The following is a 49,596-nucleotide window of genomic DNA, read 5'->3' as shown; positions in this document are numbered from 1 at the left end:
GGCCGCCCCGCCGAATCCCGCACCAGAACCGCCGGCCCCGCCTGCGCCAGCATCGCCGCCGCCGGCCCCTGCAGCAGCGACGCCCGGACCGGCTTCGGCGGAACCCGGTGCCGGCGAGCCGTACAAAGGCGCCGACCCGCAATACCCGGCCGAGCAGCCGGCTCAATCCGAGCCCGCAGCGCCGCCGCCTGAACCGCTGCCACTGACGGCAGCGCCGGGCCCGACGGACTCGGCGCCAGGCGAACCCTACAAAGCAGCCGATCCGCAATATCCGGCCGAGCAGAAGTAGGCTGATGCTCGAAACCTCGCCGCCGAGGCTGGCGGCGGGGCGACAAAAGCGACACAATCACCGGTGATGAAAGCGGCGACGCCGCCACCCCCGGAGATCGAGACCTTTGACCGCAAAGCTTCCGCCGACGATCACCAGGCGCTCGTCCCTTGCTCTGGCCCTCGGCGGCTTTGTTTTTCCGACAATTCTGCGCGGTACGGCTTTGGCGCAGGCTGCAGTGCCCGACGGTGTCGAGGCGCACGGGCTCTCCGTCTTCGGCGATCTCGGGCTGCCGGCCGGGTTTCCGCACCTGCCTTATGCCGATCCGGTCGCGCCAAAGGGCGGGCAGATCGTGCTTCAGATCAGCAACACCGCCGGCAACCAGAACTTTACTACCTTCAACACGCTCAACGCCTTCATCCTCAAGGGCGACGGCGCAGCGGGCATGGCGCTCATCTTCGATTCGCTGATGACGGGCAATGCCGACGAGCCGGACGCGCTCTACGGCCTCGTCGCCAAATCGGTACGGGTGTCGCCGGACAAGACGCTCTATCGCTTCAGCCTGCGCAAGGAAGCGCGCTTCCACGACGGCTCGCCGCTGACGGCCAAGGACGTCGTGTTCTCGATCAACATCCTCAAGACCAAGGGCCACCCCTCGTTCCGCATGCCGCTGCGCGACGTCGAGTCGGCGGAGGCCGAGGGCGATGACGTCGTGACCGTGCGCTTCAAGCCGACGCGCAGCCGCGAGGCGCCACTTCTCGTCGCCGGCCTGCCTATCTTCAGCGCCGCCTATTACGCCAAGCAGCCGTTCGACCAGACCAGCCTCGAGCCGCCGCTCGGCTCGTCCGCCTACAAGGTCGGGCCCTTCGTCCAAGGCCGCTACATCAGCTTCACCCGCGTGCCGGACTACTGGGCGAAGGACCTGCCGATCAACATCGGCACCGCCAACTTCGACACGGTGCGCTACGAATATTTCGCCGACCGCAAGATTGCTTTCGAGGCGTTCAAGGCCGGCGTCTTCACCTTCCGCGAAGAGTTCACCTCAGCCACCTGGGCGACGGGCTACAATTTTCCCGCGGCGACGAGCGGCCGGGTCAAGCGCGAGACGCTGCCGGACGATACGCCGAACGGCACCCAGGGCTGGTTCTTCAACACCCGCCGCGACAAGTTTCGGGACCCGCGTATTCGCGAGGCGATCGGCTACGCCTTCGACTTCAAGTGGACCAATGCCAACCTGATGTATGGCGTCTACAAGCGCACGGTCTCCTACTTCCAGAACTCGCCGATGGAAGCGGCTGGCGCGCCCGGCCCCGACGAGCTGAAATACCTCGAGCCGTTCCGTGCCACGCTGCCGCCCGATGTCTTCGGGCCGGTCTACGTCCCCCCAGAGTCCGACGGCTCAGGCGCCGACCGCGCTTTGCTCAAAAAAGCGCTGGGGCTTCTCGAAGCCGCCGGCTGCAAGCGCCAGGGAAGCACCTTGCTGCTACCGGACGGCAAGCCGCTCGACATCGAGTTCCTCGATTTTGACGGTGGGCTCGAGCCGCATACCGGCGCCTTCATCCGCAACCTCCGCCTGCTCGGCATCGACGCGCGCTATCGCATCGTCGACGCGGCCCAGTACAAGCGGCGCACCGACGACTTCGACTTCGACGTCGTCACCCAGCGTTTCGGCTTTGGCTTCACGCCGGGCGAGAGCCTGCGCGACGTGTTCGGCTCCGAGGCGGCCAAGATTCCGGGATCGCGCAACCTGTGCGGCATCACGGATCCCGCCATCGACAATCTCATCGCCAAGGCCCTCGTCGCCGACACGCGAGAGACGCTGACCACCGTCTGCAAGGACATCGACAGGGTGCTACGCGCCGGGCACTATTGGGTGCCGATGTGGAACAAGGCGAACCATCTCGTCGCCTATTGGGACCTGTTCGGGCGGCCGGCGCAAAACCCGAAATATGGACTGAACGAGATCGCCACATGGTGGTACGACGAGGCCAAGGCCAAGAAGACCGACCTGTCGACTCACTGAGAGCGAAGCGATGCTCGCCTACATCCTCCGCCGGATCGCCCTGATGATCCCGACGATCGTCGGGATTCTCTTCATATCCTTCGTCATCGTGCAGTTCGCGCCGGGCGGTCCCGTCGAACGTATTCTCTCGCAACTCCAGGGCACCGACACTGGCGCCACCGCGAATTTCGGCGGTGGCGGCGGCAGCACCGCGGCGAGCGGCGGCGATTTTTCGTCCAAATACCGGGGCTCGCAGGGGCTCGACCCGGCGTTCATCAAGGAGCTGGAAAAGCAGTTCGGCTTCGACAAGCCGGCGCCCGAACGCTTCGCGATGATGCTGTGGAACTACGCCCGCTTCGACTTCGGACGGTCCTACTTTTCCGACCAGCCGGTTTTGCAGATGATCAAGGACAAGCTGCCGGTGTCGATCTCGCTCGGCCTGTGGATGACCCTGATCTCCTACCTGATCTCGATCCCGCTCGGCATCCGCAAGGCGGTGACCGACGGCTCCAGCTTCGACATCTGGACCTCGGCCGTGGTGATCGTCGGCTATGCCGTCCCGAGCTTTCTCTTTGCGGTGCTGCTCGTCACCCTGTTCTGCGGCTCGGTGTGGCAGATCTTCCCGTTGCGCGGCCTCACCTCGGACAATTTCGACCAGCTCACGCTGGTCGGTAAGGTCGGCGACTATCTCTGGCACATTTTTCTGCCGATCCTGTCGCTGACGCTGAGCGCCTTCGCCACGATCACCAACCTGACGAAAAATTCCTTCCTCGACGAGATCAAGAAATCCTACGTGCAGACGGCACGGATGAAGGGCCTGTCCGAGCGCCGGGTGCTCTACGGCCACGTCTTCCGCAACGCGATGATGATCGTCGTTGCCGGTTTTCCCGGCGCTTTCATCAGCGCCTTCTTTTCCGGCGCCCTTCTCATCGAGATGATCTTTTCGCTCGACGGGCTCGGCCTGCTGTCCTTCAATTCGGTGGTCAACCGCGACTATCCCGTAGTCTTCGCCAACCTCTACATCCTCGCGCTACTCGGCCTCGTCGTGAACCTGCTGTCGGACCTGACCTACACCTGGATCGATCCGCGCATCGATTTCGAAAAGCGCGAGGTCTAATGAGCGCGCCCGTGCTCCGCACCGACGTCGGCTTCGCCGCGCCCCGCCTGGCCCCCCCCGTCCCGGCGTCGCGCTTCCGGCTCACCCCGATCAACCAGCGCCGGCTGGCGATTTTCCGCCAGCACCGCCGCGGCTTCTGGTGCCTGTGGATCTTTCTCGCCATCTTCGGCGTGTCGCTCTGCGCCGAATTCGTCGCCAACGACCGGCCGCTGATGGTCTCCTACAAAGGCGAAATCCTGTTTCCCGTCTTTCAGGACTACCCGGAGGAAAAGTTCGGCGGCTTCGCGGCGCATACCGAGTACCGGGTGAAGGATATCGCCGACGAGATCAACGCGCATGGCTGGATGCTGTGGCCGCCGGTGCGCTTCTCCTTCCAGACGATCAACTACGCCCTCCCGAGGCCGGCCCCCTCGCCGCCGACGTGGCTGCTGAGCCAGCAGCAGTGCGAGGCGGCGGCCGTGCGCTTCACCAAGCCGGGCGAACCGAACCGCGGCTGCCGCGCGCTGGAATACGACTGGCTCGGCACCGACGACCAGGGCCGGGACGTGCTGGCGCGGATGATTTATGGCGCCCGCGTCTCGATCCTCTTCGGCCTGGCGCTGACGCTGCTGTCGTCGGTGATCGGCGTCGCCGCCGGCGCGGTGCAGGGCTATTTCGGCGGCTGGACGGATCTGCTGTTCCAGCGTTTCATCGAGGTCTGGTCGGCGCTGCCGCATCTTTATATTTTGATCATCATCTCGTCCGTCATCGCGCCGAGCGTGATGGTGCTGCTGTGGATCCTGCTGCTGTTCTCCTGGGTGCAGCTCGTCCACGTCGTCCGCGCCGAGTTCTTGCGCGCGCGCAACTTCGAGTATGTGAAGGCGGCTCGCGCCCTCGGTCTCAACAACCTCACCATCATGGTCAAGCACGTGCTGCCCAACGCGATGGTCGCGACCCTGACGCTGCTGCCCTTCGTGCTCAACGGCTCGATCACGTCGCTCACCGCCCTCGACTTTTTGGGCTTCGGGCAACCGCCGGGCTCGCCGTCGCTCGGCGAGCTGCTGCTGCAAGGCAAATCGCATACGGAAGCACCCTGGCTCGGTCTCACCGGCTTCCTCTGCATCGCGTCGATCCTGTCCCTGCTGATCTTCATTGGCGAGGGCGTCCGCGACGCCTTCGATCCGCGAAAGACGCTGGTTTGAGCCTGTGGTAGGATCGAGCGCGGAGAACAAGCGATGAACCGGATCGTACGCGAGCACTATCCCGTAGCGGCGCTGCCCGAGGATTTGCGCGAGGGGTTTGAGCCGACGGACGATGTTCGAATTACGGTCGAGCTGGCACCTGGAAAGTCAGAGCCCGCCGCTGGCAAGACGCCGTTTTCGTTGGACGCGTTATTTGCGAAAGCTCGCCCCTCATTCGCCACTGACGAAGAGGTCGCGGCCCACATCGATGCCATACGTGATGAATGGACGGATCGAAGGTAGGTGCCGCTCGTTTATCTTGATACCGGCGTTTTCATCCACGCATTCGAATTTGCCGGACCGCGGCCTGGGTTGTTCCGCGACTTCTTCGCGGATCTCGCGCGCTACCCGCTCGAAGCAGTGACAAGCGAACTGACACTTGCGGAACTTTTGGCACCTATCAAGGCGGCTGGCGCCATGACGATTGAGGAACGACAGGATCTTTACCTGCCTCTGTTCGACGAGGGTGCATTCATCGCGTTGAGACCGATATCTCGTACAGTTCTCTTGCGAACCGCGCCATTAAGGCAAAGCCACCCCCAGAGGCTGCCGGATGCAATCCACATCGCGACCGCTGTCGAGACAGGCTGTCATTTTTTCATGGCGCCCGATACGGACGCACGGCGCTTGCCTCCAGCCCTGACCTGGATCCGTCCCGACCCCGATGGCATCGCCACCGTCCTGAAAGCGCTCGATGCCTGACACCCCTTTGCTCTCGGTTCAGAACCTCACCATCGGCTTCGGCCAGGGCGGCGCCTTCAAGGCGGTCGACGACGTGTCCTTCTCGCTGGTGAAGGGCAAGACCCTGGCGCTGGTCGGCGAGTCCGGCTCGGGAAAATCGGTGACGGCGCTGTCGATCCCGCGTCTGCTGCCGCCCGGCACCCGGATCGGCGGTCAGGTGCTGTTCCGCGGCCAGAACTTGCTGACCTGTAGCGAGAAAGCGCTGCGCGGGCTGCGCGGTTCCGCGATCACCATGGTGTTCCAGGAGCCGATGACCTCGCTCAATCCGCTGCACACGATCGAGCGGCAGATCGGCGAGATCCTCTCGATTCACGGCACTAGCGGCGCCAAAACAATCCGCGCACGGACAATCGAGCTTCTGGAAGAAGTCGGCATCCGCGATCCCGGCGAGCGGCTCGGCAGCTATCCGCACCAGCTCTCCGGCGGGCAGCGGCAGCGCGTCATGATCGCCATGGCTCTCGCCAACCGGCCGGACCTATTCATCGCCGACGAGCCGACGACGGCCCTCGACGTCACGGTGCAGGCGCAGATCCTCACCCTGCTGAAGGGGCTGCAGGCGCGCTATGGGATGGCGATGCTTTTCATCACCCATGATCTCGGCATCGTCCGTCGCCTCGCCGACGACGTTGCTGTCATGCAGAAAGGCCGCATTGTCGAGTCCGGTCCAGCCCAGGATATCTTTGCAGCGCCGAAACATCCCTACACCTGCGCGCTGCTCGCGGCCGAGCCGAAGGGCGTTGCGCCCGCCGCCGATCGCAACGCCAAGACGATCGTCGCGGTCGACGATCTGAAAGTCTGGTTTCCGATCAAGAAGGGTCTGATGCGCAAGACCGTCGGGTCGGTGAAGGCGGTCGACGGCATCAGCATGGTGGTGCGCGAGGGGCAGACGGTCGGCGTCGTCGGCGAATCCGGCTCGGGCAAGACGACGCTCGGCCTCGCCATCCTGCGGCTGATCTCGTCGCAGGGCCGCATCGCCTATCTCGGCAAGCCGATCGAGGGCCTCGGCTTTACCGCGATGCGGCCGTTGCGCCGCGACATGCAGGTGGTTTTTCAAGACCCCTATGGCTCGCTGTCGCCGCGCCTGCCGATCGTGGACATCGTCGGTGAAGGGCTCGTGCTGCATAAAGCCAAGCTCAGCTATCTCGACCGGCGCGAGGCGGTCGCGCGGGCGCTGGCCGAGACCGGGCTCGATCCCGCCGTCATGGATCGCTACCCCCACGAATTTTCCGGCGGCCAGCGCCAGCGCATCGCCATCGCCCGCGCGATGGTGCTCGAGCCGAAGTTCGTGGTGCTGGACGAGCCGACCTCGGCGCTCGACATGTCGGTGCAGGCGCAGATCGTCGATCTGCTGCGCGACCTGCAGCAGAAGCGCGGCCTCGCTTACCTCTTCATCAGCCATGATTTGAAGGTGGTGCGGGCGCTGGCCAGCGACGTCATCGTCATGCGCAATGGCAAGGTGGTGGAGTCCGGGCCGGCGACGGAGGTTTTTGCTGACCCGAAAGACGCCTATACGCGGGCGCTGTTCGCTGCGGCGTTCCGCATCGACGCCGTGCCCGATGCGCCGGTGGCGCAGTAAGCCATCAGTCGGCGTCCGGGCCCGATCGCAGCTTCTTGACGCCCGACCGCTGTTTCTTTTCGTCGAGGCGCCTGACCTTCGACCCGAAGGTCGGTTTCGTTGCGACGCGATACGGCGTCCGCTTGGCCGCTTCCTGGATCAGCGCCACCAGACGCTCCAGTGCATCGGCGCGGTTGCGCTCCTGGGTGCGATGACGCTGCGCCGTGATGACGATCTCGCCGTTCTTGGTCGTGCGCCTGCCGGCCAGCGTCTGCAGCTTCGCACGCACATAGTCCGGCAGGTTCGGCGAGTTGCGCGCGTCGAACCGGAGTTGGACGGCGGTTTCGACCTTGTTGACGTTCTGGCCACCGGCTCCCGACGAGCGCATGAAGTCCTCATGCAGCTCCGTTTCACTGATGCTGATCTTGTCGGTGATTTTGATCATGCGAGGGCCAGCGGGTAAATCCGGGAGGATCCGGTCATTCGAAACGCCGTCTGCAAAGACACAGAAGCGTGTTCGCTGTCGACACGGTTCAGCAAGCGTTAACGCTGCTGCTTAGACTGGACTTAAAGAATTCGCGGCATTTTAGCGCTATGGCATGTCGCGTATCGCTTTTCGCCGCCGTCGCGGCTCTTCTCACCGTCGCAGGCTGCTCGAACTACGAGCGTCCGCAACGACCAGCATGGCGTGCGCAGGCGGAGAACGCCTGCATCGCCGAACATCGCGTTCACCTTTCCCGGTTCATTCAGCCGCGCACCCGCGACATCGACGGCCCGGGCATCTGCGGCCTGACCCACCCGTTCCTCGTCGGGGCGCTCAGCGGCGACCAGGTGCAACTCGATACCGTGGCAACCCTCGACTGCCCGATGATCGCAGCGCTCGACCATTGGGTCGCCGAAGTGGTGCAGCCCGACGCGCAGGCGCGCTTCGGCCAGGTCGTCACCCAAATCGACACGATGGGATCCTATTCCTGCCGCGGCATGAACGGCCAGGCCGGGGCCAAGATTTCGGAACATGCCTTCGGCAACGCGATCGACATCGCCGGCTTCAGGCTTGCCGACGGCCGCCGCATCACCGTCGTCCGCGACTGGACGCGCGGCGACGAGCAGACCCAGGCGTTTTTGCGCGATGTGCATGCCGGCGCCTGCTCGAGCTTCACCACGGTGCTGGGCCCGGGCGCCAACGTCTTCCATTACAACCACATCCACGTCGATCTCGCGATGCACGGCAACACGTCGTCGGGACCGCGCCGGATCTGCAAGCCGATCCCGCAGACCACCATCGCCGGTCCGCCGCGTCGCGACCTCCTGCCGGATCCGCCGATGGTCGAGGAAGAACAGGACATGGCCGACGGCAAGCCGCCGAGCGATCCGGAAAGCCTGCATCCCGGACCTGGCGGGTTGATCGCCGCTGCGCCGCCGGCATATCCCAGCCCAGGCTCAGCCTATGCCCGGGCACCTGAGCCGAGCCGTGGTGCGATCCGCGAGGACGGCGCTTTCGTCCCGGAAGGGTCGGCGCATGACTGGGACGCCACGTCGTCGATCCCGATGCGGCGCTAGCGCGAAGGCGCTATTCGTCTTCGCCGAAGCGGTTGGCGATGAGAGCAGCAATCGCGTCGAGCGCCTCTTCCGCATCGGCACCGTCCGCGGACACCAGGATCGTCGTCCCGATGCCGGCGCCGAGGGTCAGGATTCCCATGATCGAGGTGCCGCCGACCGTCTCGCCATTGCGCGTCACCGTCACGGCCGCGCTGAACTTTTCTGCGCACTGAACGAATTTCGCCGTCGCCCGGGCGTGAAGACCTTTGCGATTGATGATCGGCAGTTCGCGGCTGAGTTGTCCCGAGCCCGCCGCGGCGGCCTCCGCCTTCGGGTCCATCTCGGTCATTTGCCGCTGAGCACCCGGCTGGCGACGTAGATGTATTTGCGTCCGGCGTCCTGCGCCTGGATCACGGCCTGCTCCAGCGATGTGCCATCGCGTACCGACGCCAGCTTGATGAGCATCGGCAGATTGATGCCGGCAACCACTTCCACGTGCGCGCCGTTCATCACCGAGATCGCCAGGTTGGAGGGCGTGCCGCCGAACATATCGGTCAGTAGAACGACGCCCGATCCAGTATCGACCGCGGTGACCGCATCGACGATGTCGCCGCGCCGTCGTTCGATATCGTCTTCCGGCCCGATGGAGACGGTTGCAACCTGCTTTTGTGGACCGACGACATGCTCTAGCGCCGCCCGAAACTGCGTCGCGAGCTCGCCATGGGTCACAAGTACCATTCCGATCATCGGCAGGAACCAACCATTCGGAAACTCCGCGCGTCTGCGCCGTCGCTCATGATCCAATGCCTTTTTGAAGGCAAACGTGCCCCGTAAACAGCGCCAAGCGGCCGTTTGGGAGAGCTGATATATATGAGCGCGTTTTTGTTACCAATTCTAATCTTTTAAGCATTGAAGAGGTTCAGGCCGCACTTTAGAGCGGGGTGTGCCACCGATGTCGCGGCAAGCCATTCCAAAACACGCGCATAGCGCGCATCCCATCTCCCCTCCTTAACGAAGCAGAGCGACGGAAAGTTTTGGCCGACAAAGTCGCAGGTGGCGACGCACCCATCCGCGGCATCGGATCGTCCGTCGAGATCGACGATGGCGCGCACCGGGGCGTCGGCCCGAAAGGGCATCGCCAGAATGCCGTCACCCCGTTTTTCGATGCGACCGGCGATGCGAGGATGCGGCGCGACGACGATATCTGGTCCCCGGCGCGACACGATCAGCCGATCGTCACCGACCAGCATGATGGGCCGCTCGGGTTCGGACGCCGCGATCAGCCGCAGCGCCAAGGTGCTTTTCCCCGCCCTTGATGGTCCCCGGATCACCAGCCCCCAATCGCCGATCGCGACGGCGGTCGCGTGGATCGCGAAGGAAGCCAACTCATTCGGCATCGATCGACGCCGGCAGCCATACGGTGAACCGGGCACCCAGAATCGGCGGCGCCTCGTCGGGGTCCGGCGACGGTCCGACACGGTTCGCCGCGGTGATCCGGCCGCCGTGCGCCTCGATGATCTGGCGCGAGATCGAAAGGCCGAGGCCGGAATTCTGGCCGAAGCCATGGTTTGGGCGATCCGTGTAGAAGCGTTCAAAAATCCGCTCGAAGGCGTCGGCCGGAATGCCCGGGCCGTCGTCGTCGATGACGATCTCGTAGCCCTCGCGGCTAAGCTTGGTATCCCGTGCCAGACGCATCGCCACGCGAACGTTGCCACCCGGCTCCGAAAAAGAGCGCGCATTGTCGATAAGGTTGTTGAAGACCTGGCCGAGCCTTGAATCAAAGCCGAGGACGAGAAACGCGCAGGGCTCCTCGTCGTCATTGACGGCTTGGGCAACGTCGAGGCTGACTTCAATGTTGTCCTTGCCGGTTTCGTTGGCCATCGACGTCACAGCCTCCAGAACGGCCACCAGACTGACGTCGCGATTGTCGGCGCGGGCCAGTTCGGCATCGAGCCGCGAGGCGTCGGAAATATCGCTGATCAGGCGGTCGAGGCGGCGGACGTCGTGCTGGATCACTTCGAGAAGCCGTCCCTGCGACTCCGGCGTGCGGGCGATCGGCAGCGTTTCCACCGCGCTGCGCAAAGACGTCAGCGGGTTTTTGAGCTCGTGCGCCACGTCGGCGGCAAAGCTCTCGATCGCCTCGATGCGGTTGTAGAGCGCCTTGGTCATGTCGCGCAGCGACCCGGAGAGGTGCCCGATCTCGTCGGCGCGGCCGGTGAAGTCGGGGATTTCCTGGCGCGACTTGGTGCCCTTGCGCACGCGGTCGGCAGCCTCGGCGAGGCGGCGCATCGGCTCGGCGATGGTACCGGCGAGAAACAGCGACAGCATGAACATGATCGCCGCCGAGACCAGAAAGATACGCACGATCGTCCAGCGTTCCGACGCGATGATCGAATCGATGTCGCCGCCCTGCGTCGAGAGCAGCAGCGCCCCCTTGACCATCTGCAGGCGTTGGATCGGCACCGCAACCGAGATGATCGTATCGCCCTTGGCATTGACGCGAACGACGGACTGCACGCCACCGGCCAGAGCGCGGGCAACTTCCGCGTAGTTCTTGCCGTTGGGAGCGGCGAATTCGTCGTAATGCGGCGTATCGGTCTTGCCGAAGCGCCCCCTGACCGCGTTCCAGGTGCGCTCGATGAGCGTCATCGCGTCGTCCGCCGGCGCCGTCGCGGGCAAATCGTAGCGCGAGATCGTGGAGCGCCGGCTGAGCGACCGCGAATCGAGAAGGAGGTAGCCGTCCGGATCGAAAATGCGGGCGCGGGTCCGCGTCGGCAGAACCAGCCGGCGAAGCACCGGACCGATGCGTTCGGGATTGATCGAGAACTGCAGCGCGGGTTGGGTTTCGTCCAGCGCGCCACCGCTCTGGCCGGGCGTGAGCTGGAGCAGCTTTTCGGGATCGATGGTGATCGCGTCGGTCTCGACGCTCGCCGATGCCGAAATCGCCGCGGCTATGATCTCGCCCTGCGTCTGCAGGCTCTGCACGCGCGCGTCGATCAGCCCCTCGCGGAACTGGTTCACGTAGAGAAACCCGACGGCCAGGGCGACCAGGCCGCCGAGGTTCAGGAACACGATACGGCGAGTGAGCGACGAGGAAAACCGCGAGGAGATCGCACGCGACAGCGTCTTGCTGCGGCGGATCAGCTTGCGCCGGACCTTGCGGGTCCGTCGCATCGCATCACCGATCGGCGTCACGCCCCCTTGATGCAGGTCGACGCTCACGGCGTCAGACCGAAGCCGCAGGGCCCTGGCGAACCACTATTCCTTGAAACGATAGCCGACTCCATACAGCGTCTCGATCATTTCAAAATCGTCGTCGACCGATTTGAACTTCTTGCGAAGCCGCTTGATATGGCTGTCGATGGTGCGGTCGTCGACATAAACCTGATCGTCGTAGGCCGCATCCATCAAGGCGTTGCGGCTCTTCACGACGCCCGGACGCGTGGCCAAGGCCTGGAGAATGAGGAATTCAGTGACGGTCAAGGTCACCGGATCGTTCTTCCAAGTGCAGGTATGGCGCTCGGGGTCCATCTTGAGAAGACCGCGCTCGAGGATCTTGGCCTCGGATTCCTTCTGCTGCGCGGCCTCCTTTGGATTGGCGCGGCGCAGGATCGCCTTGACCCGCTCGACGAGCAGGCGCTGCGAAAACGGCTTCCGGATGAAATCGTCGGCGCCCATCTTGAGCCCGAAAAGTTCGTCGATCTCTTCGTCCTTGGACGTCAGGAAGATCACGGGAAGGTCGGATTTCTGGCGCAGGCGGCGCAGCAGCTCCATGCCGTCCATCCGCGGCATCTTGATATCGAAGATCGCGAGATCCGGCGGATTGGCCTTGAGGCCGTCCAGCGCCATCGACCCGTCTGTGTAGGTTTGGACGCGGTAGCCTTCGCCCTCGAGAGCGATCGAGACGGAGGTCAGGATGTTGCGGTCGTCGTCGACCAGGGCAATGTTTGGCATCGAGCACACTCACGCTTCATGTCAGGCCGCCGGGGGAGCAGGCGACGATTGGCTTGCTCGGCAGCTTGACCGCACCGCAGCGCCAAGACCCTTAGCGGAATTGGAGGCTGAAATGTGACGCCGGAGGGCTTTAGAATCGCTCAAGCAAGATGAGGCATGTCAAGGCAGACGTCAAATTATCGTGCAAAGCATGCACAGCGAAGTCGTCGGCCTGCTTTATTGCACGCATGCATCGAACAACCTGCCGGACATTAACCTTTGCTCTCGGCTCAATTGAAGGACACGGTTTCATCCCGCGTTCATGTTGTTGTCGGCGCCGACACTCCCGCACACGATGACTTGCGGGAGCGCCGACCAATCAATCTAGAAGTTGACGACCTTGTTATCGCCGACATGCTTTGGCGGCTCGCCGGTCAGCCGGGCCTTGGCGTAGCCGTACGCGTAGACCCACGCGGACGACGGCGCATCCCAGAATTCGGCCGTCTCGACCGTGACCTTGATGAGGGTGATCCCTGGATCGTCCGGGCCCTTCGGGAACCAGACGCGCATCGCCTCGCTCCACAGTTCCTTGACCTTGGCGGGGTCACGTACGGAATGCGCGGTGCCGGAAACGGAGATATAATTCTGATCCTTCGGCTCCGAATAGGCCAACAGCACCTGGGAATGATCGGCAATCTCGCCGAGCTTCGGCGCGCCTTCACGCGACGCGAACCAGAGTTCGCCCGCGAAATCCTTGTTCATGGCCGCCATCGGCCGCCCATGCAGCTTGCCGCCTTCACCAGTGGTCACCATAAGAGCGATCTTGATGTCTTTGATGAGTTCCCAGACCTTCTGACGGTCGTCGGTGGTGTTGGATTGCTCTACCATGTCGGTCTCCGTTCGAATTCATAGGCCGGAACAGACGCTTGGGAACGTTGGTTCCGTCACCACCGTGACGGTGACGCCCGGACGCATTGCGCGGCGCGTGCAACCTTGCCAATCCTGCGCTGCCGGAGGACGTCATGAACGAAGAAAATCTATCAGGCGAAGCGGGCGCGCCGGACGACGCGCAGGCGCGTCCTGGCGGGGACCCGGACTTCCAGCCTCTCGCTGAGTCGAGGCGCCTGCTCCGCAGCATCCGCGCCGGCACCCTCGCCACGTTGAACGGCTCGGGCGATCCTTTCGCGTCGCTGGTGAGCGTCGCCACCGAACCTGACGGCTCGCCGCTGATCCTCGTGTCGCAGCTCTCCTCGCACACCCGGCATCTCGACAAGGATCCCCGGGCATCCCTGCTGCTTGCCGAGACCGGCGAAGGAGACCCGCTGACCCATCCGCGGCTGACGATCACCGGCGTTGCGGAGAAGCTCGCCGAGCCGGCGGCACGTGCCGCCGCCCGGGACCGTTTTCTCGCGAAGCATCCGAAGGCCGCGCTTTACGCCGATTTTGGGGATTTCTCCTTCTGGCGCCTGGCGATGGACCAGATCCATCTCAACGGCGGCTTCGCCCGCGCCGCCCGCTTTCCCGCCAGGCGCATCCTGACCGAAACGGCCGATGCCGAAGCGCTGCTGGCGTCGGAAGCCGGCGCGATCGCGCATATGAACGCGGATCACGCCGATGCGCTGGCGGTGTACGCGCAGGTTTTGGCGGGCCAGCCGGCCGGCGCATGGCTGGCGACCGGTCTCGATCCCGATGGTATGGACCTCGCCTGTGGCGACCGCACGGCGCGGCTCGTGTTTCCGCACAGAGTGACGACACCGGGCGATCTGCGCATGGTGCTTGTGGCGCTCGCCAAGACGGCACGGTCGAGCTAATCCACCATCGGACATGATTAAAAGATAGGCAGAACACAGCGATACAGCCCATATGATGCCACCGCATATTGCGGTTGCATGGCTGCCATTCGGCATTCGCATCGCGGTACGACCGGCCATCACCAAGAAGGGCCTGAAACCGTGATCCGTCAACAATCTAGCACGGAACTTGCCTAACTCTTTTGCACAATTCCCTTGTGCAATGAGGCACCCATGCAAACGACCACGCTCGCTCCGCCCCCAGGCCGCCGATGGCTGCAACTCCTGCTCGGCCTGATCGTCATGATGTCGATCTCCAGCCCGCAATACGTCTGGACCTTCTTCACCAAGCCCTTGGCTGAAGCCACCGGCGCCACGCTGCCGGCGATCCAGGTCACGGCCTCCATCCTCGTCATTCTCCAGACTTGGCTGTCGCCCGGCCAAGGCTGGCTCATCGACCGCTTCGGTCCGCGCTTTCTCATCACGCTCGGTGCGGCGCTCAGCGGTCTTGGCTGGATCCTCGCCAGCCAGATCTCGTCGCTCTACGGCCTTTACGCCACCTACGGCCTGTTCTGCGGCGTCGGCACCGGCTTCGTCTATATCGGCGTCGTCGGCCTGATGGTGCGCTGGTTTCCCGAGCGCCGCGGCTTCGCCGTCGGCGTGGTTGCGGCGGGCTACGGCTTCGGCGCCCTGCTCACCACCTTCCCGATCGATTCGATGATGAAGGCCGAGGGCTTCCGCCCGACGCTGCTCACCTTCGGCATCATTTTGGGCGTGGTCGGCGTGCTCGCAGCGCTCTGCCTCCGCGTTCCGCACGCCGGCGATGTGGTCAACGCCGCCGAACTGCGGACCGGCGCGACCCCGAAAGAGATGCTGCGGTCGCCGATCTTCTGGCTGATGTTCCTGATGATGACGATGATGTCGACAGGCGGCCTGATGATCGTCTTCAACTTCGCCAGCTTCGCGCGCGATTTCGGCATTGCCGGCGCGGTGGTGTTCGGCACGGCGGCTTTGCCGCTGGCGCTGTCGATCGACCGCATCACCAACGGCCTCACCCGCCCGTTCTTCGGCTGGGTGTCCGATCGCATCGGCCGCGAAAACACGATGGCTTTGGCCTTCGGTCTCGAAGCCGTCGCCATCGCGGCGCTGCTTTACTTCCGGCATGACGCGACGATCTTCGTGCTGCTGTCGGGCGTGGTGTTCTTCGGCTGGGGCGAGATCTTCTCGCTGTTCCCCTCGACGCTCACCGATACGTTCGGCGAGCGCTACGCCACCACGAACTACGGCTTCCTCTATATGGCGCAGGGCATCGGTTCGATCCTCGGCGGTCCGCTTGCGGCCATGCTCAAGGGCTGGACCGGCAGCTGGGAGCCGGTGTTCTTCGTGATCATCGGCCTCGACCTCGTGACCGCACTCCTCGCCTTCTTCGTCCTCAAGGGGATGCGCGCGCGTCGGGGTAACTTTGCGCACGCCGAGCCGCTCGGAGCGCCAGCCTACAGCTGAGGCCAACGCCCTTCTTCCCCCGAGGAAGAAGGGCGCGAAAAATCAGGCGGCGGTCCAACCGCCGTCGATCGGCAGAATGGCGCCGGTGATGTTCTTCGCCATGTCGCCCGACAAAAAGATCGCGAAAGCCGCGACCTCGTCGACCGTGACGAACTGCTTGGTCGGCTGTGCGGCAAGGAGTACGTCGTTGATGACCTGCTCCCGGGTCAGCCCGCGCGCCCCCATCGTGTCCGGAATCTGCTTTTCCACCAGCGGCGTCCAGACATAGCCAGGGCAGATCGCATTGACGGTCACGCCGAAGGTCGCCGCCTCCAGCGCCACTGATTTGGTCAAGCCTGCGATGCCGTGCTTGGCCGCGACATAGGCGGACTTGTAGGGTGAGGCAACCAGCGCATGGGCCGAAGCCGTGTTGATGATGCGGCCCCACTTGCGCGCTTTCATCCCGGGCAGGGCTGCATGGATTGCGTAGAAGGCCGAGGAGAGATTGATCGCGATGATCGCCTCCCACTTGTCTGCGGGAAAGTCCTCGACGGGCGCGACATACTGAATGCCGGCGTTGTTGACCAAGATGTCGACCGAGCCGAAAGTCGCCTCGGCTTCGCGGATCATCGCGACGACGGCATCGCCCTTCGCCATATCGGCGCCGGAGTACCGCGCTTTGACGCCAAATTCCGCTTCGATGCCGGCGCGCGCCGCTTCGATCGCCGCGGGATCGCCGAACCCATTGATCACGACATTGGCTCCCTCCCTGGCATAGGCTCGCGCGATGGCGAGGCCGATGCCGCTGGTGGAGCCGGTGACGACGGCGGTCTTACCCTTGATCATGTCTGCCCCTCTGACGCTGGCCCCCGGCTCGTTTGGCGCGAGGGAGCGGATATTGGTATCGGTGCGATGAACCTTGCATGGCGACGAACATAGTGGCACCGCGTCATACGCACGTCACCAAAACAGAGCGACAGAGCAAGGTCACACCATGCTTGCGACCTGACCGCAGCGCTCATCGAGAGACGACAGGAGTTCGACCATGAATGCCGCCGCCGACCTGGCTCATCGTCTCCATGAGCAAGAGATCAAACTTCTCGCTCAACTCCGTGCCGCACGCCGGTCCCGCTCGGAAAAGGTCATCGAGGCCAATTGCGGCTTCGGCGAGCGGGTCGCCGACAAGGTCGCGGCGACGATGGGATCCTGGCCGTTCATCATCATCCAGACGGTGATCCTCGGCGTGTGGATCATCCTGAACGTCACCGCTTTCATCAGTCAATGGGATCCCTATCCGTTCATTCTGCTCAACCTCGCCTTGTCTTTTCAGGCCGCCTACGCGGCGCCGTTCATCATGATGAGCCAGAATCGGCAGGCCTCGATCGATCGGGCCGCTGCCCAGAGCGACTACGGAATCAATGCCAAGGCGGAGCTCGAGATCGAGTTGCTGCACCAAAAGCTCGATCTGCTTCGGGAGACGGAGGTTTCGGAGCTGATTCAGATCATCCGCCGTCTCGAGCTCCGGCTTCCGCAAGCCGTTGCAGAGGAGGCGGAGGCCGGACCGGCCTAGCGCCTTTCGCGCCGTAACACCGGTGGCTCCGCGACCACCGAAACGACACGCTTAAGGTGTGCACTCCGCAAAGTCGTTAAGCCTGTGTTAACTTTTATGCAGCGCGCAAGGGCGTGGCGATTGTAAAAGCGCCAAGATGCCGCCATATGGGCGGTAAAGCGAACTGGACTCCTTACTATGGCCGAATACACCTACCTCTATGCCGTTGGCGATGCCGTCATGTGCGAAATGATCCACGGCGCCAAGGGCTCGGCTTCCTGCAGCATCATGAAGCTGATGCCGCCGCTCGGCACCCAACTGCAATATCGCATCAAGTTCGACGACGAGAAGTTCGAGCGCGTGGTTGTCGAAGGCCAGCTGACGAAGCTCGAGGTCGCGGCTTAGGGTATCTGCAGGACTTACGACAGAGTATCGGTTTAAAGCATTTTGGTTCTCTTTTTGTTCTTGACGCTTTTCGGCGTTGGGGGCATTTTTGCGTCGGTCTGCACGATGGCAGACAAGCTGGCACATCCTGTTTGAGGGATTGTCGCCATGGGCTTGGACGTTTTTCTATTCAATCCGAGATTGCAGTCGGAAGAACCCAATGATTATTGGGACTGGGATGTCGTCACCGAAATCCTGGCTCGTGACGCAAAAGACCCCGATAATCTATACTTCTTTGAATATCCGGATGGTGGAGGCGCTGGCGAAGTCTTCGGTCTGGTCGAACGGCGTGATCAGAGCCTGACGTTCGCACACTTCGGTGGAAGAACGTTTATGGCGCGCATGTTTGAGATCACGCATCGTACGCGAAGTCTTATCTACTGGACGGATGGTGCTGCAAGCCCGCCCTATGGCGTCACGCATGAGGATCTTGTCGAAGCCGTGCCGGACGAATTCACCAAGGGTGAGCGGCCGCACTTGATCAGGGACCTCGACCACATGGCTGAGCTCATTGGGCGGCATAAACTGACACCAATGACCTACATCCACTGCATCTAGGCCAAGGCGCTCAATGCGCCTCGTCCCAGTTGTTCGCCGCCTTTGCGTCCACCTGGAGCGGCACGGAAAGCTGCACCGCGGGGTGCGGGGCATCCACCATCACCCGCCGGGCCACGGCGATCGTCGCTTCGACCTCGTCGTCGGGGACCTCGAACACCAGCTCGTCGTGCACCTGAAGCAGCATCCGCGCGCTCAACCGCTCGGCGGCGAGCGCCGCGTCCATCCGCACCATCGCCCGGCGGATGATGTCGGCGGCCGTACCCTGGATCGGCGCGTTGACGGCGGCGCGCTCGTTGAACGCGCGTTCCGACGGGTTCGACGCGCTGATCCGGGGATAATGGCAGCGCCGGCCGAACAGGGTTTCGACGTAGCCCTGCAGCCGGCAAACCGCCTTGGTCGAATCCATGAAGGCGCGGATGCCGGGAAAGCGCTCGAAATAGCGCTTGATGTAGGCGCCCGCCTCTTCACGCGGAATGCTCAGTTGGTTGGCCAGGCCGAAGGCCGAGATGCCGTAGACGATGCCGAAATTGATCGCCTTGGCGCGGCGGCGCACGTCCGACGTCATCGCCTCCATCGGCACGTTGAACATTTCCGACGCCGTCATCGCGTGGATGTCGTGGCCCTCGGCGAAGGCACTCTTCAGCTGCGGAATGTCAGCCATATGCGCCAGCAGACGCAACTCGATCTGCGAATAGTCAGCCGAAACCAGCTTGTGCCCCGGTGCGGCGATGAACGCCTTGCGGATTTTTCGGCCGGCCTCGTTGCGGACCGGAATGTTTTGGAGATTTGGCTCGGACGAGGACAAACGCCCGGTGGTCGTCGCCGCCAGGGCATAGGACGTGTGCACCCGGCCGGTATTGGGATTGACGAAGGTCGGCAGCGCGTCGCTGTAGGTCGATTTCAGTTTCGAGACCTGCCGCCATTCCAGCACCAGACCGGCGAACGGGTTGCCCTGCTCCGCGAGATCGTCGAGCACGCCGGCCGCCGTCGACCAGGCGCCGGTCGCCGTCTTCTTAGCGCCCGCCAGGCCCATCTTGCCGAACAGAATGTCGCCGAGCTGTTTGGGCGAGCCGAGATTGAAACTTTCGCCGGCGGCCTCGAAGATCTGGGCTTCGAGCCGCGCCATGTCCTGCGCGAACTCGCCGGAGAGGCGGGAGAGGATCTGCCTGTCGATGGCGATGCCGCGCTGCTCCATCTTCGCCAGGGTCGCGGTCATCGGGCGCTCGAGCGTCTCGAACACCGTGGTCATGCGTTCGGCCGGGAGGCGGGGCTTCAGCACGTCCCAGAGCCGCAGTGTGACGTCGGTATCCTCGGCCGAATATTCTGTGGCCTTGTCGATGGCGACACGGGCGAAGCCGATGAAGGTGCGGCCCGAACCGGCGACGGCGCCGAACTGGATCGGCTTGTGGCCAAAGTACTTTTGCGCCAGCACGTCCATGCCGTGGTCGGTGCGCCCGGCGTCGAGCACGTAGGACAGAAGCAACGTGTCCTCGACCGGCGCCACCTCGATGCCGTGCTGCTTCAGCACGTGCCAATCGAACTTCATATTATGCGCGATTTTCAGGACCGCGCAATCCTCGAACAGCGGTTTCAGCCGGGCGAGAACGGCGTCCAACGGCAGCTGTCCCGGCACGATTTCCGCGCCGCCGAACAAATCACCGCCGCCTTCGCCGATATGCTGGAGCGGGATGTAGCAGGCGGCGCCGGGCGCCGAGCACAGCGAAATGCCGACGAGCTTCGTCGTCAGCGGATCGAGCGACGAGGTCTCGGTATCGATCGCGAGGCGGCCGGCGTCTTTCGCCGCGGCGATCTCGGCGTCGAGCGCCTCCAGCGTCGTGATGGTCCGGTATTTCGCGTGATCGAAGGGCGCGCCCATCGCCGCCGCCGCCCTCTGAGCCGCGAGTTCACCAGGACCCGTGGTGATCGCCGCCTTGGGCGCCTGCTCGCCATAGCGGGCATTGCGCGCCGGGCCATCGAAGGGCTTGGCCTCCGCCGTGGTCGCCGCAAAGCCCGGCTCCGGCATAGGCATCGCTTCGCCGTTGCGCCCACGCCACCCGGCATGCCCGACGAAGGCAGGATCGGCCTCGATCTCCGCCGCTTCGACCCCAAAAATTTCGGCGGCGCGCTTCGCCAGCGTGGTGAATTCCATCGCCTTGAAGAATGCGACAAGCTGCTTGCCGTCCGGCTGGGCCAGACCGAGGTCGTCAATGGAGGTCAGCACCGCGACGTCGCGCACCAGCGTCACGAGTTGCTTCGACACCTTGATCAGCGCCACGCTGTCGGGGTCGGTCAAAATCTCGCGGCGCTTCGGCTGCTTGATCTCGCGGGCACATTGCAGAAGCGTGTCGAGATCGCCGTATTCGTTGATCAGCTGTGCCGCGGTTTTGAGCCCGATGCCGCGGGCGCCCGGCACGTTGTCGGTGGAATCGCCGGCCAACGCCTGCACGTCGACGACGAGATGCGCCGGGACACCGAAATAGTCCTGCACCTCGGCCTCGCCGATGCGGCGCTCGGCGCGCGAGCCCGCGGCCTTCTGGTCGCCGGAGGCCGGATCGTACATCGCGACACCGGGCTCGATCAGCTGCATCAGATCCTTGTCGGCGGAAATGATGAGCACGTCGGCGCCGCGCTCGCGCGCCTGCTTCGCGTAAGTGGCGATGAGATCGTCGGCCTCGTAGACGTCCTGCTCGACCGGGAGCAGGCCGAAGGCGCGGACGCTGTCGCGCATCAGCGGAAATTGCGGGATCAGGTCGTCGGGCGGCTCGGAGCGGTTGCCCTTGTAGGGGGGATACAATTCCTTACGGAACGAGTTCTCCGACTTGTCGAAGATGATCGCCAGATGCGTCGGCTTGATGCCGGCCGCGCCCTCGTTGATGAACTGGAACAGCTTGGTGCAGAACAGCCGCACCGCCCCGGTCGGCAGCCTATCGGAACGATAGTTGTACTTCGCGTCCTGGCGGATCGACTGGAAATAGGCGCGGAAGACGAAGGACGATCCATCAACGAGAAAGACATGATCGCCGGCCTGGAGTGGGCGCGGGGCTTGGGTCGGTTCTGGGGCAAGGGCTGACATGGCCGGGACCATAAAGACTCTCGCCGCCCCGATCTATGCCCTGTCGCGGTATCCGTCCTCAAAGGTCGTTGCGCGGACTGCCCATGAAGCCGAGATCGCCTTGCTCGATCGAGCGCGACCAGGACGTCGGCACCGAGGCGGCAGCTTATCCCGAAAGGTTGATGGTGCATGGTGCCTGCAAAGGCACCCAGACATTGAATTCAGACAATCTTTGTTCTTAGGTCGCCGCGGGGGACGCGCAGCGCTTGAGGCCATCGATGACGCGAGACGAAAGTCCCACGTTCGTGTTCCATATCGGCCTCGAACGGACGGGCAGCACGTCGTTCCAGCGGTTTTGCACCACCAACGCCGCGCAGCTTCAGCGCAGTGGCATCCTCTACCCGACCAAGTCGCCGGCGTTTCGCGTCGATAACCATGGGCCGCTCGTTGCCGGCTACCTCGCAGCCCACTGTGCCGATCCGGATTACGCGATTCACTCGACTTTGGCGGCGAAAGCCACCGTGCTGCAGTCCTTGTTCAAGAATGTGGCGAAGCAGTCACCAGACATCGTCCTGATCAGCAGCGAGCATTTTTCCTCCCGTTTCGAGCCGGCGGACATCGAAGCGCTGGCGCAGGACTTCGCCGGCCGCCGGTGCAAGATCCTCCTCGTCGTCCGCGACCACCGGCAGCGCTTTTTTTCAGCCTATGCCACGAGCGTCATGAGCGGCCGCCATCTCACTGTCGAAGAGTACGCCGAAGAGGTTCTGGCGCCGGAGAATCATTATCTTCGCTACCGGGCGATCATCGAGATGTGGGAGGGCGCGTTCGGCAAGGACGCGATCGTAGTCAAACCTTACCGGTCCGACGACGGCCTGATTCACTCTCTGCTCGAAAGCGTTTCGTCTCGGCCTGTGGCGGTCTCCTCGTCCAAGGCTTACGACGACAACCGGTCGCTGGGACCGAGTTGCACCGAAGCCTTGCGTCTTGCCAATCTAGCCCTCGCAAGCCGGTTCTGCGGCCCGTCGCGGTCGTACTGGTCCTGGCTGCAGAAGCGGTACTGCGAAGTCCGGATGAAGCGATGGCTGGTCGCCGCCGCGGGAACGCGCAATCGCGAACCGTGGCATCTCGGCGCGGCGCACCTTGCACGGCTCGACGCCATCGCGGCAGAGGACACGGCCTGGCTGGCGGAAAATTACGGCGTGACGCTCTCGGCGTCGCCTTCGGGGCCGCGCCAGCCGCAATCGGCGCAAAATCCCCTCGATGCGACGCAGATTCTGGCGCAAGCCCTGCAGGACCGTATTTTGGGGCAGTGGAATCTGGTCGACGCGGCCATGCCGGCCCTGATACCCGTAGCGCGTCTTTGGCACCGATGGCGCATGAAAGGGTTGTAGGCAGTGCAATCCGCTGCGCTTCAAGCCGGGGTCGGAATGCCATAGCATTCTGCCCTGTAACGACCGTGCCATGACCTTGATCGAAAACACCGTCCCGCAAGTTTCGGTCTCCGGCCGTCAGGAGGAGCGCTTTTTTGCGCCGGAACGTCCCGACGCGTTCTGGTCCCGGTCGCGGTTCATCGCCCTTGTCGCCCTTGTCCTCATCATCCATGCCTCGGTGATCGGCTACTTTCTGTATCGCGACGCCACGGCGCCGACGCCGGCGCCAGCGGCCGAAGAGACCCCCGTCGAGGTGGTGCAGGAGCCGCCGCCGCCGCCACCTCCGCCGCAGCAACAGAAGAAACAGCCGCCGCCGCCGGAGCCCAAGCAGCAGCCCAATCAGGACATGTCGGAAAAGCCGGCCTCGAGCGCCCCCCGCGCGCCGAGCGAGACCGCCGTCGACACCAAGATGACCGATGCCAAGACCGAGGCGGCGAAAACCGCGGCCCCGCCGCGCGATGGCCAGGCCGATCCGGCCAAGGCGGCCGCGACCGCGCGGGAGCAGCCGGCGGCGCCGCAACCCAAGACGGCGGCCGCACCGAAGCTCGAAGACGACAAGCGCGACGCCGAAGCCCTCGACAAGCTGAAGCCCGACCTGGAGGACAAGCCGGATGCCGAGGAGGCCAAGGCCGATCCGAAGACCCAGGCCACCGAGGCGGCCCGCCAGCGCTCGGGCCTGTCCGACGTCGAGGTCAACCGGTTCGCCGCGACCTCGAAGATGCAGGACTTTCCGCCCGGCACCGAAGACAATCGCTATTTCGCGATCGTCTACGGCAAGATCATGAGCAAAAACCGCTATCCGACGAGTGCCGCGGCGCGCCACGGCGAGCACGGCATCGTCAGCGTCACCTTCGTGGTCAACTACATGGGCAATATCGAACGGCAGGAGGTGACGGAGAGCAGCGGCCAGCCGCACCTCGATGCCATCGCGATGGCGACGGTCCGGGCCGCGGCGCCGTTTCCATTTCCGCCGGGATCGGGATCGCTCGTGTTGATTTGGCGGGCCGATTTCGAGCCGTGACGTGTCGTCGACATCTCGCTGCCGCATTCAACTGCGCTACAGCAGCCGGCTGATTTCGAACGAAGGGGAGTTGGACGTGACAGCGGACCACCTGGTACGAGCCGCCGGGCGAGCGGATCTGCCGCGGCTTGCGCCGATGCTTGCCGCCGCGTTCCAGGACGATCCGGTGATGGCCTATATCTTTCCCGATCCGGTGGTTCGTCGCGCGCGTCTGCCCGGTTTCCTGAGCGTGATCTTCAACTCCGATCTGCCGGCCGGGGCGTGTTTCATGACGGCCCAGGGCGAGGCGGCGACGACGTGGCGTGCGCCGGGCCGTGGTCATCTTTCCTTTCGCGAGATGCTGCAGCAGGCGTGGCCCTGGATTGCGACGTCGCGGACGGCCTTGGCCCGCGCCCTGATCGTCAGCGCCGCGAGCGACGCCAATCATCCGAAGGGACCGCACTGGTATCTTCACATTGCGGGATGCGCGCCGCAGGCCCAGGGCAAAGGTTTTGGGGGCGCCGCAATCCGTGCCGGCCTGGCGCGCAGCGATGCCGCGGGTATCGCGGCTTATTTGGAAACAGCAAACGAAGCTAATCTTCCGGTTTACAGTGCACTCGGTTTTCGGGTAACCCATGACTGGACTGTCGGGAGCGGCCTGCGATGCTGGTCGATGCTGCGAAACGCCCGTACGTCAAGCGCTTTAACCACTTAGCCGCCGCCGTCTTAGTGTTTCGCCGCTCCGAGTGGTAATCTCACAAGCGCAGTGCTTTGTCCGTCGTGATCTCCGCATCGCCGAATCACGGTCGCGTCATTTGGATGCATAGAAATCCGACGTTGGCGCGATATTCACAATAATTACGTGCTAATTCGATTTGGCAAGCGCTCATCTATTGCAATAAAACGCGTTAGGGCCCAAATCGGTGCCAGATCAATTCAGAATTGGAGAACGTGAATGAGTGAGATGGCTATGCAGGGCGAATATCTCGAAATGGCAGCGAATATTGTCTCGGCCTTCGTCAGCAACAATTCCGTGCCCGCGAGCGAGTTGGCCTCGCTGATCCAGTCGGTACATGCATCAATCCAGAATATCGCGGGCATCGGAACACCCGCTCCGGTTGTTGAGCCGCAAGAGCCTGCCGTTTCGATACGGAAGTCGATTACACCCGAGTTCATTATCTGTCTCGAGGACGGCAAGAAGTTCAAATCATTGAAGCGTCACCTGCGCACGGCGTACGATCTTTCGCCTGATCAGTATCGTGCGAAATGGGGTCTTCCGCGTGACTATCCAATGGTTGCACCGGCCTATGCCGCTGCGCGTTCGGCGCTTGCCAAGCAGTCCGGCCTCGGCCAGCCGCGCAGCGCCGCGCCCGAGAAGGCGAAAGCCAAGGCGATGGACGGCAAGGCATCGGCCGTCAAGCGCGGCCGTGGCCGCCCGCGTTCTATCGCAGCCTGATTCTGTACGGGCGGGGTGCAGGCCCCGCCCTCTTCAATGGACGTCCGACGATGACCGTTGAATTTCCGCTTTCAGCATCGCCATTTCGGCCTCCAACACCGCGATCCGCGCGTCGCGCGCGGCAAGGCTCGCTGCGACATCCATTGCCTCGAAGCGCTGCGGGATGTGCTGCGGACAATTGATGTCCCATGCCGTCACCGTGAACAGGATCACCTGCTCCGGTCGTGCCTCGTATGGGGCCGGCATCAGTTTCGCGGCCAGCGCCGGATCGTTCTCGACGACGCGCGCTTCACCCCAGATTTTGACCCGTCGCCTTGCCTGATAATCGATCAGAAACAGCACGGCTTTCGGATTCTCGGTGAGGTTGCCCTGGCTGATATATTGTCGGTTGCCGGCAAAATCCGTGAAACCGATAGTCGTCTCGTCCAAAACCTTGAGGAAGCCCGGCGGGCCGCCGCGATGCTGAATGTAGGGTTGCCCCTCGATGCTTGCGGTGCCGAAGAAGACGCTGATCTGGCTCTCGATAAAGGCCGCGAGATCAGGTGTGATCCGCGTCTGCCAACCGCCGCGCCGCTCCATGCTGGCATAGGCGTGCCGCGAACCCTTGCGTGTCTGGATTGCTTTCACGGCTGGCGTAAAAGCGACATCGCTGGAAAAGCGCAGGCTCGCGTCCATGGTTTGAATCCTTACAAGCCGAGATCGCTGAGCGACGGATGGTCGTCCGGCCGACGGCCCTGAGGCCAGTGAAATTTCCGGTCGGCTTCCGCGATCGGCAGGTCGTTGATGCTGGCGATACGAATCCGCATCAGGCCCTCGGCATCGAATTCCCAGTTCTCGTTGCCGTAGCTGCGAAACCACTGCCCCGCTGCGTCATGCCATTCGTAGGCGAAGCGCACCGCGATGCGGTTCTCGTGATAGGCCCAAACTTCCTTGATTAGGCGGTACTCGAGTTCGCGGTCCCATTTGTCCTTCAGGAACGCTTCGATCTCTGCGCGCCCCTTTAGAAAGACCGACCGGTTGCGCCAGACGCTGTCGGGCGTATAGGCCAGCGCCACCTTGGCGGGATCGCGGCTGTTCCAGCCATCCTCGGCGCCGCGCGCTTTCTGGGCGGCCGTTTCGGCTGTGTAAGGCGGGAACGGAGGACGGCTCATGATGATGATCCTTGCTGACGGTGGGACCGATCCAACCGCGCAAGGAACATAGTCCCTACCGGATCGGCGCGGTATCTGGCATGATCAGGAGGCATGCTCCCGAAAAATGGAAAGCCATGGACCGGCTCGACGCAATGTCTCTCCTGCTGACGGTGGTGGATGCCGGGAGCCTGTCCGCGGCCTCGCGACGGCTTGGCATGCCGCTGGCCACGGTCAGCCGGCGGATTGCCGACCTCGAGGGGCACCTGAAGACACGGCTGCTCAACCGCACGAGCCGGACGATCGCCTTGACCGAATCGGGCCAATCCTACGTCGAAGCCTGCAAGCGCATTCTCGAACAGGTCGACGAGGCCGAACGGACCGCGGCCGGCGAGTACAGCGTGCCGAAGGGCGATCTCACGCTGACCGCACCCGTGGTCTTCGGCCGGCTGCATGTGCTCCCTGTCGCCATCGCCTTCCTCGAAGCCTATCCCGATATCGACCTGCGGCTGGTGCTCGCGGATCGCCTGATCAATCTCGCCGAGGATCACGTCGATCTCGCCGTGCGGATCGCCGCCCTGCCCGACAGCGGGCTGATCGCCACCCGCGTCGGCTCGATCCGCCGCGTCGTCTGCGGCAGCCCGGCCTACCTTGCGCGGCGCGGCCGGCCGGACCGCCCCGACGATCTGCGCGACCATGACTGCGTCACCTACGGGGGTCTCACGGCGTCGCATGCCTGGCGGTTCACCAATGGCAAGGACGAGACGATCGTCCCGGTGCATTCCCGGCTGACGGTCAACACGGCCGAGGCCGCGATCGATGCCGCCGTGGCTGGCCTCGGCCTGACGCGTGTCCTGTCGTACCAGGTGGCGGACGCCCAGCGGAGCGGGGCACTCGAACGCGTGCTGCAGGCGTTCGAGCCGGTGCCTTGGCCGGTCAGCCTCGTCTACGTCGGGCAGGGGTTGTTGCCGCTAAAACTGCGAGCGTTCCTGGATTTCGCCATTCCGCGGCTGAAGGCGCGGCTGGCCCAGCAGGCCGACTGACTCAGGCCTCGTCGTCGACCGCCCATTGCGCCCGCGCGCGCAGCTTTTCCGTCTCGCTCTTCAACTGGCCGCAGGCCGCAAGAATATCGCGACCGCGCGGAGTGCGCACCGGACTGGCGTAGCCGGCATTAAAGACGATGTCCGAAAAACTCTCGATCGCCTCCCAGTCCGAGCATTCGTAGGTGGTGCCGGGCCAGGGGTTGAAGGGGATCAGGTTGATCTTGGCCGGAATGCCCTTCAGCAGCCGCACCAGTTCGCGCGCCTCGGCGGCCGAGTCGTTGATGCCCTTCAGCATCACGTATTCGAAGGTGATGCGGCGGGCGTTCGACGCGCCGGGATAGTCGCGGCAGGCGGCGAGCAACTCGGCGAGCGGATACTTCTTGTTGAGCGGCACCAGCACGTCGCGCAGGTCGTCGCGGACCGCGTGCAGCGAGATCGCCAGCATGGGGCCGGCGTCGCGGCCGAGCGGGCCGATCTGCGGCACCACGCCGGCGGTCGACACCGTGATCCGCCGCCGCGATACGGTCAGCCCGTCACCGTCGGATATGACGCCGACCGCTTCGCGCACCGCATCGAAATTATACAGCGGCTCGCCCATCCCCATGAAGACGATGTTGGAGACCGCGCGGGAGCCTTCGCCAGGAATGAGGCCATCGGTCGGCGCGGTCAGACCGGGATAGTCGCCGAGCCGGTCGCGCGCCACGACGAGCTGCGCGACGATCTCCGCCGAACTCAGGTTGCGTACCAGCTTTTGGGTGCCGGTGTGGCAGAAGGCGCAGCTCAGGGTGCAGCCGACCTGGCTCGAAATGCACAGCGTGCCGCGGTCGTTCTCCGGAATGTAGACGATCTCGACCTCGGACCCGAGGCCGCCGGCGGTGCGATCGAGCTTGTTCGGTGCCAGGCGCACCAGCCACTTGCGGGTTCCGTCCTTGGAGACCTGCTCGGTGACCACGTCCGGGCGCGCCAGCGTATAATGGTCGGCCAGCGTCGCGCGCAAGACTTTGGAGACGTTGAGCATCACGTCGAAGCTCTGCGCGCCTTGAAAGTAAATCCAGTGCCAAAGCTGGGCGACACGCATCTTGCGCTCGCGCTCCGGCACGCCGACGGCCCCAAGCGCCTCCGCCAGCTCGACTCGGGTCAGGCCGAGAAGCGGGGTTTTGGGCAGCGCGGCGACGATAGCCGGCGCGGCTTGGGACAGATCGAATGCGAGGGACATGCGGTTCGATAGCACGAAGTGGCGACGGGCTCCAGCATCGTCTTCCGCGTCACCGTGCCGACACGCTTTCGGTCGACAAACGCAAGTGTCTCAAGTCCGGAGCCCGCCGTGTCCAAGCTGCCTTACGCCACCGCTGCCGTTGCCTTGTTCCTCTGCGGCGCGACCGCCGCGCAAGCCCAGCAGGCCGACGACGACACCAACGCGATCGACGATCGGCCGCACATCACCGTCATCGGCACCGCGGCCGCCCAAATGGTGCCGGACCTCGCGGAGATCAGCTTCGGCGTCATCACCGAAAAGCCGGGAGCCGCGGAGGCGTCCGCCGAGAATGCGCGGGTCGCCGAGAGCGTCATCGATGCGGCCAAGGCACAAGGGGTCGAAGCCCGGGATATCCGCACGCAGGCGGTCACGCTGACCCAAGTCTTCGACGAGATCCACGACGCCAACGGCCGCTTCACCGGGCGCAAGCCGCGCGGCTTTTCCGCCGAGAACACGATCGCGGTCCGCGTGCGGGCGCTCGACAAGGCCGGAGCCCTGGCACAAAGCCTTATCGGCAAGGGCGCCACGCAGTTCAACGGCATCAGTTTTTCCGTCGAGCACCCCGAGCCTGTACAGGACAGGCTCCTCGGCGAGGCCGTGCGTGACGCCAGGCGAAAAGCCGGGATCGCCGCGGAGGCCCTGGGCGTCAAACTCGGCCCCGTGCTTCTGATCGAGCGGCCAGGTGCGGACACCGGCGGCGCGCCGGTCTTCGCCAAAGGGCGGATGATGGCGGCGATGGCGCCGGCCCCAGCCGTGCCGGTCGAGGCCGGCACGGAGACGCTGTCGAGCGAGATGGAAGTCACCTGGGCCCTGGAGCCCTGAACCGGCTAGCCGTCGCGTGAGTCGCCCTCGAAGCGACGGCTCGGTCTGGCCTCCAGAGCCTCCATCGGCTCGGGGCGAGGAAACTGGACCAGGCGGCAGCGGTGTGCCGCCGGGCTGGCAAGCATGTGCGCCAGGACCGGTTGCAGAAGCTGGGTATAGAAGGCCTTCATCAGGATCGCATTGGCGCCCTGGTGGATCGCCTCCACCCAGTCGCGACCGCTGCGATCGAGTGACATGCCGACCACGAGCGTCGCGCCAGGCCCAAAATCCTCCAACGCATCCCACACGGGCTGGTAGGGGCGGGCAATCTCCATCATGACGATGTCATAGGCGCCATTTTCGATGCGTTCGTGCGTGTCGCGCGTCGTCGTCGCCTCGTCCACGGCGCAAAACCCAAGCTTGTTCAGCTGCCTGCGGAGCCCGGCGCGGTACGTTTTATCCGCGTCGGCGATGAGCACGCGCAGGTGAGGCGCGATCCAGATATCGGAACATGGCATCGAAACGGCCCCATCAAGCTCGCGTTAACTTTGCACCAGCAATGGGGCGGCGGAGATTCCCTTTGCGTAAAGACGGACGCTAAGATTTTAGCGACCTGCTTGGTTAACGCCAGTTGTCCTCAGCTTTCGCATAATCCTTTCGTTTTAAAGGCTTCGATCATCTTTACGCCTGGGAAGGGTTCAAGGCGCCGCCGCCACTGGCCTGAATCGGGAGCAGCACACGCCCGTCGAGGTGGCAGGGACTGGCGCATCGTTAAGGATTTGCGGTATGCGGCAGCATGGCCGGGTTAACCGGCCTTCGGCTTCAAAGCGTCCGCCAGGCTGATCGTTGCCGACCCCCGTTTGGCTGGCTTCTGCTGGCTCTCGTGCGGCGCCCAGCCCGAGAGCGAGATGACCTCGAAGGTCGCGCGGATCCGCCCGTCCGGGTCGGCGAAACGCGCGGCATACAGCGCTGCCGCTTGGAGGAAGAGCAGGCGGGACGTCGGCCGTCGGGTTCGATCGACGAGCGGATTCGTGGCGCCCATCGCCCGCAGATCGCGCATCAGGCCGAACAGATTGTCGTAGCGGACGATGACGACGTCACTGTCGGCGACGGGAAGGGCAAAGCCCGCGCGCTGCAGCAGCCCGCCCATGTCGCGCACGTCGGCAAACGGCGCCACGCGGGGGCTGACGCCGCCGGTCAGAGCCGTCTCGGCCTCCGTCAGAACCGTGCGGAGTTCGTGCAACGTGCGCCCGCCGAGCATCGCGCCTAGGAACAAGCCGTCCGGTTTCAGCGCGCGGCGGATCTGAACGAGTGCGCCGGGAAGGTCGTTGGCGCTCTGCAGCGCCAGGGCCGAGACCGCGAGATCGCAGGTCTCGGGGGCAAGCGGCAGGATTTCGAGATCACCGATCGTGGTCGTCCCCGCGCTGCCTGGTGCAGGCAGCGGGGCGATGCGGGTCGTCGTCGCATCGGGAAAGCGCGCGGCGAGCCGCTGCGCCAAGCCGGAACTCGGCGTGCCGATGTCGACGATCGCGGCGAACCGCTTCTGCACCACGGCCAAGCGCTCGTCGAGATCCTCGACGACCCGGGTCAGCAGGAAATCGGCCGGCCCCTGCGCGAGAGCTCGTTCAAGCCGACGGCGCAGCAGAGCGCGATCGAAAATGGGCGGAGGCGCTGTCACCAGATCCGCGGCACGATCCCGTCGAAGACGGTGTCGGCCGAGATTAGCGGCATGGCATAATGGAGCGCTGTCGCCGCAAGCATGCGATCGAACGGATCGCGGTGCGTCCAGTCGAGCCGGCCAGCGGCGAGACAGATGGCTTGATCCAATGCTGCGACCTTCCCGCCTTGCTCGCCAACCAAACCAAAGAGGTCATCGACGAACGGAGCCATCTGTGGCCATTTATTCAGCCGGACCTTCTGACTGATTTCGTAGAATGAGATCGGACTGACGTAGACAGAATCTGCTTCGTCAACGGCCGCTCGCGCTGCTGAAGACAAACGCGTTTCGCCGACGATGATCCACGCCCATGCATGCGTGTCCAGAAGCACTGCGGTCAGGGACCGCCCTCCCAGAGCTGCAAATCATCCTCGCTCATCGGCTCGAAGAAATCGGGCCCTTCGCCGAGATTCCTATCGGCCCAGATGCCGAGCTTGAACTTAACCCTAGGAGGGATCGGCACCAGTTTCACCATCGGCACCGCATCCCGCGCGATCACGACTTCTTCGCCGTTCTGCGCCGCCTCGATCAGTTTGGCGAGGTCGGCCTTGGCCGTGTCGATCGAAACCTGCATCGCCCGCTCCTTTGTAACGGTTCGCGCCGAGAAGCGAACCGCCGGGATCAAGCCGAGAACGCCACCTTCAGGATCTCGTAGCTCTTGCCGCCGCCGGGTGTGTTGACCTCGACGGTATCACCCTTCTTCTTACCGATCAGCGCGCGCGCCGTCGGCGAGGTGATCGACACCTTGCCGCTCTTCACATCGGCTTCGGATTCCCCGACGATCTGGTAAACCTTCTTCTCTTCGGTATCCTCATCGACGAGCGTCACCGTGGCGCCGAACATGATCGTCGAGCCGGACAGCTTGGCAACGTCGATGACCTCGGCACGGCTCAGCTTGTCTTCGAGCTCGGCGATGCGGCCTTCGTTGAGGCTCTGGGCCTCCTTGGCGGAGTGATACTCGGCGTTCTCGGAGAGGTCGCCATGGGAGCGCGCTTCGGAGATCGCCTCGACGATCCGCGGGCGCTCGATCTGCTGGCGCTTCTTCAGTTCCGTTTCCATCGCGGCATAGCCGCCCGGAGTCATCGGGATCTTGTCCATGGTCCGATCTCTTTTTGGTTCTACGTAATACACACCGATCCCGACCCCCGTCGGCAGACGGGAATCAGGCGAAATAATCCTGGAGGGCGCGGACTTCGAGATCGCCCGCCTTGTAGGCGCGGATCCCCTGAGACGCCGCGACGGCCCCAGCTAGAGTGGTATAGTAGGGCACCTTATGCAAGAGGGCCGCGCGACGGAGCGAGCGCGAATCGGACAAGGCCTGCGCCCCATCGGTTGTATTGAACACCAGCTGGATCGTGCCGTTGGTAATCGCGTCGACCACGTGCGGCCGGCCCTCGGACACCTTGTTGATCTTGACGGCCGGGACGCCGTTGGCCTCCAGGTATTTTGCCGTGCCGCCGGTGGCGCGGACGGAAAAGCCGATCTCGGTCAGCATCCGCACCGTTTCCAGCACGCGCGGCTTGTCGATGTCGCGGACGGAGACGAAGACGGCCCCCTGGGTCGGCACCTTGGTGCCGCCGCCGAGCTGGCTTTTGGCGAAGGCGATGCCGAAGGAGCGGTCGAGGCCGATGACCTCGCCGGTCGAGCGCATTTCCGGCCCCAGAACCGTGTCGACGCCGGGGAACCGGGCGAAGGGGAACACGGCTTCTTTCACGCCGACATGGTCGTACGCCATCGGCTGCAAGTCGAAGCTCGCCAACGTCTCGCCGGCCATGACCCGCGCCGCGATCTTGGCGATCGGGCGCCCGATGACCTTGGCGACGAAGGGGACCGTGCGCGAGGCCCGAGGGTTCACCTCCAAGACGTAAATTTCGCCGTCCTTGATGGCGTATTGCACGTTCATCAGGCCACCGACGTTGAGCGCCAGCGCCATCTTCCGCGTCTGTTGCTCGAGCTGGGCGATCATCTCGGGCGACAGCGAGCGCGGCGGCAGCGAGCAGGCGCTGTCGCCGGAGTGGATGCCGGCCTCTTCGATATGCTCCATGATGCCACAGATGAACACGTCTGTGCCGTCGCAGAGCGCGTCGACGTCGACCTCCGTGGCATCGCTAAGATAGCGGTCGAACAGCAGCGGGTTGCTGCCGAGCACCGTGTTGATCTGGCCGGTCTTGTCGTTGGGGTAGCGGGCCTTGACGTCGGAGGGCACAAGACCTGGCAGCGTGTCGAGCAGGTAGTCGCCGAGTGCACCCTCGTCGCGCAGGATCGCCATGGCGCGCCCGCCGAGGACGTTGGACGGCCGGGCGACGAGCGGCAGGCCGAGATCGCGGGCGACAACGCGGGCCTGCTCGACGGAATAGGCGATGCCGTTCTTAGGCTGGCGCAGCCCAAGCTTGTCGAGCAGTCGCTTGAACCGATCGCGATCCTCCGCAAGGTCGATGGAATCCACCGAGGTGCCGAGGATCGGAATCCCGGCCTTTTCCAGTGCCGGCGCCAGCTTCAGCGGGGTCTGCCCGCCGAACTGGACGATGGTGCCTTTCAACGTGCCGTTCGAACTCTCGACGGCCATGATTTCGAGCACGTCTTCGGCGGTGAGCGGCTCGAAGTAGAGACGATCCGATGTGTCGTAGTCCGTCGACACCGTCTCCGGATTGCAGTTGACCATGATGGTTTCAAAACCCTGGTCGCGCAGGGCGAACGAGGCATGGCAGCAGCAATAGTCGAACTCGATGCCTTGGCCGATACGGTTGGGGCCGCCACCGAGGATGACCACCTTCTCGCGATCCGTCGGATGCGACTCGTCGGCCGGGACGCCGCCGAAGGGCTCGGCATAGGTCGAGTACATGTAAGGGGTCGGCGAGGCGAACTCGGCGGCGCAGGTGTCGATGCGCTTGTAGACCGGGCGAACGCCCAGGGCGTGGCGCTTGGCCCGCACGTCGGTCTCGCTGGCGCCGGACAGGGTGCCGAGGCGGGCGTCGGAAAAGCCCGCGGCCTTGAGCAGCCGCATGTTGCCGGCGTCACCCGGCAGGCCATGCTTCTGCACCTTCTTCTCGAGGTCGACGATCTCCTGCAGCCGCTCGATGAACCAGGGGTCGATCTTGCAGGCCTCGAAGATTTCGTCATGGGGCATGCCCTGGCGCAGCGCCTGGCCGACCACAAGCAGCCGGTCCGGCGTCGGGCGGCCGAGCGCCGCGCGCAGATCGTTGCGGTGATCCTTCTCGTCGCCGGTGTTCTGGCCTTCGATCTCGATCTCGTCGAGACCCATCAGCCCGGTCTCGAGCGAGCGCAATGCCTTCTGCAGGCTCTCGGCGAAGGTGCGCCCGATGGCCATGGCTTCCCCGACCGACTTCATCGCGGTCGTGAGCAGCGGCTCGGCGCCCGGAAACTTCTCGAAGGCGAAGCGCGGGATCTTCGTCACGACATAGTCGATCGACGGTTCGAACGAGGCCGGCGTGGCGCCGCCGGTGATGTCGTTGGCTATTTCGTCGAGCGTGTAGCCGACGGCAAGCTTCGCCGCGACCTTAGCGATCGGGAAACCGGTCGCCTTGGACGCCAGCGCGGAGGAGCGCGACACGCGCGGGTTCATCTCGATGACGATCATGCGGCCCGTTGCAGGGTCGACGGCGAACTGCACGTTGCTGCCGCCGGTCTCGACGCCGATCTCGCGCAGCACCGCCAGCGAGGCGTCGCGCATGATCTGGTATTCCTTGTCGGTCAGCGTCAGGGCCGGGGCGACGGTGATGCTGTCGCCGGTATGCACGCCCATCGGGTCGATGTTCTCGATCGAGCAGATGATGATGCAGTTGTCCGCCTTGTCGCGGACGACCTCCATCTCGTACTCCTTCCAGCCGAGCACGCTCTCCTCGACCAGCACCTCGTTGGTCGGCGAGGCATCGATGCCGCGCTCGATGATGTCGATGAACTCGGCCTTGTTGTAGGCGATGCCACCACCGGTTCCGCCCATGGTGAAGGACGGACGGATGATCGCCGGCAGGCCGATGTCGTCCATGATGGCGAGCGCCTGGGACAGCGTCTTGATCTGGTGCGAGCGCGGGGTGTCGAGGCCGATCTTGGTCATCGCCTCGCGGAATTTCTCGCGATCCTCCGCCTTGTCGATCGCCGCCGCCGTCGCGCCGATCATTTCCACGTCGAACTCGACCAGCGTGCCCATCTTTTCCAACGATAGGGCGCAGTTCAGCGCCGTCTGCCCGCCCATCGTCGGCAGCAGAGCAAAGCCGCCCGGCACCGCGTAGCGCTCCTTGGCGATGATTTTTGCCACCACTTCCGGCGTGATCGGCTCGCAGTAGGTGCGATGCGCCATGTCCGGATCGGTCATGATCGTCGCCGGATTGGAATTGACGAGGACGATGCGGTAGCCCTCGGCCTTGAGGGCCTTGACCGCCTGGGTGCCGGAATAATCGAACTCGCACGCCTGCCCGATGATGATCGGCCCTGCGCCGATGATCAGGATGGTGGCAATGTCTGTGCGTTTCGGCATGATTTGTCCCCGCGCGGCTCGGCGACGGAGCAGCGCGCAAAAAAGGGGCCGCGGGCGGCCCGGTTCGGTGGCAAGCGCCTTTGTGACGGGGCAACGCGGTTCTGGCAAGGGTGGAGGTCGGACTTGAGACGTATCGGAGAAAAGTCCCTCGTGTTAAAATTGGTCGTCACGAAGGACGAGGCGAATGACACGCGAGCGACCTGACAGCGCAACAACCAAGGTTGAACGGCACCGCAACGCAAAGCGGCACAAAGGCATGAAGCGCGTGCGGATCTGGGTGCCCGATCCCAACGCACCCGGCTTAAAGGAGGAAGCGGAGCGGCAGGCAGCCTTGCTTCGAGGCGCTCCCGAAGAGCTGGAGGCCCTTCGCTTCATTGAGGCCGTAGGCTGGCCTGACGATTGAGGCGCGGCGATATCGTCATTGTTTCCGCAGCTGGCGATTATGGAAAACCGCGGCCGGCTGTCGTCGTCCAGTCCGACGCATTGGGGTCGACCGACAGCATCCTTGTCGCGCTGATCACAAGCACGATCAAAGACACGCCGTTACACCGGCTGACGCTCGAACCATCTTCGACCAACCGTCTGAAGGTGCGATCGCAAATCATTGCCGACAAGATTGTTGCGCATTCTCGCTAGAAATGTGGCGGGATTATTGGGCGCGTTGACAGAGCTTCTTTGACGGCCCTCGACCAGATCTTATTATTTACGTTCGGCCTCACCGCTTGATCCGCGCGCCCGCGACGTTCGTCGGCTTCGATTCCGCCTGGGCCGAAAATCCGAAGGCGCCGGGCGCGATTTGCATAGCCGTGTTCGATGGCACGCGTTTCACGAGCTTCACCGAACCGACGCTCGTCGGCTTCGAGGCCGCTGCAGCGTGCATCCGGGCCATCCCGGCGGACGGTCCCATCATCGTGGCCATCGACCAGCCGACCATCGTCTGCAGCGCGACCGGCATGCGTGCGGCGGAGAAGGTCGCGGCATCGGTGATCTCGTGGGTCGGCGGCGGCGTCCAGCCGGCAAACCGGGGCCGGATCGGCATGTTCGACGACGGCGCGCCGATCTGGCGTTTCCTTCATGCAATCGAAGCGATCGACGATCTAGTGCGGGCCCGAACGGCGACGTCCGGTGTCTGCATCATGGAGTCCTTTCCTGCCCTGGCCCTCCTCTCCTTCGATGTCCGGTTCTTCGAGCGCCGGCTCGGGCCGCGCTATAATCCCGCGCGCAAAACCTTTCGCATCGAAAATTGGTCTGCCGTTGTAAGCACGGTCTCGGTCGAGGCAGCGCGACTCGGCTGTCCAGCGGTCGCAGCGTGGCTCGCGGCGCTCCGAGCGCTGGCCAAACCACGCAAGGCGGATCAGGATCGGCTCGATGCGGTCATCTGCCTGCTGATCGCGGTCCGCTGGCACCTCAAGCCGCGGGAGAGGTCGGCCATGATCGGCGATCTCGATGCCGGCTACACCGTCGCGCCGGTCAGCCCGCCGGTGCGCGAAAAGCTTAAGGCGACACGGTACAAGGTTTAGATCGATTGGCAGCTTATTTCGACCAGACAATAACCTGGCGCATGACGTACACCACGCACCTCGCGTAAATAGCTCACTTGCGTTCTCTTTTTGTTCGATCTAGACGTTTCGTTAAGCGGAGAGCTTGTTATGGGAGCCTACCTCCAGCCGAGCCGAATGATCGATGTCTGATCTTAACCCGAACAAAGCGTTCATTTTCCGCATCGTCCATCGAAACAATTTGCCTTGGATTGTGTCCAATGGGCTGCATTGTAGAAACTCAACAGTTTTCGATCCGAGATACGTAAATATTGGAAACTCTGACCTCATCTCGAAGCGCAACTTTCACCCTGTCCCGATTTCTCCTGGTGGCGTGCTCAGCGATTATGTGCCATTTTATTTTACCCCCTACTCTCCAATGATGCTAAATATTAAGACCGGCTACGGCGGGGTAACGAAGAGAAATAACGACGAGATAATTATTCTTGTTTCTTCTATTTATGACTTAGTTACAAATAAAAGAAAATTTATGTTTACGGATCGACATGCTTATCTTCAGGCGGCGCAGTATTATAGCGCGATATCCGATCTTGATAAGGTCGACTGGCCTTTGCTGCAAAGCAAAAATTTCAGAAAAGATGCAGACGACCCTGGGAAATTTGAGCGATACCAGGCTGAAGCACTTGTGCATAACTTCCTACCCTGCGAATCACTGAAAGGTGCCGCGTGCTACAATCAAGCGGGAAAGGCTTCAGTCGATGCGCTTTTCGCCGCAGCGGGCAAGAGCCTGAAGGTTGTCGTTAAACCGAATTGGTATTTCTGATGATCACCTTTACGACGGGAAATTTGCTGTCCTCTGAAGCCGAAGCGCTCGTGAACACCGTCAACACCGTTGGCGTGATGGGCAAGGGCATTGCTTTGATGTTCAAAGAGGCATTTCCTGATAATTTTAGAGCTTACGAGGAAGCTTGCAAAAGCAAGCTGATCGAAGTCGGGACCTTGTTCGTCACCGAACGTCAGGCCCTCGTCGGACCACGATGGATCATCAATTTTCCCACGAAGAAACATTGGAGAAATCCATCTAAAATCGAGTGGATCGAGCAAGGTCTCTGCGCTCTTAAGGCATTTATCGCGCAACAAAACATCGGCTCCATTGCGGTTCCGCCGCTCGGAAGCGGCAATGGTGGATTGGATTGGGCGGAAGTTAAGCCCATTATCGAGCGTATCCTTGGCAGCGTCGATACAACCGTATCGATCACAATTTATGAACCGACCTCCAAGTACCAAAATGTGTCGAAGCGAGTAGGGGTAGAAAAATTGACCCCATCGCGCGCACTGATTGCCGAGCTTGTCAGGAGATACTGGATACTTGGGATCGAATGCAGTTTGCTAGAGATCCAGAAGCTAGCCTACTTCTTAGAGCACACGATTGCGTCGGTCGGTGCCAAAAACGAACTAGACCTTCGATTCACACCTAACCGTTATGGGCCATACGCACACCGTCTTACACATCTCTTGAATGGGTTGGACGGCAGCTATCTGCACTGCGATAAGCGACTTGCTGATGCCGGCCCACTCGACGTCATTTGGTTTGATGACGTCCAAAGAGACAAGGTTGCCACCTACCTTGCTTCGGAGGCGAAACCATACCTGCCGGCCCTGGAAGCGACGGCCAAGATCATTGACGGCTTTGAATCGCCACTTGGTCTTGAGTTGCTCGCGACAGTTCACTGGTTGCTGAATTCAGAGGGTATAGAACCTTCGGTCGGATCGGTACGTGCTGCCCTTTCAGAATGGCCTGGCGGGGCTGGAGAGCGCAAACTTAGGCTCTTCGATGACCGCCTTATTGAGCTTGGTATCAATAGGTTGCTCGAGTCAGCCCCAAAATCGAACAGTGCAAGCGTATGATCAAGCATGACGGCCTTGTGTCCAAACGTGTGAACCAGTCTTGTAGACTGCGGGGTGGCCAAGACAAATAAGGCCGTATCGCCCGCGCCGGAGTTTTGTATGCGTATCCTCATCCTTGGCGCAGGCGCCACCGGCGGCTATTTCGGCGGCCGCCTTGCGCAGTCCGGCGCCGACGTCACCTTCCTGCTGCGGCCGGCGCGCGCGGCCCGCATTGCTGCGGAGGGCCTGCGCATCCGCAGCCCGGAAGGCGATTTTCAGGGGCCCGTCGCGACGGTCACGGCCGAGGCGCTGACGGCGCCCTACGATCTCGTCGTGCTCAGCTGCAAGGCCTATGATCTCGACCAGGCCATGGACGCGATCAAGCCGGCGGTGGGGCCAAGCACCGCGATTCTGCCGCTCCTGAACGGCCTCAACCATTTCGAACGGTTGGACGCGGCGTTCGGCGCGGGCCAAATCCTCGGCGGCCTCTGCCATATCGGCGCGACGATGGAGCCGGACGGCACGATCGTGCACTTCAACCGGCTGCACAGCCTCACCTTCGGTGAGCGCGCGGGTGGGGTGAGCCCGCGGATCGACGCCATCGCGGCGATCATGGCCAAAGCCAACTTCGCTTCGCGCCTGAGCTCGGACGTGCTGCAGGATCTTTGGGAGAAATTCGCCTTCCTCAGCGCGCTGGCCGGCGCCACCTGCCTGATGCGCGCCAGCGTCGGCGCAATCGTCTCGACGCGGGATGGCGATGCCATCATTCGCGAGCTGTTTCTGGAATGCCAGGCCGTCGCCGCCGCCGCAGGCAAGCCGGTGCGGCCCAAGGCGATCGATAGCGGTCTCACCTATCTCACCGCGCCCGGCTCCAACTCCACGGCGTCGATGATGCGCGACATCGAGGGCAAACAGCGGATCGAGGCGGACCACGTCATCGGCGATCTGCTTCGCCGCGCCGAGGCCGCCGGCCTGAAGACGCCGCTGCTGCGCGTCGCGTTCTGCCACCTTCAAAGCTACGAAGCACGCCAAGCCGCGGGGCAGTAAGTCTCCGCCTTGACCCTTTGGAGGGATTGACCGCTCCGCCTCGAAGCCTAGCCTCGAGCCTGGAAAAATCTCCAGGCAGCCAGAAGGCTTGCATTATGACGATGGTCCATTTCCGCTTGAGCCTCGAACGGCGCGAGGTGGCGGTGAACCCCGCGAAGGTCCTTTACGTCTGCATCAACGCGACCGGATCCTGCAACATTCACTTCGGCAAGGAAAGCTTCATCCGGGTCCAAGGCGAGCTCGACGACATCATCGCCAAGCTCGAAGGGCAGACGCCGGCCCGCTCTGACGAGGCGCCGGTGTTGCATCATTTTGCTTGAGGGCTGACGTCAATCGCGGTCGCTTGGCAAGCCGTCTTTGCGAGCACCGGGCCCGGCCTGTTGGCCTCCCGGCACAGGCTCAGTTGAAGCAACCTAGGGGGCCGTTCGGCACCCTTGGCTGTCGGATGCTGGATTGCTTCGCTATGCTCGCAAAGACGCGTAAAGGCCGAGCGTCCAATTCTAGAGAAGACCTAGCCCTTCTTGCCTCCGACGACGCCCAGGTTCGTTTTCGGAATAGCGGCCATCGTCTCTTTGGTCAGGCCGAGATGCTGCTGCACCAGCTCCGGCGGGAGGCCGGCCAGCCAGTTGTTCAGCGAAATGTCGTCGTAGGTCGCGGACTTGAACATCTCGAGGTAGATGAGATCTTCGTCGCCGGTGTTTTCGATGTAATGCGGCAGCGTGACCGGCACGTAGCCGACATCGCTGGCGCGGAAGTCGATGGTGCGCGAATCCGACTTGTTGGCGAACAGCGTCATCCGCCCCTGGCCCGAAATGTAGTACTGCCACTCCGCTACATTGGTGTGCCAGTGCAGCTCGCGCAGCGCGCCCGGCTTCACCACGACATAGGCCGCGGCGATATTCTTCGAGATCTTGAACGTGCGGGAGTCGACGATGCGGATGCTGCCGGACGCATCCTCCTTGGTCGGCTTCATGTCCAGCAAGGCGAAATCGAAGGCGGTGCTGGTCGCGGGGCTCGCCTGCGTCATCGCGGCGATATCGTCGCCGATCGCCGGCGGCACCGGCGCCTGAAAGATGTAGCGGCCTTCCGGCGGGATCGCCTTCAGGGGATCGAGGGCATTTTGACCGACGCCAAAATTCTTGCCGACCACCTCCGGCGGCGTGTGGATCAGCCAGTCCGTCAGCAACGTCGTATCGTCTTCCGAGAACTTGCCCTGGTCGAAGACGAGCAGGAATTCGCAGCCGTCCGGCCCCAAACCCTGGATGGAATGCGGGATGCCTTGCGGAAAGTACCAGAGGTCTCCCGCCTTGACGTCCTTGACGTAGGGGTGGCCGTCATAGTCGATGGCGGTGAGGCGCGCGGATCCCGCCAGCATCAGCGACCACTCGTCGGCCTCGTGCCAATGCAGTTCGCGAACGCCGCCGGCATTGAGCTTCATGTTGACGCTGGCGATTTCCGTCGAGATCGGGAAATCCTTGACGTTGACCTGGCGCGCCCAGCCGCCGTCCTGGATCCGGCGATGCGCCTGGGAAAAGCTCTGCCAGAATTGCTGGACGGTCCCGTGGTCCGTCGGCGGCGCCATGTAGGCGTCGGGGTTCAAGGCTTCGAGCGCCTTGTTGCGCGGCCCGAGATCGGCGGCGCTGGCATTGCTCTTGCCGAGCGTCGTCGTCTGGAGCGACTGGGCGTGGGCCGCGGTGGCGGCCAGGCCGACGGTCGCCGCCGCACCCGCGCCGATCAGCATGCGTCGCGATAGGCTCGCATCGCCGGGTTCGGCGTGGGAGGCGACGGTGGTCTCTGGGGACTTTTGCATGATGATCTCGCGTGAGGTGGCTTGAGCCTGCCAACGTCACGCGAGCCATTCGGGTCCCTATCGCCGATTCACATCACCGTTGCGGTCAGCGGCCAGCTCAGCGCGGCGCAACGACGCCCTTGAAGCCGCCGACGATCGCATCGTGGAGGCGTGCCAGCCATTCCTCGGCTTCGGCCGCCCGCAGCTCCGCGAGCTCGGCCCGCTTCTCGGCGGCCGCGATCTTCGCCTCGGTGGCTTTGCCCTGATCCTTGAAGAATTGCGTCAGCTGCTGGTTGTACTGCTCGGCGGCGATGGTGCGATCCTCGGCGAGGCGCACCGCTTCGGAGGCCTCGGTGATGAGGTCGAGGGCGGCCGCCCAGTCGCGTCCCCCCGGCACCGCGCGCTTCTCCGGCTGCCGCTCCGTCGCCGAGGGAAGAAAATGAAAGACCTTGTCGGGCGGCCCCTTGGCCGGCTCGGCGGGGCGTTCGGGCAAATCCGTGGTGGCGAGTTTCCTGGTTTCCATTTTTGATGATCCCGGCTGGCTGGAAAAAGGCCGATCGTGCTCGCGCTCGGCGGTCATGGCTGCTGCTCGCCCTGCACCTCGGGCGCGCGGAGGACGCGCACATTCGTCGGTTCGGCGGCTTCAAAAGGATCCCGCTCGTCGCGACGCGCCGGTTCGCGCCATTCGTGATCCCCAAGCGACCGGACGCGCTTCAGCTCCTCGATCTGGCCGAGCAGCTTTTCGCGACTGGCGCGGGCGATCGACAGGGCTCCTTGCGCGAGCGCCCGTTCGGCCTTTTCGCTCTGGACCTCTTCGATGAGATTGCGGTTCATCGCTTCGACTTCCGCGCGCTCCTGGTCGTAGCGCCGGGTGGTGGCCTCCAGCTGGCCTGACAGGCTCTCGAGGCGCCCCTGCGTCTGCTCGAGCTGCAGCTCCTTGGCGGCCATCGCCTTGCCCAACATGGCGCAGCGCTCCTGCGTGTCCTGCACGATCTTTTCCGCGGCCTCGGACTGCAGCCCCAGCCGGCGGACCTCCCCGTCGGCCGCGGCATGGCGCCGTTCCGCCGCGATTTTGCCGGCGAGCGCGTCCTTCGCCGCGCGATCGGCAAGCCGCATCTCTTCGATCTTTTCGGTGACCAGCGCCCGGGTCTGCTCGAGCAGCCTTGCCGTCGTGGCCTGGCGACCGGTGAGCGCCTCGACCTGAATAACGAGCGACGCGATCTCGTTTTCGAACGTCACCTTCTCCTGCGCGCGGGCTGCTTCCAACGTCTGGCGGGTTTCCTGTTCGCTCGCGATCTTTAGCTCCAATGCACCGAGGCTCAGGCCGGAAGACTGGAGGTCGGTTTCGAGATCGCCGATGCGGCGCTTGGCCTGACCCAGCGCCGGTTGCAGCCGCTCGACGAGCTCATGCAGGCGCTTGATCTCCGCCTCGGCGGCGATGGCGGCGTCGCGCTGCTCCATCGTCCGCGCCTTTTCCAGCGCAAGCTCCTGCTCGACGCGTTGAAGGTCGTCGGCCACGCCGCGATGGGCATCGGCAGAATTCTGCGCCTTCTCGGTTTCGGCGGCGAGCTGGCGGCCGGTCCAGTCGAGCCGGGATGCGGAATCATCCGCCCGGAGTTTCAGGCTCTTCAGGTCGGCGTCGCGAGCGTCGGCCGTCTCCCGATGGATACGAAGCTGGCTCTGCAGCGCGACGATGTCGTCTTCCAGCTGAGACGTTTTGGTGCGCAAGGTTCCGGTGACGCCGCGCAGCGTCAGTGTTTCCTTGCGCTCGCGCGCCAGCAGCGCTTCGCTTTCGGCGAGGCGCGTCTGCGCATCGGCATGAGACGTGATGAACTCGTTCATCGGCGTGGCGATCGCCGCGAAGTCGTCGCGCAGCTGCTGCAGCGCGTTGATCCGGCCGAACACGTGTGCGATCTGCTCGCCGAGCTGCTCCCCCTTTTCGCCGAAGGCGCCGAACGGCGTGGCGGCGGGTCTTGCCACCAACGGCAGGTTCAACGGCGCCTGCGCGAGCAGCGCAGGCGGCGGCGGGTTTGGATCCGATGCGAAAAGACGTCCTAACAGACCGTGGCGCTCGCCCATGTTCGTTCCTCCGCGTGACAGCCGGTCGTCTAAGAGGCCGGTGATGCGTGTTGCGTGTGCGACGGCTCGAGCGGCAAAGTGCCGGACACGTCGTCTTCGATCAGCTGTCCGATGAGGCGCTGCGAAATCGTGCGCTGCAAGGAGGCGAGCTTCGTCTCCGCGTCCTCGGAGCGGCGCCTGTAAATCCTGGTGCGGCGTTCGGCTTCCTGCAGGCTCTCGGCGAGGCGCTTGCACTCGCCCTGGTAGCCGTTCAGGCGGCCTTCCAAGGTGCGGATCATGCGGTTGGCGTTTTCGATATCGGCGACGCTCAGGCAGCGCGCCTTCAGGTCGCTGATCGTGTCGTGAACATGAAGCAACGTCGTAAATGCGACCTGCAGGTCGAAAAGCGACACGCTCGCAGGCTCGTCTTCGCGGCTCGGATCAGGGCTCAGGGCGATATCGTCGGCAATCATCGGTCGATCCGCATCGTTTCTCGAGGCTGTTTGGTCACGAACAGAGCTGGGTCGCTCTTCGGAACCTCTTGTTTCGTTCGAGACCCATCGATTAGGTGCCGAAGCCTACGCCGTTGAAATTCATCGGTTCGATCGAACCGAACGCTTGCGCGATGACGGCGGTCAACCGCTCGATATCGGCTCGAGCCGCCGACAAATCGCTTTCGAGGCCCTTCGAATAGGACTCGTGTTCCTTGGCACGCGCTTCCGCCAGACTACGCCGCTCCGTCTCGGCCGCGAGCTTCTCACTGGCCGCTGCAGCCTGCGCCACGCTTTTGTCGCGCTCGGCCGACAGGATGAGACGTTGGGCTTCCGCCTCTTCGACGCGTGTCTCCAAGTCCCGGATGCGCGAGCCCATCGACCCGATCAGACTGGCCGCGCGTTCCACCGCATCGACAGAGCCCGTGATGTCTCGAGCGACCTCGGCCGGGTTTTGTTCGGCGTTCCGGTTTTGACTGAAAACCTTCAGCGTGTCCCGCAGCGAGCGGTCGAGCTCTTGCACCACGCTGCGATTGATCGGCGGTATGTAGGACACGAAATCGCGATTGCCATCGGCCACCAGTACACTCGACATCGCGCAATCACCATGAATTGACAAAGCAAATCTTCAGTAAAAGCTACGATCTGTCAACCATGATGCTATATACATGGGCCTATGCATCTATTGTTCTGTGCGTTCATTGCAGCCGAAGCGCGATCGCAACCGAGAATGCGGAACTTCCGACAGAGAATTCAGTATATCCGGGCATCCATAGCGCGAGCCTGAGAGCAAGGATGCCTACGCTACTTCGTTGAAAAACATCGTACTTGGGGTGCCAGGGCAGCAAGGCGGCGGCGGTCAGCCTTCCGCGACTGGGACGTCGAAGGCGGAACCGGGCGATTGAACCCGAAAGCGGTCCGGTGCGATGGTGCTCGCCGCCAGGGCCGCTGCCAGGCGACGCGGCGGGTCGTCGATCGCCTCGGCGGTCAGCTGGAACGTGCCCCAATGATGGGCCAGGGCATAATGCGCCTGCGTGTCCTCGAAGATGCGGAGGCTTTCCGCCGGCTCGACGTGGGCATCCTTCATGAACCAGCGCGGCTCGTAGGCCCCGATCGGAATGATCGCGAGGCGCGGTCGGCCGAACCGCTGCGGAATGGCGCGGAAGATCGCGCCGTCGGGATAGGCGGTGTCGCCGATATGGTAGATCGGGCCGTCCGGCGTTTCCAGCACGAAGCCCGTCCAGAGCGCCATGCGCCGGTCGTTGAGCCAGCGCGCCGACCAGTGATGTGTCGGAACCAGCGTCACCGTGACATCGCTGGATAGGGCCACCTTGTCGTCCCAGTCGTAAGCTTCGACGGCAAACCGTTTGTCATGGCGCTTGATGATCGTGTCGTTGCCGAGCGCGGTGATGATGCGGCACGGATTCTGCCGCCGCAGAACGTCGAGCGTTCTGAGATCCAGGTGGTCGTAGTGGTTGTGGGTGATCAGGATGGCATCGAGCTTCGGCAGGTCGCCGATCGCGATTCCCGGCGCGGACGCCCGTTTTGGACCGAACAAGCGGAACGGGCTCGCGCGTGTCGACCAGACGGGATCGACGAGGATGTTCAGGCCGCGGGTCTGGATCAGAACGCTGGCATGCCCGATCGAAGTGACCCGCAAGGCGTCACCAGAGACGCGATCCTGCGGCAAGGCCGAGGGCGGATTCGCAACCGCCGCAGGCCAGGCGGCACGCGGCGTCCGCATGAGACGCCACAGGTCGCCGCGGCTTTTATCCGGGGCGCCACCTTCGAGGAAGAAACGCGTGCCGTCGAAATGATCCGAGGCTGGGCCGTTGTAATAGGGGTTCTGCGCCATCGACGGCTTATGGCTCAATCCGGCCGTGCGGCCAACCACGCTCCGTTTTCCGAAGGCCCTTCCCATATCGCCCGAGACGCGCGAGAGAAGAGGCAGCGGTCGCGTCGGCGAAAAGGGATCGTTTCGCTCGTCGAGACGTTGCACATGTCAATAAACCGAGGAAGAAAACCTATGATGTTGAAAGCAGCCGCACTGTCCATCCTTCTGATTGGCGGTTTTTCAGGACTAGCCGCCGCTCAACAGCGCGGTTCCGCAGACGATCAGGCGGCTTGCGAGCCGGATGTGCATCGTCTCTGCGATCAGTACATCCCGGACGAGACGGCAATCGTTGCCTGTCTTCACAAAGAGATCAAGCACCTGAGCCCGGCGTGCAAAAAGGTCATGGAGCGCCCGTGACCGCACGCGTGACGCCGCCAAGCGGTTTGTCGCGGGACTAAGACCGAAGCCGCGGGCGATCCCCGCGGCTTTCGTCTGTCGAAAGACCTGAATTGAAGACAGCCCTGCGGCGCGCCACATCTCAGACAAGAACCGCTCCGCTTGCGCGGGACCGCACGAGCGATGCCAGTTCTTGATTCAGAGCTGGAGACCGTCATGCCTTACATGATCTGCGCGTCGACCCCGAAAACGAGCGTCGAAGTGATCCGCAACAACCCGGTGGAAGCCTTGCTCAAGATCCACGAGTTCGAAGAGCTCGGGTTAAGCGAGGTGCGCGTCACGACCGACACAGGCATGGTGTTGACCCGGGATCAACTCCAGAACCTCGCGCTGAAGGCCGCGCCGGTCGCGGCCTGATCGCTTCGTCAGCCGACAACCTTGATGTCGTCCGCAAGCTGTAGAGCGGCGCGGGTCAGGATGCCGTGCGGCTTCTGCAGCTCCTGCAGGACACTGAAATGGTTGCCATGCGGAATTGGAATCAGAGCGCCCGGGCAGTGGGCGTCGGAGCGATGCGCGTGCAGGTCCCGGCTGTTGGCGATCATGCCGGGCAGCTCCGACGACCCGTAAGCGATGGTCATCGGCTTGTTTACCGCGGCCAGGCGGAGCGGCGACAGCGTCTCGACCTCGAGGTCCGTCAGCTTCAGCTTGGCGTTGACCGACGGCACGTCGCGCAACGGGCCGAGTTCGAAGGCGCCCGAGACCGGCATGGCGGCGGCTACGAGGGGGTGATCCGCCGTGAAGGCGGCGAGATGGCCGCCGGCCGACCAGCCCGAGAGAACAATCGGGCCGCTGATGCCGTGCGTGCCGCCTTCCCGCGCCAGCCAATCGAGCGAGGCGCGAATTTCCCGGGTGATCTGTGTCAGGCTGGCGTCCGGCGCCAGCGTGTAATCAGGAAAAGCAGCCGACCAGCCGTGAGCCAGCACGCCTTCGGCGACGCAGGCAAAGCTCTCGCGGCTGTTGCGCTGCCACCAGCCGCCGAAGATGAAGACGAGACAAGGCGCCTTCGGGTCGCTGCCGGGATACAGATCCCATTTGTTTCGGGCGCCGCTGCCGTAGGACAGGCCGAGGTGGTTCGGGTGCTGTTCCCGTAGCTTGGCCGAAGCCGCCACATAGCCATCGGTCAGGGACTTGGCGAGTTCGGCGCCGGTCGCGAGTTGGTTGTTGAAGGCCGCATCCCTGGCGGCAAGCGGCATCGTGGCCCAATTCATGGCGCTGGTTTCCTTGGCGGCGACAAAACTCGGCGCCGCGATCGCGGCGGCCGCGGTGGTCATAAAGGCGCGACGGTGAAAACCGGACATGACACTCTCCTCGGCCGAAATCTCGATTGGCGGCGTATGCAAAAAGGGTATCAGGACCTTGCGGGCTTGTCAGGGGTTCCGAACGAGCCGAACGCCGTGGATTCAGGGAACTAGGCCCACCGTCCGGCCTGGAAAGCCGGCGGCGTCGAAATAGGCCGTCGTGCCGACGAGCTGATAATCGAGGATGGTTTGCAGACCATCGATGCCGGGTGCGGACCGTTGCGTCTTGCGTTCGCTGGCCGGGATTGAACCGCCGGGAAACGCTTCGGACAGAACGCGCCCCACCAACGATCCCTTGTCCGACGTCTTGAGCGCGAACAGCGCGGCGATGGTCTTGCCGAGATCGGCGTTGCTCGCCGGGGCGTCGTCGACGAACGCGGTCTTAAAACTCGGTCCGATCGCGGCCATGAAATTCCGCGTATCGGCGCGGCTGAAGCTGCCGTGCATCCCCTGCCCGGTCTGCAGCACGGTATCCGCGATCTCGGTGCCACATAGGGTCGCGTCGGCGCAGCCGGTCGACCCGCTGGTGAAATTGACGGCGATGGCGGGCATCGGCGTGACCGCCGAACCCTCGAGATTGATGGTCTTCAGCGGCAGAGTGCCCGGGATCGGGCCGAGCGCCGTATCGACGAACAGGCCGCTGACATAATCCTGCCGAAGCAGGATCTCGACGACGCGGCGCGCCAACGCCGGATCCTTGGCGGGGAGATAGACGAGGTCCGACCCGCCATTGGCCGCCACGACGATGTCGGGCTTGCGCGGATCCTGCCCGATCAGGCCGTTGGCGCGGCTGGTGTGCTCGCCCGGCCCGATCTGGCGTTCGCCGGCGTCGGGATCGTGAAGCGGCAGGTCGAGCGCCTTCGCCAGGTCGAGCGCGAGAAAGCCGGGCGGCAACTCGCCGGGGCGCGTATCCTTGTAGGACTGCTTCGCCGCGGGACTCGTCGCGCTGGCTTTCGTGATGGTCGAAAATCCATGGTCGGACGTGACGATGATATCGGTCGTCGCGGCGAGGCCGAGATCGTCGAGCGCTTTGCGCAAGCTGGCGAGGTTGTCGTCGGCATTGCGAATCGCCGCCATCGAGGTCGGGCCGTTGATGCCGGGCGTTACGCGTCCCAGGCTGTCGCCCTGATTATGCTGGGTTCCGTCGGGATCGCGCGACCAGTAGACGAGGACGAACCCTTTGCCGTCGGCCTTGAGCTTGGGCAGCACGACCTTGGTGGTCGCCGCGACAAACCAGTCCTGCTGCACGACGTTGGCCTTGAGCGTACCCGGCGTCTTGAAGTCGCCGTTGGGCTGGCCGCGACCGGGCGCGACGGGCGCGAGATTGATCGCGGCAAAGCCCTGCTTGACCCAGTCGGCGAGCGGGACGCCGTCCTTCGAGCCGGTCTGGTCGTCGAGCACCACGGTGTGCTGGCCGTCGCGCTGCGTCGAATCGAAGATGAGGGCCGGGCCGAGCTTGCCGATCGACGCGGTCTCGAGCCCCTCGTCGCGTGCGGCCTTGAGAATCGTGTCTTCGTCGAGGTAGTTGCCGGCGAAATGCTCGTCGACGTCGCCGAGAACCGGATCGCTCTCGAGGAACGGCGTCACGGTTGCGCCCTGCCCCGGCACCGAAACGGGATAGCCCGTGTAGATGACGTTCGAAAAGTCGCCGGTGTCGCCG

The 49,596-nt window shown here is 63.7% G+C and carries 53 protein-coding genes and 1 pseudogene; 28 read left to right on the top strand and 26 right to left on the bottom strand.

What is annotated here, in order from left to right; all coding sequences use genetic code 11:
- From GSQ79_RS29185 to GSQ79_RS26085, 7 genes and pseudogenes are all read left to right on the top strand, one after another.
- Positions 1–289, top strand: a pseudogene (locus tag GSQ79_RS29185) (hypothetical protein); the annotation flags it as partial.
- Between the two features lie 106 nt (positions 290–395).
- Positions 396–2,291, top strand: coding sequence for an extracellular solute-binding protein (locus tag GSQ79_RS26110; protein ID WP_246725593.1), 1,896 nt, complete (start codon positions 396–398; stop codon positions 2,289–2,291).
- Between the two features lie 10 nt (positions 2,292–2,301).
- On the top strand, positions 2,302–3,387 hold the full coding sequence (locus GSQ79_RS26105) for a microcin C ABC transporter permease YejB (protein ID WP_158811662.1): 1,086 nt from the start codon (positions 2,302–2,304) through the stop codon (positions 3,385–3,387).
- Complete coding sequence (locus tag GSQ79_RS26100; RefSeq protein WP_158811661.1) at positions 3,387–4,568, top strand: ABC transporter permease; 1,182 nt, start codon at positions 3,387–3,389, stop codon at positions 4,566–4,568. Before GSQ79_RS26105 ends, GSQ79_RS26100 begins: the two co-directional genes overlap by 1 nt.
- 33 nt (positions 4,569–4,601) lie before the next feature.
- On the top strand, positions 4,602–4,850 hold the full coding sequence (locus GSQ79_RS26095; protein ID WP_158811660.1) for a hypothetical protein: 249 nt from the start codon (positions 4,602–4,604) through the stop codon (positions 4,848–4,850).
- The gene (locus GSQ79_RS26090; protein WP_158811659.1) at positions 4,851–5,309 is read left to right on the top strand and encodes a type II toxin-antitoxin system VapC family toxin; all 459 of its coding nucleotides are present in this window, start codon (positions 4,851–4,853) and stop codon (positions 5,307–5,309) included.
- Entirely contained in the window at positions 5,302–6,924 is a 1,623-nt protein-coding gene (locus tag GSQ79_RS26085) for an ABC transporter ATP-binding protein (protein ID WP_158811658.1), read from the top strand. The genes GSQ79_RS26090 and GSQ79_RS26085 overlap by 8 nt, the downstream gene beginning before the upstream one ends.
- Positions 6,925–6,928: 4 nt before the next feature.
- On the opposite strand, the gene arfB is transcribed toward GSQ79_RS26085, so the two are convergent.
- Complete coding sequence (gene arfB / locus GSQ79_RS26080; protein ID WP_158811657.1) at positions 6,929–7,348, bottom strand: alternative ribosome rescue aminoacyl-tRNA hydrolase ArfB; 420 nt, start codon at positions 7,346–7,348, stop codon at positions 6,929–6,931.
- A 149-nt stretch (positions 7,349–7,497) separates the two neighbouring features.
- On the opposite strand from arfB, the gene GSQ79_RS26075 reads away from it, so the two are divergent.
- Positions 7,498–8,463 carry an extensin family protein gene (locus GSQ79_RS26075; RefSeq protein ID WP_158811656.1) on the top strand — a complete coding sequence of 322 codons (966 nt, stop codon included), beginning with the start codon at positions 7,498–7,500 and terminating at the stop codon, positions 8,461–8,463.
- Between the two features lie 10 nt (positions 8,464–8,473).
- Here the strand turns inward: GSQ79_RS26075 and GSQ79_RS26070 are convergent, their stop codons facing one another.
- From GSQ79_RS26070 to GSQ79_RS26045, 6 genes are all read right to left on the bottom strand, one after another.
- On the bottom strand, positions 8,474–8,782 hold the full coding sequence (locus GSQ79_RS26070) for an HPr family phosphocarrier protein (protein WP_174243279.1): 309 nt from the start codon (positions 8,780–8,782) through the stop codon (positions 8,474–8,476).
- 5 nt (positions 8,783–8,787) lie between these two features.
- Entirely contained in the window at positions 8,788–9,189 is a 402-nt protein-coding gene (locus tag GSQ79_RS26065; protein ID WP_158811654.1) for a PTS sugar transporter subunit IIA, read from the bottom strand.
- 155 nt (positions 9,190–9,344) lie between these two features.
- Positions 9,345–9,839 (bottom strand): HPr kinase/phosphorylase, encoded by a 495-nt coding sequence (locus GSQ79_RS26060; protein WP_158811653.1) that lies wholly within the window; start codon positions 9,837–9,839, stop codon positions 9,345–9,347.
- The gene (locus tag GSQ79_RS26055) at positions 9,829–11,616 is read right to left on the bottom strand and encodes a sensor histidine kinase (protein WP_158811675.1); all 1,788 of its coding nucleotides are present in this window, start codon (positions 11,614–11,616) and stop codon (positions 9,829–9,831) included. The genes GSQ79_RS26060 and GSQ79_RS26055 overlap by 11 nt, the downstream gene beginning before the upstream one ends.
- A gap of 84 nt (positions 11,617–11,700) precedes the next feature.
- A complete protein-coding gene (locus tag GSQ79_RS26050) occupies positions 11,701–12,396 on the bottom strand; it encodes a response regulator transcription factor (RefSeq protein WP_158811652.1) in 696 nt (231 codons plus the stop codon).
- 363 nt (positions 12,397–12,759) lie between these two features.
- Complete coding sequence (locus tag GSQ79_RS26045; protein ID WP_158811651.1) at positions 12,760–13,263, bottom strand: pyridoxamine 5'-phosphate oxidase family protein; 504 nt, start codon at positions 13,261–13,263, stop codon at positions 12,760–12,762.
- 134 nt (positions 13,264–13,397) lie between these two features.
- On the opposite strand from GSQ79_RS26045, the gene GSQ79_RS26040 reads away from it, so the two are divergent.
- Both GSQ79_RS26040 and oxlT read left to right on the top strand, forming a co-directional pair.
- The gene (locus tag GSQ79_RS26040) at positions 13,398–14,186 is read left to right on the top strand and encodes a HugZ family protein (protein ID WP_158811650.1); all 789 of its coding nucleotides are present in this window, start codon (positions 13,398–13,400) and stop codon (positions 14,184–14,186) included.
- Positions 14,187–14,399: 213 nt separating this feature from the next.
- Positions 14,400–15,668 carry an oxalate/formate MFS antiporter gene (gene oxlT / locus GSQ79_RS26035; protein ID WP_158811649.1) on the top strand — a complete coding sequence of 423 codons (1,269 nt, stop codon included), beginning with the start codon at positions 14,400–14,402 and terminating at the stop codon, positions 15,666–15,668.
- A 42-nt stretch (positions 15,669–15,710) separates the two neighbouring features.
- Here oxlT and GSQ79_RS26030 read toward each other — a convergent pair whose 3' ends face one another.
- Positions 15,711–16,493 carry a 3-hydroxybutyrate dehydrogenase gene (locus tag GSQ79_RS26030; RefSeq protein ID WP_158811648.1) on the bottom strand — a complete coding sequence of 261 codons (783 nt, stop codon included), beginning with the start codon at positions 16,491–16,493 and terminating at the stop codon, positions 15,711–15,713.
- Positions 16,494–16,692: 199 nt separating this feature from the next.
- On the opposite strand from GSQ79_RS26030, the gene GSQ79_RS26025 reads away from it, so the two are divergent.
- The 3 genes from GSQ79_RS26025 (at position 16,693) to GSQ79_RS26015 (ending at position 18,198) form a co-directional block, all read left to right on the top strand.
- On the top strand, positions 16,693–17,217 hold the full coding sequence (locus GSQ79_RS26025; protein WP_158811647.1) for a DUF1003 domain-containing protein: 525 nt from the start codon (positions 16,693–16,695) through the stop codon (positions 17,215–17,217).
- Between the two features lie 177 nt (positions 17,218–17,394).
- The gene (locus tag GSQ79_RS26020; protein ID WP_158811646.1) at positions 17,395–17,601 is read left to right on the top strand and encodes a hypothetical protein; all 207 of its coding nucleotides are present in this window, start codon (positions 17,395–17,397) and stop codon (positions 17,599–17,601) included.
- A 147-nt stretch (positions 17,602–17,748) separates the two neighbouring features.
- Complete coding sequence (locus GSQ79_RS26015; protein ID WP_158811645.1) at positions 17,749–18,198, top strand: hypothetical protein; 450 nt, start codon at positions 17,749–17,751, stop codon at positions 18,196–18,198.
- A gap of 10 nt (positions 18,199–18,208) precedes the next feature.
- Here GSQ79_RS26015 and polA read toward each other — a convergent pair whose 3' ends face one another.
- A complete protein-coding gene (gene polA / locus GSQ79_RS26010) occupies positions 18,209–21,271 on the bottom strand; it encodes a DNA polymerase I (protein ID WP_158811644.1) in 3,063 nt (1,020 codons plus the stop codon).
- Between the two features lie 257 nt (positions 21,272–21,528).
- Between polA and GSQ79_RS26005 the strand changes: the two genes are divergently transcribed.
- The 4 genes from GSQ79_RS26005 to GSQ79_RS25990 all read left to right on the top strand — a co-directional run bounded on the left by GSQ79_RS26005 (position 21,529) and on the right by GSQ79_RS25990 (position 25,136).
- Positions 21,529–22,641: a hypothetical protein gene (locus tag GSQ79_RS26005; RefSeq protein ID WP_158811643.1), complete on the top strand. Its 1,113-nt coding sequence runs from the start codon at positions 21,529–21,531 to the stop codon at positions 22,639–22,641.
- Between the two features lie 70 nt (positions 22,642–22,711).
- Positions 22,712–23,701 (top strand): TonB family protein, encoded by a 990-nt coding sequence (locus GSQ79_RS26000; protein WP_158811642.1) that lies wholly within the window; start codon positions 22,712–22,714, stop codon positions 23,699–23,701.
- A gap of 136 nt (positions 23,702–23,837) precedes the next feature.
- On the top strand, positions 23,838–24,395 hold the full coding sequence (locus GSQ79_RS25995; protein ID WP_158811641.1) for an N-acetyltransferase: 558 nt from the start codon (positions 23,838–23,840) through the stop codon (positions 24,393–24,395).
- Between the two features lie 240 nt (positions 24,396–24,635).
- Complete coding sequence (locus GSQ79_RS25990; RefSeq protein ID WP_158811640.1) at positions 24,636–25,136, top strand: MucR family transcriptional regulator; 501 nt, start codon at positions 24,636–24,638, stop codon at positions 25,134–25,136.
- 33 nt (positions 25,137–25,169) lie between these two features.
- On the opposite strand, the gene GSQ79_RS25985 is transcribed toward GSQ79_RS25990, so the two are convergent.
- Both GSQ79_RS25985 and GSQ79_RS25980 read right to left on the bottom strand, forming a co-directional pair.
- On the bottom strand, positions 25,170–25,811 hold the full coding sequence (locus GSQ79_RS25985) for a pyridoxamine 5'-phosphate oxidase family protein (protein ID WP_158811639.1): 642 nt from the start codon (positions 25,809–25,811) through the stop codon (positions 25,170–25,172).
- 11 nt (positions 25,812–25,822) lie between these two features.
- On the bottom strand, positions 25,823–26,287 hold the full coding sequence (locus GSQ79_RS25980) for a nuclear transport factor 2 family protein (protein ID WP_158811638.1): 465 nt from the start codon (positions 26,285–26,287) through the stop codon (positions 25,823–25,825).
- A 116-nt stretch (positions 26,288–26,403) separates the two neighbouring features.
- On the opposite strand from GSQ79_RS25980, the gene GSQ79_RS25975 reads away from it, so the two are divergent.
- Complete coding sequence (locus GSQ79_RS25975) at positions 26,404–27,309, top strand: LysR family transcriptional regulator (RefSeq protein ID WP_158811637.1); 906 nt, start codon at positions 26,404–26,406, stop codon at positions 27,307–27,309.
- Position 27,310: 1 nt separating this feature from the next.
- On the opposite strand, the gene rlmN is transcribed toward GSQ79_RS25975, so the two are convergent.
- Complete coding sequence (rlmN, locus tag GSQ79_RS25970; protein ID WP_158811636.1) at positions 27,311–28,525, bottom strand: 23S rRNA (adenine(2503)-C(2))-methyltransferase RlmN; 1,215 nt, start codon at positions 28,523–28,525, stop codon at positions 27,311–27,313.
- A gap of 108 nt (positions 28,526–28,633) precedes the next feature.
- On the opposite strand from rlmN, the gene GSQ79_RS25965 reads away from it, so the two are divergent.
- Positions 28,634–29,386, top strand: coding sequence for an SIMPL domain-containing protein (locus GSQ79_RS25965; RefSeq protein WP_246725592.1), 753 nt, complete (start codon positions 28,634–28,636; stop codon positions 29,384–29,386).
- Positions 29,387–29,391: 5 nt separating this feature from the next.
- Here the strand turns inward: GSQ79_RS25965 and GSQ79_RS25960 are convergent, their stop codons facing one another.
- The 6 genes from GSQ79_RS25960 to carB form a co-directional block, all read right to left on the bottom strand.
- Positions 29,392–29,844 (bottom strand): response regulator, encoded by a 453-nt coding sequence (locus tag GSQ79_RS25960; RefSeq protein ID WP_158811635.1) that lies wholly within the window; start codon positions 29,842–29,844, stop codon positions 29,392–29,394.
- Between the two features lie 326 nt (positions 29,845–30,170).
- Complete coding sequence (locus tag GSQ79_RS25955; RefSeq protein WP_158811634.1) at positions 30,171–31,043, bottom strand: methyltransferase domain-containing protein; 873 nt, start codon at positions 31,041–31,043, stop codon at positions 30,171–30,173.
- Positions 31,040–31,414 (bottom strand): type II toxin-antitoxin system VapC family toxin, encoded by a 375-nt coding sequence (locus tag GSQ79_RS25950; protein ID WP_246725591.1) that lies wholly within the window; start codon positions 31,412–31,414, stop codon positions 31,040–31,042. The genes GSQ79_RS25955 and GSQ79_RS25950 overlap by 4 nt, the downstream gene beginning before the upstream one ends.
- A 5-nt stretch (positions 31,415–31,419) precedes the next feature.
- Positions 31,420–31,656, bottom strand: a complete 237-nt coding sequence (locus GSQ79_RS25945) for a type II toxin-antitoxin system Phd/YefM family antitoxin (protein ID WP_158811633.1) — start codon at positions 31,654–31,656, stop codon at positions 31,420–31,422.
- A gap of 47 nt (positions 31,657–31,703) precedes the next feature.
- Entirely contained in the window at positions 31,704–32,180 is a 477-nt protein-coding gene (gene greA, locus GSQ79_RS25940) for a transcription elongation factor GreA (RefSeq protein WP_158811632.1), read from the bottom strand.
- A gap of 64 nt (positions 32,181–32,244) precedes the next feature.
- Positions 32,245–35,577: a carbamoyl-phosphate synthase large subunit gene (gene carB, locus GSQ79_RS25935; RefSeq protein WP_158811631.1), complete on the bottom strand. Its 3,333-nt coding sequence runs from the start codon at positions 35,575–35,577 to the stop codon at positions 32,245–32,247.
- Between the two features lie 184 nt (positions 35,578–35,761).
- Between carB and GSQ79_RS25930 the strand changes: the two genes are divergently transcribed.
- The 7 genes from GSQ79_RS25930 (at position 35,762) to GSQ79_RS25900 (ending at position 40,330) form a co-directional block, all read left to right on the top strand.
- Positions 35,762–35,980, top strand: coding sequence for an antitoxin MazE family protein (locus GSQ79_RS25930; RefSeq protein ID WP_158811630.1), 219 nt, complete (start codon positions 35,762–35,764; stop codon positions 35,978–35,980).
- The gene (locus GSQ79_RS25925) at positions 35,977–36,213 is read left to right on the top strand and encodes a type II toxin-antitoxin system PemK/MazF family toxin (protein WP_246725590.1); all 237 of its coding nucleotides are present in this window, start codon (positions 35,977–35,979) and stop codon (positions 36,211–36,213) included. Before GSQ79_RS25930 ends, GSQ79_RS25925 begins: the two co-directional genes overlap by 4 nt.
- 86 nt (positions 36,214–36,299) lie before the next feature.
- Entirely contained in the window at positions 36,300–37,097 is a 798-nt protein-coding gene (locus GSQ79_RS25920) for a DUF429 domain-containing protein (RefSeq protein WP_174243277.1), read from the top strand.
- Between the two features lie 163 nt (positions 37,098–37,260).
- On the top strand, positions 37,261–37,899 hold the full coding sequence (locus GSQ79_RS25915; RefSeq protein WP_158811629.1) for a DUF4433 domain-containing protein: 639 nt from the start codon (positions 37,261–37,263) through the stop codon (positions 37,897–37,899).
- A complete protein-coding gene (locus GSQ79_RS25910) occupies positions 37,899–38,984 on the top strand; it encodes a macro domain-containing protein (RefSeq protein WP_158811628.1) in 1,086 nt (361 codons plus the stop codon). Before GSQ79_RS25915 ends, GSQ79_RS25910 begins: the two co-directional genes overlap by 1 nt.
- A gap of 99 nt (positions 38,985–39,083) precedes the next feature.
- Positions 39,084–40,010, top strand: coding sequence for a 2-dehydropantoate 2-reductase (gene panE, locus GSQ79_RS25905; protein ID WP_158811627.1), 927 nt, complete (start codon positions 39,084–39,086; stop codon positions 40,008–40,010).
- Between the two features lie 95 nt (positions 40,011–40,105).
- Positions 40,106–40,330, top strand: a complete 225-nt coding sequence (locus GSQ79_RS25900) for a hypothetical protein (protein WP_158811626.1) — start codon at positions 40,106–40,108, stop codon at positions 40,328–40,330.
- Positions 40,331–40,521: 191 nt separating this feature from the next.
- Here the strand turns inward: GSQ79_RS25900 and GSQ79_RS25895 are convergent, their stop codons facing one another.
- The 6 genes from GSQ79_RS25895 to GSQ79_RS25870 form a co-directional block, all read right to left on the bottom strand.
- Positions 40,522–41,820 (bottom strand): cupin domain-containing protein, encoded by a 1,299-nt coding sequence (locus GSQ79_RS25895; RefSeq protein WP_158811625.1) that lies wholly within the window; start codon positions 41,818–41,820, stop codon positions 40,522–40,524.
- A gap of 97 nt (positions 41,821–41,917) precedes the next feature.
- The gene (locus GSQ79_RS25890) at positions 41,918–42,379 is read right to left on the bottom strand and encodes a hypothetical protein (protein ID WP_158811624.1); all 462 of its coding nucleotides are present in this window, start codon (positions 42,377–42,379) and stop codon (positions 41,918–41,920) included.
- Positions 42,376–43,878 (bottom strand): hypothetical protein, encoded by a 1,503-nt coding sequence (locus GSQ79_RS25885; RefSeq protein ID WP_158811623.1) that lies wholly within the window; start codon positions 43,876–43,878, stop codon positions 42,376–42,378. The genes GSQ79_RS25890 and GSQ79_RS25885 overlap by 4 nt, the downstream gene beginning before the upstream one ends.
- 29 nt (positions 43,879–43,907) lie before the next feature.
- Positions 43,908–44,330 (bottom strand): hypothetical protein, encoded by a 423-nt coding sequence (locus GSQ79_RS25880; protein ID WP_158811622.1) that lies wholly within the window; start codon positions 44,328–44,330, stop codon positions 43,908–43,910.
- A 91-nt stretch (positions 44,331–44,421) separates the two neighbouring features.
- Positions 44,422–44,943 (bottom strand): hypothetical protein, encoded by a 522-nt coding sequence (locus GSQ79_RS25875; protein WP_158811621.1) that lies wholly within the window; start codon positions 44,941–44,943, stop codon positions 44,422–44,424.
- Positions 44,944–45,207: 264 nt separating this feature from the next.
- Entirely contained in the window at positions 45,208–46,242 is a 1,035-nt protein-coding gene (locus tag GSQ79_RS25870) for an MBL fold metallo-hydrolase (RefSeq protein WP_368669981.1), read from the bottom strand.
- A gap of 132 nt (positions 46,243–46,374) precedes the next feature.
- Here GSQ79_RS25870 and GSQ79_RS25865 point away from each other — a divergent pair, with 132 nt between their 5' ends.
- Both GSQ79_RS25865 and GSQ79_RS25860 read left to right on the top strand, forming a co-directional pair.
- On the top strand, positions 46,375–46,599 hold the full coding sequence (locus GSQ79_RS25865) for a hypothetical protein (RefSeq protein ID WP_158811620.1): 225 nt from the start codon (positions 46,375–46,377) through the stop codon (positions 46,597–46,599).
- Between the two features lie 195 nt (positions 46,600–46,794).
- On the top strand, positions 46,795–46,995 hold the full coding sequence (locus GSQ79_RS25860; protein WP_158811619.1) for a hypothetical protein: 201 nt from the start codon (positions 46,795–46,797) through the stop codon (positions 46,993–46,995).
- An 8-nt stretch (positions 46,996–47,003) separates the two neighbouring features.
- Here GSQ79_RS25860 and GSQ79_RS25855 read toward each other — a convergent pair whose 3' ends face one another.
- Positions 47,004–47,936: an alpha/beta hydrolase gene (locus tag GSQ79_RS25855; protein WP_158811618.1), complete on the bottom strand. Its 933-nt coding sequence runs from the start codon at positions 47,934–47,936 to the stop codon at positions 47,004–47,006.
- Positions 47,937–48,038: 102 nt separating this feature from the next.
- A partial coding sequence (locus GSQ79_RS25850) for an alkaline phosphatase family protein (protein ID WP_158811617.1) occupies positions 48,039–49,596 on the bottom strand: 1,558 nt, incomplete at its 5' end.

The organism is Beijerinckia sp. L45 (genome assembly GCF_009765775.1).
In the GTDB taxonomy this organism is placed as follows: Bacteria; Pseudomonadota; Alphaproteobacteria; order Rhizobiales; family Beijerinckiaceae; genus RH-AL1.
This window is presented reverse-complemented; position numbering and strand designations above follow the sequence as displayed.

Bases quoted from the DNA above. Each gene is read 5' to 3' on its own strand.
- GSQ79_RS26105 (WP_158811662.1), top strand. From the start codon at position 2,302: ATGCTCGCCTACATCCTCCGCCGGATCGCCCTGATGATCCCGACGATC.
- GSQ79_RS26100 (WP_158811661.1), top strand. From the start codon at position 3,387: ATGAGCGCGCCCGTGCTCCGCACCGACGTCGGCTTCGCCGCGCCCCGC.
- GSQ79_RS26095 (WP_158811660.1), top strand. From the start codon at position 4,602: ATGAACCGGATCGTACGCGAGCACTATCCCGTAGCGGCGCTGCCCGAG.
- GSQ79_RS26085 (WP_158811658.1), top strand. From the start codon at position 5,302: ATGCCTGACACCCCTTTGCTCTCGGTTCAGAACCTCACCATCGGCTTC.
- arfB (WP_158811657.1), bottom strand. From the start codon at position 7,348: ATGATCAAAATCACCGACAAGATCAGCATCAGTGAAACGGAGCTGCAT.
- GSQ79_RS26075 (WP_158811656.1), top strand. From the start codon at position 7,498: ATGGCATGTCGCGTATCGCTTTTCGCCGCCGTCGCGGCTCTTCTCACC.
- GSQ79_RS26070 (WP_174243279.1), bottom strand. From the start codon at position 8,782: ATGGACCCGAAGGCGGAGGCCGCCGCGGCGGGCTCGGGACAACTCAGC.
- GSQ79_RS26065 (WP_158811654.1), bottom strand. From the start codon at position 9,189: ATGATCGGAATGGTACTTGTGACCCATGGCGAGCTCGCGACGCAGTTT.
- GSQ79_RS26060 (WP_158811653.1), bottom strand. From the start codon at position 9,839: ATGCCGAATGAGTTGGCTTCCTTCGCGATCCACGCGACCGCCGTCGCG.
- GSQ79_RS26055 (WP_158811675.1), bottom strand. From the start codon at position 11,616: ATGCGACGGACCCGCAAGGTCCGGCGCAAGCTGATCCGCCGCAGCAAG.
- GSQ79_RS26050 (WP_158811652.1), bottom strand. From the start codon at position 12,396: ATGCCAAACATTGCCCTGGTCGACGACGACCGCAACATCCTGACCTCC.
- GSQ79_RS26045 (WP_158811651.1), bottom strand. From the start codon at position 13,263: ATGGTAGAGCAATCCAACACCACCGACGACCGTCAGAAGGTCTGGGAA.
- GSQ79_RS26040 (WP_158811650.1), top strand. From the start codon at position 13,398: ATGAACGAAGAAAATCTATCAGGCGAAGCGGGCGCGCCGGACGACGCG.
- oxlT (WP_158811649.1), top strand. From the start codon at position 14,400: ATGCAAACGACCACGCTCGCTCCGCCCCCAGGCCGCCGATGGCTGCAA.
- GSQ79_RS26030 (WP_158811648.1), bottom strand. From the start codon at position 16,493: ATGATCAAGGGTAAGACCGCCGTCGTCACCGGCTCCACCAGCGGCATC.
- GSQ79_RS26025 (WP_158811647.1), top strand. From the start codon at position 16,693: ATGAATGCCGCCGCCGACCTGGCTCATCGTCTCCATGAGCAAGAGATC.
- GSQ79_RS26020 (WP_158811646.1), top strand. From the start codon at position 17,395: ATGGCCGAATACACCTACCTCTATGCCGTTGGCGATGCCGTCATGTGC.
- GSQ79_RS26015 (WP_158811645.1), top strand. From the start codon at position 17,749: ATGGGCTTGGACGTTTTTCTATTCAATCCGAGATTGCAGTCGGAAGAA.
- polA (WP_158811644.1), bottom strand. From the start codon at position 21,271: ATGTCAGCCCTTGCCCCAGAACCGACCCAAGCCCCGCGCCCACTCCAG.
- GSQ79_RS26005 (WP_158811643.1), top strand. From the start codon at position 21,529: ATGACGCGAGACGAAAGTCCCACGTTCGTGTTCCATATCGGCCTCGAA.
- GSQ79_RS26000 (WP_158811642.1), top strand. From the start codon at position 22,712: ATGACCTTGATCGAAAACACCGTCCCGCAAGTTTCGGTCTCCGGCCGT.
- GSQ79_RS25995 (WP_158811641.1), top strand. From the start codon at position 23,838: ATGCTTGCCGCCGCGTTCCAGGACGATCCGGTGATGGCCTATATCTTT.
- GSQ79_RS25990 (WP_158811640.1), top strand. From the start codon at position 24,636: ATGAGTGAGATGGCTATGCAGGGCGAATATCTCGAAATGGCAGCGAAT.
- GSQ79_RS25985 (WP_158811639.1), bottom strand. From the start codon at position 25,811: ATGGACGCGAGCCTGCGCTTTTCCAGCGATGTCGCTTTTACGCCAGCC.
- GSQ79_RS25980 (WP_158811638.1), bottom strand. From the start codon at position 26,287: ATGAGCCGTCCTCCGTTCCCGCCTTACACAGCCGAAACGGCCGCCCAG.
- GSQ79_RS25975 (WP_158811637.1), top strand. From the start codon at position 26,404: ATGGACCGGCTCGACGCAATGTCTCTCCTGCTGACGGTGGTGGATGCC.
- rlmN (WP_158811636.1), bottom strand. From the start codon at position 28,525: ATGTCCCTCGCATTCGATCTGTCCCAAGCCGCGCCGGCTATCGTCGCC.
- GSQ79_RS25945 (WP_158811633.1), bottom strand. From the start codon at position 31,656: ATGCAGGTTTCGATCGACACGGCCAAGGCCGACCTCGCCAAACTGATC.
- greA (WP_158811632.1), bottom strand. From the start codon at position 32,180: ATGGACAAGATCCCGATGACTCCGGGCGGCTATGCCGCGATGGAAACG.
- carB (WP_158811631.1), bottom strand. From the start codon at position 35,577: ATGCCGAAACGCACAGACATTGCCACCATCCTGATCATCGGCGCAGGG.
- GSQ79_RS25930 (WP_158811630.1), top strand. From the start codon at position 35,762: ATGACACGCGAGCGACCTGACAGCGCAACAACCAAGGTTGAACGGCAC.
- GSQ79_RS25915 (WP_158811629.1), top strand. From the start codon at position 37,261: ATGTCTGATCTTAACCCGAACAAAGCGTTCATTTTCCGCATCGTCCAT.
- GSQ79_RS25910 (WP_158811628.1), top strand. From the start codon at position 37,899: ATGATCACCTTTACGACGGGAAATTTGCTGTCCTCTGAAGCCGAAGCG.
- panE (WP_158811627.1), top strand. From the start codon at position 39,084: ATGCGTATCCTCATCCTTGGCGCAGGCGCCACCGGCGGCTATTTCGGC.
- GSQ79_RS25900 (WP_158811626.1), top strand. From the start codon at position 40,106: ATGACGATGGTCCATTTCCGCTTGAGCCTCGAACGGCGCGAGGTGGCG.
- GSQ79_RS25895 (WP_158811625.1), bottom strand. From the start codon at position 41,820: ATGCAAAAGTCCCCAGAGACCACCGTCGCCTCCCACGCCGAACCCGGC.
- GSQ79_RS25890 (WP_158811624.1), bottom strand. From the start codon at position 42,379: ATGACCGCCGAGCGCGAGCACGATCGGCCTTTTTCCAGCCAGCCGGGA.
- GSQ79_RS25885 (WP_158811623.1), bottom strand. From the start codon at position 43,878: ATGGGCGAGCGCCACGGTCTGTTAGGACGTCTTTTCGCATCGGATCCA.
- GSQ79_RS25880 (WP_158811622.1), bottom strand. From the start codon at position 44,330: ATGATTGCCGACGATATCGCCCTGAGCCCTGATCCGAGCCGCGAAGAC.
- GSQ79_RS25875 (WP_158811621.1), bottom strand. From the start codon at position 44,943: ATGTCGAGTGTACTGGTGGCCGATGGCAATCGCGATTTCGTGTCCTAC.
- GSQ79_RS25865 (WP_158811620.1), top strand. From the start codon at position 46,375: ATGATGTTGAAAGCAGCCGCACTGTCCATCCTTCTGATTGGCGGTTTT.
- GSQ79_RS25860 (WP_158811619.1), top strand. From the start codon at position 46,795: ATGCCTTACATGATCTGCGCGTCGACCCCGAAAACGAGCGTCGAAGTG.
- GSQ79_RS25855 (WP_158811618.1), bottom strand. From the start codon at position 47,936: ATGTCCGGTTTTCACCGTCGCGCCTTTATGACCACCGCGGCCGCCGCG.